Origin of the sequence: Lysinibacillus sp. NPDC047702, assembly GCF_050272555.1 — a bacterium.
GTDB lineage: Bacteria > Bacillota > Bacilli > Bacillales_A > Planococcaceae > Lysinibacillus.
In genome coordinates this window covers 1-46576 of sequence record NZ_JBNNMG010000042.1, presented here as the reverse complement: position 1 = coordinate 46576, position 46576 = coordinate 1, and the positions used below count along the sequence as shown (strand labels likewise).

Annotated in this window: 44 protein-coding genes; 7 read left to right on the top strand and 37 right to left on the bottom strand. The window is 37.4% G+C overall.

The window, feature by feature from the left end; translation table 11 throughout:
* Nucleotides 1-293: 293 nt before the first annotated feature.
* The 5 genes from ACQKIM_RS18340 to argF all read right to left on the bottom strand — a co-directional run bounded on the left by ACQKIM_RS18340 (nt 294) and on the right by argF (nt 5365).
* Nucleotides 294-569, bottom strand: a complete 276-nt coding sequence (locus tag ACQKIM_RS18340; protein ID WP_427546537.1) for a glutaredoxin family protein — start codon at nt 567-569, stop codon at nt 294-296.
* A gap of 13 nt (nt 570-582) precedes the next feature.
* Nucleotides 583-1590, bottom strand: coding sequence for an LLM class flavin-dependent oxidoreductase (locus ACQKIM_RS18335; protein WP_427546534.1), 1008 nt, complete (start codon nt 1588-1590; stop codon nt 583-585).
* A 44-nt stretch (nt 1591-1634) separates the two neighbouring features.
* Nucleotides 1635-2966: an LLM class flavin-dependent oxidoreductase gene (locus ACQKIM_RS18330; protein WP_427546531.1), complete on the bottom strand. Its 1332-nt coding sequence runs from the start codon at nt 2964-2966 to the stop codon at nt 1635-1637.
* A gap of 199 nt (nt 2967-3165) precedes the next feature.
* On the bottom strand, nt 3166-4065 hold the full coding sequence (locus ACQKIM_RS18325) for a LysR family transcriptional regulator (RefSeq protein ID WP_427546528.1): 900 nt from the start codon (nt 4063-4065) through the stop codon (nt 3166-3168).
* Nucleotides 4066-4399: 334 nt separating this feature from the next.
* Complete coding sequence (gene argF, locus ACQKIM_RS18320) at nt 4400-5365, bottom strand: ornithine carbamoyltransferase (protein ID WP_427546525.1); 966 nt, start codon at nt 5363-5365, stop codon at nt 4400-4402.
* A 241-nt stretch (nt 5366-5606) separates the two neighbouring features.
* Between argF and ACQKIM_RS18315 the strand changes: the two genes are divergently transcribed.
* The 5 genes from ACQKIM_RS18315 (at nt 5607) to ACQKIM_RS18295 (ending at nt 8119) form a co-directional block, all read left to right on the top strand.
* Nucleotides 5607-6056 (top strand): MarR family winged helix-turn-helix transcriptional regulator, encoded by a 450-nt coding sequence (locus ACQKIM_RS18315; protein ID WP_427546522.1) that lies wholly within the window; start codon nt 5607-5609, stop codon nt 6054-6056.
* A gap of 22 nt (nt 6057-6078) precedes the next feature.
* On the top strand, nt 6079-7077 hold the full coding sequence (locus ACQKIM_RS18310) for a serine hydrolase domain-containing protein (protein ID WP_427546519.1): 999 nt from the start codon (nt 6079-6081) through the stop codon (nt 7075-7077).
* A gap of 177 nt (nt 7078-7254) precedes the next feature.
* Nucleotides 7255-7410, top strand: a complete 156-nt coding sequence (locus ACQKIM_RS18305; protein WP_427546517.1) for a hypothetical protein — start codon at nt 7255-7257, stop codon at nt 7408-7410.
* Between the two features lie 96 nt (nt 7411-7506).
* Nucleotides 7507-7770: a hypothetical protein gene (locus tag ACQKIM_RS18300; protein ID WP_427546514.1), complete on the top strand. Its 264-nt coding sequence runs from the start codon at nt 7507-7509 to the stop codon at nt 7768-7770.
* Between the two features lie 43 nt (nt 7771-7813).
* On the top strand, nt 7814-8119 hold the full coding sequence (locus ACQKIM_RS18295; protein WP_427546542.1) for a hypothetical protein: 306 nt from the start codon (nt 7814-7816) through the stop codon (nt 8117-8119).
* Nucleotides 8120-8270: 151 nt separating this feature from the next.
* Here ACQKIM_RS18295 and ACQKIM_RS18290 read toward each other — a convergent pair whose 3' ends face one another.
* Entirely contained in the window at nt 8271-9359 is a 1089-nt protein-coding gene (locus ACQKIM_RS18290) for a M42 family metallopeptidase (RefSeq protein WP_427546512.1), read from the bottom strand.
* A gap of 94 nt (nt 9360-9453) precedes the next feature.
* On the bottom strand, nt 9454-9939 hold the full coding sequence (locus ACQKIM_RS18285; RefSeq protein WP_427546509.1) for a dUTP diphosphatase: 486 nt from the start codon (nt 9937-9939) through the stop codon (nt 9454-9456).
* A 102-nt stretch (nt 9940-10041) separates the two neighbouring features.
* Here ACQKIM_RS18285 and ACQKIM_RS18280 point away from each other — a divergent pair, with 102 nt between their 5' ends.
* Nucleotides 10042-10437: a sigma-w pathway protein ysdB gene (locus ACQKIM_RS18280; RefSeq protein WP_427546507.1), complete on the top strand. Its 396-nt coding sequence runs from the start codon at nt 10042-10044 to the stop codon at nt 10435-10437.
* A gap of 49 nt (nt 10438-10486) precedes the next feature.
* Here the strand turns inward: ACQKIM_RS18280 and ACQKIM_RS18275 are convergent, their stop codons facing one another.
* The 24 genes from ACQKIM_RS18275 to citZ form a co-directional block, all read right to left on the bottom strand.
* On the bottom strand, nt 10487-10747 hold the full coding sequence (locus ACQKIM_RS18275) for a DUF1294 domain-containing protein (RefSeq protein WP_427546505.1): 261 nt from the start codon (nt 10745-10747) through the stop codon (nt 10487-10489).
* Between the two features lie 189 nt (nt 10748-10936).
* A complete protein-coding gene (gene rplT / locus ACQKIM_RS18270; RefSeq protein WP_427546503.1) occupies nt 10937-11296 on the bottom strand; it encodes a 50S ribosomal protein L20 in 360 nt (119 codons plus the stop codon).
* Nucleotides 11297-11354: 58 nt separating this feature from the next.
* On the bottom strand, nt 11355-11555 hold the full coding sequence (gene rpmI, locus ACQKIM_RS18265; RefSeq protein WP_283869127.1) for a 50S ribosomal protein L35: 201 nt from the start codon (nt 11553-11555) through the stop codon (nt 11355-11357).
* A gap of 31 nt (nt 11556-11586) precedes the next feature.
* Nucleotides 11587-12090: a translation initiation factor IF-3 gene (infC, locus tag ACQKIM_RS18260; protein ID WP_427546500.1), complete on the bottom strand. Its 504-nt coding sequence runs from the start codon at nt 12088-12090 to the stop codon at nt 11587-11589.
* Between the two features lie 433 nt (nt 12091-12523).
* The gene (gene thrS / locus ACQKIM_RS18255) at nt 12524-14455 is read right to left on the bottom strand and encodes a threonine--tRNA ligase (protein ID WP_427546497.1); all 1932 of its coding nucleotides are present in this window, start codon (nt 14453-14455) and stop codon (nt 12524-12526) included.
* 714 nt (nt 14456-15169) lie between these two features.
* Nucleotides 15170-16099, bottom strand: coding sequence for a primosomal protein DnaI (gene dnaI / locus ACQKIM_RS18250; protein ID WP_427546540.1), 930 nt, complete (start codon nt 16097-16099; stop codon nt 15170-15172).
* Nucleotides 16100-16123: 24 nt separating this feature from the next.
* Nucleotides 16124-17491: a replication initiation and membrane attachment family protein gene (locus ACQKIM_RS18245; protein WP_427546494.1), complete on the bottom strand. Its 1368-nt coding sequence runs from the start codon at nt 17489-17491 to the stop codon at nt 16124-16126.
* Nucleotides 17492-17509: 18 nt separating this feature from the next.
* A complete protein-coding gene (gene nrdR, locus ACQKIM_RS18240) occupies nt 17510-17980 on the bottom strand; it encodes a transcriptional regulator NrdR (protein ID WP_427546491.1) in 471 nt (156 codons plus the stop codon).
* Nucleotides 17981-18217: 237 nt separating this feature from the next.
* Complete coding sequence (locus tag ACQKIM_RS18235) at nt 18218-19240, bottom strand: glyceraldehyde-3-phosphate dehydrogenase (RefSeq protein ID WP_427546488.1); 1023 nt, start codon at nt 19238-19240, stop codon at nt 18218-18220.
* A 238-nt stretch (nt 19241-19478) separates the two neighbouring features.
* Nucleotides 19479-20081: a dephospho-CoA kinase gene (gene coaE, locus ACQKIM_RS18230; RefSeq protein WP_427546485.1), complete on the bottom strand. Its 603-nt coding sequence runs from the start codon at nt 20079-20081 to the stop codon at nt 19479-19481.
* Between the two features lie 13 nt (nt 20082-20094).
* Nucleotides 20095-20967 (bottom strand): bifunctional DNA-formamidopyrimidine glycosylase/DNA-(apurinic or apyrimidinic site) lyase, encoded by an 873-nt coding sequence (mutM, locus tag ACQKIM_RS18225; RefSeq protein ID WP_427546482.1) that lies wholly within the window; start codon nt 20965-20967, stop codon nt 20095-20097.
* A gap of 12 nt (nt 20968-20979) precedes the next feature.
* Complete coding sequence (polA, locus tag ACQKIM_RS18220; protein ID WP_427546479.1) at nt 20980-23607, bottom strand: DNA polymerase I; 2628 nt, start codon at nt 23605-23607, stop codon at nt 20980-20982.
* A gap of 241 nt (nt 23608-23848) precedes the next feature.
* Nucleotides 23849-26746, bottom strand: coding sequence for an S-layer homology domain-containing protein (locus ACQKIM_RS18215; RefSeq protein ID WP_427546477.1), 2898 nt, complete (start codon nt 26744-26746; stop codon nt 23849-23851).
* 958 nt (nt 26747-27704) lie between these two features.
* On the bottom strand, nt 27705-28118 hold the full coding sequence (locus ACQKIM_RS18210; RefSeq protein WP_427546474.1) for a DNA polymerase I: 414 nt from the start codon (nt 28116-28118) through the stop codon (nt 27705-27707).
* Between the two features lie 535 nt (nt 28119-28653).
* Nucleotides 28654-29664 carry a protease modulator HflC gene (hflC, locus tag ACQKIM_RS18205; RefSeq protein WP_427546471.1) on the bottom strand — a complete coding sequence of 337 codons (1011 nt, stop codon included), beginning with the start codon at nt 29662-29664 and terminating at the stop codon, nt 28654-28656.
* A complete protein-coding gene (gene hflK / locus ACQKIM_RS18200; protein WP_427546468.1) occupies nt 29664-30641 on the bottom strand; it encodes an FtsH protease activity modulator HflK in 978 nt (325 codons plus the stop codon). The genes hflC and hflK overlap by 1 nt, the downstream gene beginning before the upstream one ends.
* A 225-nt stretch (nt 30642-30866) precedes the next feature.
* Nucleotides 30867-31580 (bottom strand): LrgB family protein, encoded by a 714-nt coding sequence (locus tag ACQKIM_RS18195; protein WP_427546465.1) that lies wholly within the window; start codon nt 31578-31580, stop codon nt 30867-30869.
* Nucleotides 31577-31945 (bottom strand): CidA/LrgA family holin-like protein, encoded by a 369-nt coding sequence (locus ACQKIM_RS18190; RefSeq protein WP_427546463.1) that lies wholly within the window; start codon nt 31943-31945, stop codon nt 31577-31579. The genes ACQKIM_RS18195 and ACQKIM_RS18190 overlap by 4 nt, the downstream gene beginning before the upstream one ends.
* A 375-nt stretch (nt 31946-32320) precedes the next feature.
* Nucleotides 32321-33856 carry a two-component system histidine kinase PnpS gene (pnpS, locus tag ACQKIM_RS18185; protein ID WP_427546461.1) on the bottom strand — a complete coding sequence of 512 codons (1536 nt, stop codon included), beginning with the start codon at nt 33854-33856 and terminating at the stop codon, nt 32321-32323.
* On the bottom strand, nt 33853-34569 hold the full coding sequence (locus tag ACQKIM_RS18180) for a response regulator transcription factor (RefSeq protein ID WP_427546458.1): 717 nt from the start codon (nt 34567-34569) through the stop codon (nt 33853-33855). Before ACQKIM_RS18180 ends, pnpS begins: the two co-directional genes overlap by 4 nt.
* 53 nt (nt 34570-34622) lie before the next feature.
* Complete coding sequence (locus ACQKIM_RS18175) at nt 34623-35063, bottom strand: MaoC/PaaZ C-terminal domain-containing protein (RefSeq protein WP_427546455.1); 441 nt, start codon at nt 35061-35063, stop codon at nt 34623-34625.
* A 231-nt stretch (nt 35064-35294) separates the two neighbouring features.
* Nucleotides 35295-36233 (bottom strand): malate dehydrogenase, encoded by a 939-nt coding sequence (gene mdh, locus ACQKIM_RS18170; RefSeq protein ID WP_427546453.1) that lies wholly within the window; start codon nt 36231-36233, stop codon nt 35295-35297.
* Between the two features lie 296 nt (nt 36234-36529).
* Nucleotides 36530-37792 (bottom strand): NADP-dependent isocitrate dehydrogenase, encoded by a 1263-nt coding sequence (gene icd, locus ACQKIM_RS18165; protein WP_427546450.1) that lies wholly within the window; start codon nt 37790-37792, stop codon nt 36530-36532.
* 80 nt (nt 37793-37872) lie between these two features.
* Nucleotides 37873-38988 (bottom strand): citrate synthase, encoded by a 1116-nt coding sequence (gene citZ / locus ACQKIM_RS18160; RefSeq protein WP_427546447.1) that lies wholly within the window; start codon nt 38986-38988, stop codon nt 37873-37875.
* Nucleotides 38989-39241: 253 nt separating this feature from the next.
* On the opposite strand from citZ, the gene ACQKIM_RS18155 reads away from it, so the two are divergent.
* Nucleotides 39242-40207, top strand: coding sequence for an AI-2E family transporter (locus ACQKIM_RS18155; RefSeq protein ID WP_427546444.1), 966 nt, complete (start codon nt 39242-39244; stop codon nt 40205-40207).
* Here ACQKIM_RS18155 and ACQKIM_RS18150 read toward each other — a convergent pair.
* The 6 genes from ACQKIM_RS18150 to ACQKIM_RS18125 all read right to left on the bottom strand — a co-directional run bounded on the left by ACQKIM_RS18150 (nt 40191) and on the right by ACQKIM_RS18125 (nt 46336).
* Complete coding sequence (locus ACQKIM_RS18150; protein WP_369593500.1) at nt 40191-40580, bottom strand: FxsA family protein; 390 nt, start codon at nt 40578-40580, stop codon at nt 40191-40193. The genes ACQKIM_RS18155 and ACQKIM_RS18150 overlap by 17 nt on opposite strands.
* Nucleotides 40581-40796: 216 nt before the next feature.
* A complete protein-coding gene (pyk, locus tag ACQKIM_RS18145; protein WP_427546441.1) occupies nt 40797-42557 on the bottom strand; it encodes a pyruvate kinase in 1761 nt (586 codons plus the stop codon).
* Nucleotides 42558-42585: 28 nt separating this feature from the next.
* Nucleotides 42586-43545, bottom strand: a complete 960-nt coding sequence (pfkA, locus tag ACQKIM_RS18140; RefSeq protein ID WP_427546439.1) for a 6-phosphofructokinase — start codon at nt 43543-43545, stop codon at nt 42586-42588.
* Nucleotides 43546-43860: 315 nt separating this feature from the next.
* Nucleotides 43861-44823, bottom strand: a complete 963-nt coding sequence (locus tag ACQKIM_RS18135; RefSeq protein WP_427546436.1) for an acetyl-CoA carboxylase carboxyltransferase subunit alpha — start codon at nt 44821-44823, stop codon at nt 43861-43863.
* Entirely contained in the window at nt 44816-45673 is an 858-nt protein-coding gene (gene accD, locus ACQKIM_RS18130; protein ID WP_427546433.1) for an acetyl-CoA carboxylase, carboxyltransferase subunit beta, read from the bottom strand. The genes ACQKIM_RS18135 and accD overlap by 8 nt, the downstream gene beginning before the upstream one ends.
* Before the next feature lie 21 nt (nt 45674-45694).
* Nucleotides 45695-46336, bottom strand: coding sequence for a FadR/GntR family transcriptional regulator (locus ACQKIM_RS18125; RefSeq protein ID WP_427546431.1), 642 nt, complete (start codon nt 46334-46336; stop codon nt 45695-45697).
* Nucleotides 46337-46576 lie beyond the last annotated feature (240 nt).

Genomic DNA, 46576 nt, shown 5'->3' with positions numbered 1-46576 from the left:
AGCCTTGCTCTGCGCGAAAGCGAAGCGTCAGCGGCAAAGCGAGTAGCCTGGAACGGAGATCACCTTCATTTGACTTAGGAGTGTTCACAAAGAGTACCTTGACCATTTAGTTTTTCAACACTATGACTTGCAACTGTTAGAACAAGTTGCAAGTAATTGTCTAACAATATCTGTGGGTAAAAAATAATTGATTGAAAAAACTGAAAAAAGGGCGCCCAGTAGTACAAATAGTGCTACTATACCACGATTAACAATTAATTTTATTATTTATACACCCCATTTCTATATTGCGTTTATGACTGTATTTTTTCTCCTACTAGTGCAGCCTTTAAATGCTCAAGACCAAGTTCTGTAACGGCTTGATAGATACCATCTTCACTTGAACCAATTTCTACAACGGGTACATAACGAATTCCATATTTTGTATCAAGAATATCACGGAAAGCATCATTATGCGTTACATCCACTGTTTTGTAAGGTACACCCTCCTCTTGTAAATACGTTTTTACCTCATTACAGTAACTACAACCCTGCTTCGACCAAACTATTACATCTCTATTTTTTGTCATGATGTTTTCCTCCTCAGCTTACTGCTTCTTTTTGCTGTAAATGTACTGGACCCAATAACTCAAAAGATCGCTCACGCTCAAAATCCTTTAAGACAGGCGTATGCAAAATAAATTCATCGATTTGATATTGCACATGATAGTCATCTAAAATAGCTTTAATTTCTTCTGATGTACCGTATAAAATATCGGCCTCATACTGCTCAACTGTATATTCCTCTCCAGATTCCTGACCAAATTTCTCTGCTAGCTCTACTGATTGTAGCGTCAGGCTTCTGCCACTTGCTAAATGCACCTTTGTAATTTTTTGATCACCAACTAGCTCTTTCGCCTCCTCGTTGCTTGGGGCAGCAAGTGCAGCAATCGAAATCGCAAAATGGCCGTTTGGGTGGTGACTACGATAGGTTTTAGCTGCTTGTGCCAAAACACTATTGTCACTATTAATAAATCGAGCAAAGACGAATGCAATTCCTAGTTTACCTGCAAGTGCAGCACTTTCTGGACTAGCACCGAGTAAAAATAATGTTGGCTTTGTCTTCGGAATCGGCGTTGCTTGTATACCAGATAATTCGTGCTCTTCTGGTATTGATTGCTCAATTAATTGCTGTAAAAATGTTAGTCTCTCTTCAAAATCTTCCCCTTGATTGAGCGTGCCATATTGGAGGGCCTTTGTAGAAAGCGGTAATCCTCCAGGTGCTTTCCCAATACCCAAATCTACTCTCCCTGGCTCCAAGGATGCTAGTACGTGGAAATTTTCCGCTACTTTATAGGGACTATAATGCTGTAGCATAACCCCACCCGATCCAATGTTGATTGATTTTGTTTTAGCTAGTAAATAAGATACTAATACCTCAGGAGATGTTCCTGCTAAAGAATCTGTATTATGGTGCTCTGATACCCAAAAGCGTGAGTAGCCCAATTGCTCAGCTTTTTGTGCAAGTGCCACTGTTTTTTGCAAGGTCTGTTCGTTTGTTGCACCCTCGATAATTGGACTTTGATCTAATATGCCTAATGAATAGCTCATACATTACCTCCTTAATCTTTTTATTCAAATAAATTTACTGGGTTTTAAGAGACAATGTGTTTGACATAGCGGCTTTCCTTAAACGGTAAACCTAAATTACCACGTAATGTATCCGCCTCATATTCTTCACGGTAAAGCCCTCTTGCTTGTAAAATTGGTACAACCTTATCTACAAAATCGTCAAGTGCACCAGGTACAGTTACAGCAATAATAAAGCCATCCGCTGCTTCTTTTTCAAACCATTCATGCACTAAATCAGCGACTTGCTCTGCTGTTCCAAAGAAAGCTGTTTTCGGTGTTGCCTCCCGTAAAGCAACCTGTCGTAATGTCAGTCCTTCTTGTTTGGCATATTTTTTTATATAATCAGTCGTACTTCTAAAGCTATTAGCTCCTATATCACCAAGCTCTGGGAATGGGGCATCCACATCATATTGTGTAAAATCATGATGATCAAAGTATCGTCCTAAATATGCAAGTGCACGTTCTATGGAAACCAGCTCAACAATTTCCTGATATTTAGCTTCAGCCTCCTCCAATGTTTCACCAATAATTGGAGATATTCCTGGGAAAATTTTAATTTCCTGTTGATCACGTCCAAAGGCGGCAGCTTCTGTTTTTACCCTTTGATAAAATTTCTGTGCTTCTTCTAAAGATGCACCATGTGTAAAAATCGCATCTGCATCCTTTGCTGCTAAACGGATACCTGCATCAGACGAGCCTGCTTGAAAAATAACAGGCTGACCTTGCTTAGAACGCGCAATATTAAGTGGTCCCTGTACAGTAAAATATTGTCCCTTATGATCTAAGGTATGTAGTTTATCTGGATCAAAAAACACATCCTGCTCTACATCCGCAATAAAAGCATCGTCATCCCATGAATCCCATAAGCCCTTTGTCACTTCTAAATATTCTTCAGCAATTTGATAGCGCTCTGCGTGACTAGGATGCTGTTTTAGTGTTTTATTGTAGTTCAAGGCAGTGCTTTCTAATGGCGTTGTCACTACATTCCATCCAGCACGTCCCCCACTTATATGATCCAATGAGGCAAATTGACGTGCAACTGTAAAAGGCTCACTATAGGAGGTAGATACTGTGCCGACTAGCCCAATGTTTTTTGTCGCTACTGCTAATGCCGATAAAATCGTTAGTGGCTCAAAGCGATTTAAAAAATGAGGAATGGATTTTTCGTTGATGAACAAACCATCTGCAATAAACACTACATCAAATTTTCCTTGCTCTGCCTTTTGTGCCTGCTGGATATAAAACGGTAAGCTTACACTTTGATTACTTGCTACCTTTGGATGACGCCAGCCTGAAATATTGCCACCTACACCGTGAATAATTGCTCCAAATCGAATTTTGTCCTGTCTCACCATATTCATTTCCTCCTTGAATTTTATTTTTACTAAACATAGTGGTTAAGTATGTTTTTGTTTAAAAAAATAATATTTCATTTATGACTCCTCTTGATTATGCATAAATAAAATAGGATTGAGGAAGATATTACAGCTCATTGCTGCAATATGCAATAGGCTACATAATAGAAAAAAATTTACTGTTTGATAAAATATTTTATCAATCTACTTTTTCATAGCTGCTTTCAAATTGCTCAGCAGTTTCCACTACCTTTTCCCAAAAGGCAGGAGCCAGTGTATCCTTATTGTTATATGTTAAAAAAATGTGTTGATTCATATCCAGTAAGTGCTTGACATCAATCTCCACAAACTCCCCACTTTCAAGCTCCTTTTTTACACAGAGATGTGGTAAAAAACTCATATATCCTTTCGTACGAATAAATTCTTTCGCTACTTCTAAATGATCTGTACGCACTTCAATATTTGCAGTGACACCCTCTACCTCAAATATCTTATGGACATAATTCCAATCAAAGGCCCCACATTCAAAAAACACCATTTTTTGCCGAGCTAGTTCCTTTACTTTAATTAGCGGATTCTGTTGAAAAGAATGTTCTCGATGCATCACGAGTTTAACAGCATTACTTAATAATAACTCATTGCCAATCCCTTCTCGATGCACATATTGGATAAGACCAAAGTGGATTTGATGACTTTGCAGCTTTTCTAAAATCATATTTGTTGACCCTGTAACAATCTGAAAGCGTAAATACGGAAAACTTTCCTTCCATTTAGGCAATGCATATGCTAAAAAATATTGTGCTGTCACCCCATTAGTGCCAATACATACTTCGTCAGTCTCCTGAGTTTCCTCTAATTGCTTCTTTCCCTGCTGAAAGGTTTGCACAATTTGTGTGGCGAATGGTAAAAAATCCTTGCCCTTATCTGATAAAATTACACTGCGCCCATCTCGATGAAATAATTCAACATTCAGCTCTCTTTCTAATGATTTAATGCGAGCTGTTACAGTTGGCTGAGATAAAAATAACGCATTAGCAGCCTTATGGATACTTTTATAATGCACGACATATAAAAATGCCTCGATATGATCAATATTCACCTAAAGCCCTCCCCTAATTACTTATTTATCCTATTATATAGATAAATGCTTTTATTCTCTATAAATAAAATTGGAAAACTAGGTAATATAGTAGTTTGATTTATGATTATACAAGTATACGCACAAAAATAACATAACAAAAAAGTAACCCAGCGTCTCCCAGGTTACTTTACTATGTAGCGATGTGGCCATCCATCTTGACAACGTACATCGCGTGTGGCTTACATCCCTCTGTCTGTGCACCACTGTTATGTTATTCACATTGACACCCTCTGTTATCAATATGAACTCTGTATATATAGTACTTCTCAACCCGAGAAGCATATGTCAAAAATTAAGCTAAAATAGATGCGAGTACTGCTTTTTGTGCATGTAGTCTATTTTCTGCTTGCTCAAAGATATAAGAATTAGGGCCATCAATAACAGATGTCGCTACTTCTTCTTCTCGATGTGCAGGTAAGCAGTGTAAGAACATATAATTTGGCTTTGCATAGGAAACAAGTTCATCATTAATTTGATAACCTGCAAAGTCTTGAAGACGTTTTGCAGCTTCTTCTTCTTGTCCCATGGATGTCCAAACATCTGCATATACAACGTCCGCGTTTAATACCGCTTCTACTGGATCATTCGTGATTATAATTGTACTGCCATTTGCTGTTGCGATGGCTTGTGCCTTTGCGATAACCTCTGTATCACATTCATAGCCAACTGGCGTTGCCACTGCCACGTTCATTCCTACATGTGCAGAAGCGACTACTAATGAGTGCGCCACGTTGTTGCCATCTCCAACATATGCAATTTTAAGTCCTTTTAGTTCACCTTTATTTTCAGCGATTGTTTCTAAATCCGCTAATGCCTGACATGGGTGATAAATATCTGTTAGTCCATTAATAACTGGTATAGCTGCATGCTCAGCAAGCTCCTTCACCATAGCGTGGGAATTTGCGCGAATCATAATACCATCTAGATAGCCCGATAGCACATGTGCTGTATCATAGATTGATTCGCCACGTCCAATTTGTAAATCACGCGCATGCATAAACATACCTTTTCCGCCCAATTGATTCATGCCTACTTCAAATGAAATACGTGTACGAGTTGAATGTTTTTCAAAGATCATGCCGAGTGTTTTACCTTCTAATAGCTTCGGACATTTCCCTTCTTTTGTAATGATTTTCAGCTGTGTTGCTAATTCAATTAGCTGCTGAACCTCTTCACTTGTATAGTCTAACAAAGTTAGTAGGTCTTTTCCCTTTAAGCTAGATACTAACTTTAACTGTACTTCCTCAAGTAATTTCATAGCCTTCGCTCCTTGTTCTGTTGCTGTTAAAATAAGTATAGCATGCATAAATATAAAATCAACTGAATTTTTATGTTTATTTTTTAAAATTAGAAATCTACAATTAAATGTGTCTAAAATGCGTCACATCGAATATTTATGCATATTTCTATTTTTCAATCATTTCATTCTAAAGGTCTTTGCCATATTATTAATATACATTTATAATTAATACATATTAACTATTTAGGTGGTGAAAAAAATGGAGAATGAGCTTATACAACTTGTGAGAGAGCTTAACCAAGTAGAATATGAAACAAATGTGATGTTAACAGAGGAGTTCTCCACCTTGTTAGACGAAACATTAACTACAAAGCAAGCACTATTTTTAAGTCTTCTTCAGACACATGGTCCCTTGCAGACCTTTGAATTAGCAAAGCTGATGGGGACATCTGCTAGTGCTGTTAGTCAATTAATTGGCAGATTAGAGCAGGAAAGCTTTATTAAAAGAACCATAAGTAAAAAGGATCGTAGAGAAATTATTATTGAGTTGGATACGCGGGGTCATCATTATTTTCAGAAGCAGGAAGAAATCGAGCTTGCCATTATCGATAAATACTATTCACAGCTCCCAAAAGAGGATTTGCTACATTTAAAAGAAATATTGATGAAACTACACGCTATTATCTCGAAGGCGCAGGAAAAAATTTAGCGAGTGAAAAGGAGGAATATTTGTGGATTTAACTGATTTAAAAAAGGATATCTTTAAAATTGCTTATCCTTACATAAAATCCCGCCCGAATATAGCTTTATCCATAGGTGTTTTTTATCGTGACCAAGACGCTACTTTTATGTTCAATGGCTCAAATGTCACATATGATAAAAAGCCCTATATCTATGAAATCGGGTCAATCTCTAAGGTTTTGACAACATCAATGCTTGGCGAAATGATTGAGGAAGGAATCGTGAAGGTAGATGACTCAATTGGTAAATATTTTTCTGCAATTCCAGATAATCATCCCATAACTTTGAAGCATCTAGCAAATCACACATCTGGTCTACCAGGAATAGGTGTACTAAAGAACATCTATAATCTTTTTGATAACCAAACACCTCGTGACCCATTTTGTTCCTATTCATTGGATGAGACAATACATTATTTTAAAACCCATACACATGAGCCTAAAGCTAGGTTTAGGTATTCTAATGTGGGAATGGGTCTTCTAGGTTATTTATTAGCAAATGAACTTCATACGGACTTTGAAACAGCTATTACACGTAGAATCGTAGAGCCATTAAATTTAACAAACACCTTTATTTCTATCCCATCCTCTAAAGAAGATACCCTGTTACAGGGATACTCTATTCGAGGACATTATAAGCCACCACTTCAAATGAATGAATTTATGGCAGCGGGCGCTATACGATCAACTGTAGATGATTTATTAAAATTTATAAAAATACATGTAAGCGAACAAAATGCAGGCTATCAATTAACACACCATGCTACTAAAACTATTTCAAAAGATGTAAGCATCGGATTGGGATGGCTACTTGAAGACGATATTATTTGGCATAACGGATCAACGAAAGGCTTCTCTAGTTATCTAGGATTTGATAAAAAACAGCAAGCAGGTGTCGTGATTCTATCCAATTATCGATCCTCTATATTAACAACAAATCCTGTTCATATGGGGAAAGATATTTTACAGCTTTTACAAAAATCTTTATAAAGAAAATGGGGTGTTTCTTGAATGGATAAAGGAATACCCTATTCTTTTAGTTATAGCTACGCGTTCAATACTCGTTCATTTCCCACTTATCTTCCAATTAATACTCCATTATGTTATGATTTCTATAAATTATAATTTACAATCATTTTTAAAAAGGGTAATTTTGGAGGTTAATGTATGCGTAGTTATTTAGTTTATGCTCTTTTACTAATCATGATTTTTATTGCAATGGTTAACTCTTGGGGAAACTTATCTAAAACAGTATGGTATGTAGTTGCATCTACAAGTATTATCTGCTTAATGATTATGAAAACAATCAAGCGAACTGAATAACAGGGTAATTATTGCCAGTGGTAAAAGTCAATATCATTTGTTATATGTAGATACTCCCTCATAAATTCGCTACACTTTAACAAAGGAGCCGTTTTTATGTTAGTAAACAAAACGGTAGATAAAAAACGAAATGAAGGTAATGTATGTATGATAAAGAAAAACATTCGATTTGCGTTGTTATTTTTCATATTAACAATTGGATGGAAACTAATTATTCAAAATGACATTAAGTGGGGAGAAACTATATCAATCACAATTTTAATATTTCTATTTGCACTGTTGTATGATTGGGCAAATATCCCATATAAATGGAAAAAACAATACAATAATAGAGTTGTACCCAGAATTCCCCCTTACTAAGATATAGGAATAAATGAAAGGAGATTACAGTATGAAGTTTTTCATGGAGCTTGTAGGTATTGTTCTCCCCATTGCAATTATCGGAGGTATTTCGGTCTTTGTTGTTAAAAGGCTCGAACATAAACATAAGCAGGGAAAGTTAAGTAAGAAAAAATCAAAAAATGCTCAAATTTTATTAAATAGTTTAATGCCATTAGGAATGCTTTTTGGTTGTTTAATCGGTTTGATTCTTAGCATGTTTTTCTCAATTTCCTTATTGTCTACACTAAGTTTTGGCTCCGGGATAGGCCTACTACTTGGATATTTTGCTTATGAAGTTTATGGAAACAAAGAGGAAAGGTGTTCATAAGAGTTTATATTCCTTAATAGGACACTTAATAATTAATTTTCATAATCTCAAGTCTTTTTTTATACTTTCACAATTAACTCTGTAACAATCATTGCTCTTGAAATCGAGTAAAAAAGCCTTCCAACTATTTGTTAGAAGACCTCATTAAGAATTAATCAAAAATAATTTTATTCACAGCATCACGATCTAATTTTTTAATAACTTCCACCATTAGTTTTACAGCATTATCATAATCATCACGTTGTAAAATACCTGCATGTGAGTGGATGTAGCGTGTAGCAATACCGATTGATAGTGCAGGTATACCATTTGCTGTTACATGGATAGAGCCAGCGTCTGTACCGCCACCAGCCATTGCTTCGAATTGATATGGAATATTATGCTCATCTGCGACATCTAATACAAATTCGCGTAAGCCACGGTGAGATACCATTGATGCATCATAGACAACGATTTGTGGACCAGCGCCCATTTTACTTGTTGACTCCTTCGCTGTTACCCCTGGCGTGTCTCCAGCTACACCTACATCGACAGCAAAGCCAATATCAGGTTGGATTTTATGAGTCGCCGTTTTCGCACCGCGTAGGCCGACTTCCTCTTGTACGTTCCCTACAGAGTATAGGATGTTAGGATGTTTTTCATTTTGTAACGCTTTCATAACATCAATAGCAATAGCACAGCCAATACGATTATCCCAAGCCTTTGCTAAAAGATATTTGTCGTTTTTCATGACATTAAATTCAAAATAAGGTGTTACCATGTCACCAGGACGAACGCCCCATTCAAGCACTTCTTCCTTTGAGGCTGCACCCACATCAATAAACATATCTTTAATGTCTACTACTTTGTTTCGTACATCTGCTGGTAAAATATGAGGTGGCTTTGAACCAATTACCCCGATAATTTCATCGCCTTTTCGCGTTGTAATTGTAACACGCTGTGCAAGCATTACCTGGCTCCACCAGCCACCTACAGTTTGGAATTTGATAAACCCTTTATCATCGATTTGTGTAATCATGAAGCCAACTTCATCTAAATGCCCTGCCACCATAATTTTCGGACCATTTTCATCGCCCACTTTTTTTGCGATAACACTTCCTAAGTTATCTGTTTCTACTGAGTCTGCGTATGGTGCAATGTATTTTTTCATGACCTCACGTGGTGCACGTTCATTCCCTGCAATTCCATTCGCATCCGTTAAATCTTTAAACATTTGTAATGTTGGATCTAGCTGTGTCATCCTTTTGCCTCCTACTTCTGAAATCTTCTCTATTATACTTCGTTTACCGAAATATTCCTAGTATAATCGTGTGAAAATTGATGTATTTCTCACATTAATATCCTGAACGCTGGCGATTATAATTTTCTTCATTCTTTTCTATATACGCTGCCACAACGTCCTCAAACGTAAAGCCTAAATTATACGCAAGTAAACCATAGCATTGCCAAATTGTTAAATATCTATCCTCAGTTGGCTGATGAATAAAGGTTAAAATATAGTCCTGTGTCATTAAGAAAATTTCTGTTAAATCTTGCTTATCTTCAATTACTGGCCATTTTTCTAGCGTTGTGTAACCCTTGAGTAGACCGAGGGATAATATAAAATGAATCGAATCCACATACTCCTCTAAAATGACAGCACGCTCTGATGGCCCTTTTGTACTCCAGAATTTAAAGCAGCGTGTTTCATTAGCTAGTTCTGCTAATTCAACCATTAATGCTAAACCTTTTTCTTTAAAAACATCCTGCTCAATTTTTTGCGTTTTTTCGATAAAATCATCAAGCTCTTTCTGCATTTTAAACAATTGTTGTAAATTCATTTTTTTCTCCTAAATTTCTAAAATAATTTATAAAAAGTGAAACTAATTTCCCTCTTCAATCGTATAGGGAAGAATAACCTTTCTTCAAGGGGGAAATGAAACATGTTGCCGTTACTAATTCGACTTGCTGTAATTGCGCTTATAATCTATGTATTTTACAAAGCGATTCGTTATATAACCGATCCTAAGCGAAAACTTGATGAAGCCTATGAAAAAGGCCAATATTATTTTTACGATGATGTTAAAAATGTCCGAAAAAATTTCTTTATTTCCTATAAGGGTGCACTTTTTGAAGGTGAAAAATATCTTGGTACAACTGAAGAAGCCTTTGAGGTTGTGACAATTTTCGTTGGTGCCCGTGATGCTGCGACTCTGCAGGGCTTTAAAAAAAGTGATTTTGAATATTTACAGCAAGAAATTCTATTGAACTATCCAAGCGCAAAAATTAATTGGAAGCAGCCCATTGAACAGCTTATGCGGAACACATCCTCATCATGAGGATGTGTTTTTAATTATCGTATGATTTCGTTGAAATGCCTCCTCAATTTCACCAAAGCTGTACAACGATAAAAACTTGAACAGCGGCTAACAGTGGGAAGCCAAAAGCAAAGCTGTTATGGCGTGTTTTATGACGAAATAAATACATCCCCAACACGCCTCCTACTGCACCTCCAGCAATCGCCAGCGTAAAAAGCGTACGTTCCGCAATTCGCCACTCTTGCTTTTTCGCTTTGGACTTATCCATGCCCATCATTATGAGCAGGACTATAGAAACAATTGCCATATAGGCTACTAATGCTTGTCCCATTGAAGTCTCCTTTGCAAATGATTTATTACTAATCTAACATAAAAAAGACTGACGGATAAATCCATCAGTCCTGAAAAATCACATATTATTTTGCGACTGCTTTTTTTGCGACTGCCGCTTCGCTTTCGTCACAGAATTAAACTGAGAGTAGCTTCGTTTCAATCACGTAAAAAGCATGATATCGCTTAATTATTTTGCGACTGCTTTTTTTGCAGCATCTGTTAATTGAGTGAATGCTGCAGCATCAGTTACAGCTAGATCTGCTAACATTTTACGGTTAACTTCGATACCAGCAACTTTTAAACCGTGCATTAAACGGCTGTAAGAAAGACCGTTCATACGAGCAGCTGCGTTGATACGAGTGATCCATAATTTACGGAAATCACGTTTTTTCTGACGACGGTCACGGTATGCATACTGACCTGATTTCATTACTGCTTGGTTAGCAACTTTGTATAATGTATGTTTAGAACCATAGTAACCTTTAGCTAATTTTAAAACTTTTTTACGACGTTTGCGCGTCACTGTTCCGCCTTTTACGCGTGGCATATGAATTACCTCCTGCTTTTCATTTAAAAATGAATGTTAGTTATTTTGTGTAGTCAAATTATTTCATGTAAACAAGTAATGAACGAATACGTTTGAAATCACCAGATGAAACGATGTTCGCTTTACGTAGGTGACGTTTTTGTTTCGTAGATTTGTTTGCGAATAAGTGGCTTCCGTAAGCACGGTCGTATTTTAATTTACCTGAACCCGTTTTTTTGAAACGTTTCGCAGCTCCACGGTGAGTTTTCATTTTTGGCATGTCGAATTCCTCCTAAACTGTTCGTCTAATATTATTTCTCGTTCTTTGGTTGAAGAACTAAGAACATGCTTCGGCCTTCCATCTTCGGCTTTTGTTCTACCGTCGATACTTCAGCACAAGCTTCAGCAAAGCGATCTAGTACACGTTGACCAATTTCTTTATGTGTAATCGCACGACCTTTGAAACGCAGGCTACATTTAACTTTATCGCCTTTTTCAAGGAATTTAATCGCATTACGTAACTTCGTTTGGAAATCATGCTCATCGATTGATGGGCTCAAGCGAACCTCTTTCATAACGATGACCTTTTGATTTTTACGAATTTCACGGTCTTTCTTTTGCTGTTCAAATTTAAATTTACCATAGTCCATGATACGAGCGACTGGCGGCTTGGCTTGAGGGGCCACAAGGACAAGATCCAAGTTTACACGAGCGGCGATTTCTAGCGCTTCATTACGTGTCTTTACACCAAGCTGGTCACCATTGTGATCGATTAATCGAAGTTCACGTGCGCGAATGCCTTCGTTTACATACATGTCTTTGCTAATAGTAATCCACCTCCAAGTAATTGTCGCGAATACATGGTTTGGGCAAAGCCTTGCCCGGTTGAACGGTACATCCTCTTGTCATGTCCATAAAAAAAGGACGGACACTTTGAAGATGTCCGCCCGCTATATGTGCATGCGCAAGTCTGCGCAAAACAATTCAACGTGTCATACCTGTTCACAGCTTTTAAAGCGTTGTATCAGGTGAGAAGCGGGCAGCCTCTACTTCAACCACAAACTTTGTATTCATTAACCTTAATTATATTAGCATGTATAGGATAAGCTGTCAAATGTTAATTTAGCTTATTGCTAATAAAATAGCCAAATCATTTTTAATCTAAACACCTAAGTTACTAGCTGGGGCAATTCATAGTAATGGGTAAGACATTTCTATAAAAATTCCCCAGCCATTTCTATATAGATGTTATTTTGTAATTTCTGCTTTAATGTTTGCTAAGAAATCCTCAAAGCTAATTGTTTCTGAATCTTTAGAGCCGTAACGTCGTACATTCACACCATTAGCCTCTACTTCCTTGTCACCGATGACAAGCATGTATGGGATTTTTTTCATTTGCGCTTCACGGATTTTATAGCCTAATTTTTCTTCACGATCATCCATTTCCACACGTAAACCAGCCGCTGTTAATTGCTCTTCAATTTGTTTTGCATAGTCGAAGTGTGCCTCATTCGATACTGGAATGACTTCTACTTGTACAGGAGCTAACCAAGTTGGGAATGCACCTTTATATTCTTCAATTAAGAAGGCAACAAAACGTTCCATTGTTGATACTACACCACGGTGAATAACTACTGGACGATGTGGTTTACCATCTTCCCCAACGTATGTTAGGTCAAAGCGTTCTGGTTGTAAAAAGTCAAGCTGAACAGTCGATAATGTTTCATCTTTACCAATAGCTGTTTTTACTTGTACGTCTAATTTTGGACCATAGAACGCTGCTTCGCCTTCAGCTTCGTAATAATCTAAGCCAAGATCATCCATTGCTTCTTTTAACATACCTTGTGCTTTTTCCCACATTTGATCATCATCGTAATATTTTTCAGTGTCTGCAGGATCACGATAAGATAAACGGAACTTGTAATCATTTAAATTAAAATCTTTATACACTTCAAGAATCAAATTCACAACACGCTTAAATTCATCTTTAATTTGGTCAGGACGTACAAAAATATGTGCATCATTTAAAGTCATACCGCGTACGCGTTGTAAACCAGATAGTCCACCTGAACTTTCATATCGATGTTGTGTTCCTAACTCAGCAATACGAATAGGAAGCTGACGATAAGAGTGCATTGATGATTTATAAACCATCATATGGTGTGGACAGTTCATTGGTCGCAATACTAATGTTTCGTTGTCCATTTCCATTGGTGGGAACATGTCATCTTGGTAATGTCCCCAGTGGCCTGATGTTTCATATAATTTTTTCGAACCTAAAACTGGTGTATAAACATGTTTGTAGCCAAGACGAACTTCTTTATCTACAATATAACGCTCAATAATACGACGGATTGTTGCACCATTTGGCAACCATAGTGGTAAACCTTGACCAACTGTTTGAGATAAAGTGAACAATTCTAATTCCTTACCGATTTTACGGTGATCACGTTCTTTTGCTTCTTCAAGCATTTGTAGGTGATGTTTTAATTCTTCTTTTTTAAAGAATGCTGTACCATAAATACGTTGTAGCATCTTGTTATCTGAGTTACCTCTCCAGTAAGCACCCGCTAATGAAAGAAGTTTGAACTCACGAAGTTTGCCAGTCGATGGTGCGTGGATACCTCGGCAAAGGTCGAAGAATTCACCTTGATGGTAAATAGAAACTTGCTCATCTGCTGGAATCGCTTCAAGTAATTCTAATTTGTATTCATCGCCAATTTTTTCATAGATTGCTTGTGCTTCTGCACGACTAACATTTTTGCGCTCGATCTCTAAGTTTTCAGCGATAATTTTTTTCATTTCTTTTTCGATTGCTGGTAGGTCTTCAGCAGTAATTGGAGTTGGTGCATCAACATCGTAGTAGAAGCCACCTTCAATAACTGGACCGATACCAAGTTTAACATCTGGGAATAAACGTTTAATCGCTTGTGCTGTTAAGTGTGCAGTAGAGTGACGTAAGATTTCCAGTGCTTCCTCATCATCCTGTGTAATAATTGCGATTGTAGCATCTTCTTCAATTGGTGTTTTTAAATCAACTAAGACACCATTTACTTTACCTGCATATGCTTTTTTACGAAGTCCTGGGCTGATTGATAATGCTACATCATCAGTAGATGTACCTTTTGCAAATTCCTTCACAGCGCCATCTGGGAAAGTTAATTTAATCATTTCTGACATTTTCTTTGCACTCCTCAGTTTTTATAAAATACATAATGATTGATGAGAAACAGAGCCTTCTTGACTCTGAATTAAGCGGGTTTGCTTTTTGAGCGGCTATTGGTCTGATTTGAGCATATCCACGCTTTTATTAAGCAACTTCTATCTCGATTTTGAGCGAGGTTAACCTTTTTTGAGCGTTCCCTAAAACTGAGCAGAACCATCACTACAATGAACATCTTTCACTCAGCTTGAGCAAGTATCCCTCTTTTTCAAGCACGATAATCTTAAAAAATAAAAAAGCCCCGTCCCTCACAAAAGGGACGAAGCGTATGCTCGTGGTTCCACCCTTCTTCCTTCCGACTCTATAAATAGTCAGACGAAGCTCAAGGCTAGCTAACGGGCTAGGGACCGGCGAAAGATTATCCCTTTCGCTGCTCAGCAGGTAGTAAATGATGTGCTCATACTAGGAAGCTTACAGCCAATGACTTCCCTCTCTAAAAAGTTGATACACAAAATTCTTATCCTCATCAATGCATTTTTAGATCAATTATGCCTCGGCATAATTGCATCTGGAATCGGCTTTGTGATTGCACAAAGTACTCCTTTCCGATTCCGTGACATCCGCCGGAGGCATTAACTTCTTTCAGCGGGTGTTTGCACAGCCTGCTGAAAGAAGTTAATTATTATATGAGACAGTATACGCTCGATTGTCGTAAAATGCAACTGGCAATCTTACATCCGTCGATTTTTGCCGCGCATTTCAATTGGCTCCGTTATAGCTTTTATACGTTCCATAATTCGTCCTGCTTTGACAACTTCGATATCACCTTTTTGTGATTGTGCTAAATGGTGTTCCAGTTCATCATAATTAAAATTTGAAGTTATAAATGTTGGTAATTGCTCTGCCATACGATAATGGAAAATAGTTCCCAAAATTTCATCCCTTGTCCAAGCGGTCATTGTTTCGGCTCCTAAGTCATCAAGCATAAGCACGGGTGCCTTTTTCACATAGTCTATTTTTTCATTCAATGTATTATCGCCAATGGCATTTTTCATTTCTCGTAAAAATTCAGGCACAAAAACAACTACTGAACGGATTTTTATAGAGGCTAATTCATTAGCCAAGGCGCCCAATACAAAGGATTTTCCTACACCAAACTTTCCGTATAAATAATAGCCCTTTGCGGGAAGCTTCCCTGATTCCACTGAAGTCTTGACAAATTGTGCCGCTTTTTGTGCAATCATAACGCGAGATTCGTCGTCAATCATTAAATCCTGAATTGTTGCTTGGAGCACATCTTTAGGCATATGCATACTCGCAATCATATTGGCTACATTCCGGTGCTCATCCTCACGTATTTTTTGCTCACAACGCACATAATCCATTTCAACTGTATTTCGAACTACACGTAAAGTTGGTATAAAACCTTTTAAATAGTTTGTACAATGATCCGTATTGTCACAGCCACAGCAAACAGTAGATTGACTAATAAATTCATGAAGCTTCGGTAAATTACGCTCAATGGAATCATAGCTTAACTCTTTTGCATGCGCTGCTAAAAAATCTTGCACACGAGGGTTTTCCAAAATTTCTCGACGCATCGCTTCGTAACGCTCTTGAAATGACGGTACATTAACTGCTCTTTTTAATGGTCCATTAATTTGTTCGATTGTCGTTCACCCTCCCTACTTATCACTTTTCCCTAACATTTCTAATATCTTTTGCCGTTCTTTTTCAAAATCTATCGTACTTGAAGTGCTTTCCTCTTGCTGCTCGTTACGTTTGTAAAACCATTCGGGTACCTTCTCTTCGCGTTGCTTTCCTGAACGTCCTTTGACATTTTGGCTACTTTTACTTGTTGTTTGTGGCTTGTTTTTCCAAGTAGTGTATTTATCATGCTCCTGACGTGCGAGCTCCATTGCTTCCTTAGCTGTTTGTATATTTTTGCGTACCCAATGATCGGCAATCGTCTCCACATACTTTTTAGGTAGCTTCATATCAGTTGTAAGCATAACATATTCCAAAAGAGCGTTAACAACGCCAACTGGCATTCCATGTTGAACTATTAGATTTTCAGCAAGCTGCACGGAAGTTTGTAAAGGTTCTTTACCATTATTTATATCCCGTAAAACTTGTACTGGTGGAGTCGTCTCTAAATAATACTGAAGCTCCGAATCCCTTGTTTTTTGCCCTTCTTCTTTAAGAGTTAATGGCTCAGTGACTCTAGCTAACTTTGGCGGTTCTTTTGATACTGTTAGCTTATAAAAATCTGCAGCGGCCTTACGCAATCGTTCCTGTGAAATGCCTAAGTCATCATCCAAAGCAAGAATCACTACTTTTTGCATATCCAGTGCAGTTAAGTGATATAAGAATGCTAGTTTCGCTATATTTTCACGTACTTCAAGCGTTAGCAAACTGGCAGGCACTAATTGCTCCGATAACCCTGCTTTAAGAAGCTCAAAATCAAACTGATCAAAATAAAATGGATATATTTTTGAATGAGTATCCTTGCTGCTGTTACTAGCTTGTAAGTCATCTGGAATATTTGAATTTACAGGCATATAAACATCAACAAAAGCACGAGATATATCTTTAAATTCTGCATCTCTTGCAGGAGCTATAAAGCGCTGGCGCAGTTTCCGATAAGCTTGCTCTCCTATTTTACTAAATAAAAACATGGATAACAGCGGGTCTTTCATAAAGCTATCTGCATCAAGTGGACGTATCAGTTCATATAAAAAGCTTCGCTCTCCCGCATTTTCTTTCTTCCATGTACGTAATAAGCCAATCGCTTCAAGCGCTATTCGTGCCTCGAATATTTTACCTATCGGAAGCCCTAAAACATTCATTAAATAATAATGTGTCATTTGCTGATATGGTATTTGCTCGGCTTCTGCCCAAAGTGTTAAATAAAGGCTAATCGGCTCTGCTCCGGTTAATGGCTGATAAAATAATGTCACTAATTGACGTTCCTGTGTAGATAATGCATGAGGTAAACGAATGTCAAAAGAATCAGCAGGCTGCAACTCCTTATACAAATGAATCAACGACATTCACCCTCTCTGTATTTCTTAAGATTTTTGCTCTGTCTGACGCTGAATAATGTCTTTAATTTCTTCAATAAAGACATTGATATCCTTAAATTGACGATAAACCGATGCAAAGCGGACATAAGCAACCTCATCGATTTTCGCTAGGCGGTCCATTACCATTTCCCCAACATCCTCAGAGCGTACTTCTGAATTACCAATACGACGAAGGTCTTTTTCAATCGATAATACTAGTCCCTCAAGTACATCTAGAGCAACTGGACGTTTTTCACAAGCACGAATAAGCCCACGAAGTACCTTCTCACGGCTAAACTCCTCACGTGAACCTTCTTTTTTTACAACAACAAGTGGTGTCTCTTCAATTTTTTCAAACGTTGTAAAGCGGAAGCCACATGACTCACATTCACGACGTCTACGAATTTCTTTATTATCATCTACTGGCCTCGAATCCACTACACGTGTTCCGTTAAATTGGCAAGATGGACATCTCATATCATTACTCTCCTGATTTCACAACAATTTAATATTCTTATTATAACAAATTTCCCACATGTAAGAAAAGCGCATTCACGCTAGTGTGCTCATGATAAACCCTGAAAGCAGAAAGTACAAGTATAGATGCCAACAATTTTTAAAGGAAATCCCCTTTTAAAGCTAATCCAAGAAACTATAACTCTAACAAAAAAGCACATCGAAACCACTTGGATTTCAATGTGCTCAGTATAATTATTATGCGTTAACTGTTTCTAAAGCGTTTGCCACTTTTTTCACAAGATCTACTACACGTGCAGAATAACCCCATTCATTGTCGTACCAAGCAAGTACTTTTACTTTGCGGCTACCCATTACCATTGTCGAAAGTCCATCAACTGTAGAAGAGTAAGTTGTTGTATTGTAATCAGAAGATACTAGAGGCTCAACTGAGAAGTTTAAAATCCCTTTCATTGGTCCCTCAGTAGCAGCCTTTACAAATGCAGCATTGACAGAATCTACTGTTACATCTGTGTTTAAATCCACTACAAGGTCCACTAAAGATACGTTTGGTGTTGGAACACGAAGTGACATGCCATGAATTTTCCCTTCTAATTCTGGTAATACCAATTTTAATGCTTTTGCAGCGCCTGTAGATGTTGGAATGATTGACTGCGCACAACCACGTGCACGACGTAAATCTTTATGTGGATTGTCTAAGTTCTTTTGGTCATTTGTATAGGCATGGACAGTTGTCATTAAGCCATTATCAATACCAAATGTGTCATTTAATACTTTAGCAACTGGTGCTAAGCAGTTTGTTGTACAAGAAGCATTTGAAATAACATCATGTTTTGCAATATCAAGTTTATCGTCATTTACACCTAAAACAATTGTTACGTCCTCGTTTTTACCTGGTGCTGTTAAAATAACTTTCTTTGCACCTGCTTCTAAGTGCAGCGCTGCTTTTTCACGATCATTAAATTTACCAGTTGCTTCGATAACAATACCTACACCCATTGTAGCCCATGGTAATTTTAATGGGTCACGCTCGCTAATAATTTGAACACGTTTACCATTTACAATTAAAGCATCTCCTGCTGGTTCAACCGTACCTTCAAATGTTCCGTGATTTGTGTCATACTTAATCAAATGTGCTAACGTTTCTGCTGGATAGCTCGCGTTAATAGCAACAATATTTAAACCTTCTTGTACGATCGCTTGGCGGAAAACCATACGTCCGATACGTCCGAAACCATTAATAGCAATTGATACTGTCATTTATAAAATCCTCCTGTGAGTACATACTCATATTAATTATATACTTTATGGTGATTAGTATAACACAATTTTAAAAAAGATGAACATTATATACTCATAATATTAAAGTTCTTATTTTCTGAAAAATAATTTTGTCAAATTTTGTCCTTATTATGGCGTAAGCAAACATAAAAAATGCATAGCAAGATATGCTTGCTACGCATCAAATAATGAAAAAATGTCTTTATTTACAGGTACTTTAATTCACTTCTAAAACGTCCCATTTTGCAAGAATTTTTTTCAGTTGCTCCTCTGTCTGTCCTAAATTTTCATTATTGTAAATTACTGCATCTGCTCCCTTTTCCTTCACTGACATCGGGAGCTGTGAATGCATTCGTGCTAATGCATCCTCTTTCGACAAATTGTTGCGTTCCATTAAGCGACGAAGCTGAACTTCCTCACTCACAGAAACCACAATGATTCGCTCAACGAAATGCTGTAACTTACTTTCAAATAGGAGTGGAATATCCATCACTACATACTTGTTACCAGCCTCTAAATAGGCATCACGTTGGCGCAGCATTTCCTGACGAATAGCTGGATGCATAATATCATTTAAAATTTTGCGCTTTGCAGGCTCATGGAAAATAATATCACCAAGTTTAACACGATTTAAAGTGCCATCTTCCAGCAAAATATCTTGTCCAAATTGCTCAGCGATTAATGTTAGTGTCTCCGCTCCTGGTTCCACAACATCGCGTGCTACAATATCTGCATCGACAATTGGCAAACCAAGAGCTGTTATCATTTTCGCAACAGTACTTTTTCCACTCGCAATACTTCCTGTTAATCCGATAATCATCGCTTAATCCCCTTTAATGTTGACAATTTGGGCAAAAGACAGACGTGCGCCCACCAATCGTCATTTGGCTCGTTGCTGTATCACACACTGGACACATCTTCTTCCCATACATTTGCAGTCGATTCTGCATGCTTCCAGCCTCACCATTAATATTACGATAATCTGAAATCGTTGAACCTCCTGCGTCAATGCTTTGGCGCAAAACAGTAACAATCGCTTCAAATAGTGCTCGTTTACGCTCTTCACTAATACGGTTCATTTTGCGAGCTGGGTGAATTCTTTGAGCAAATAATGCCTCAGTTGCATAAATATTGCCACAACCTGAAATTACCTGTCCATCCATTATGACTTCCTTTACGGATTTTTTCTCATATTTCGGTAATGTTGATTGCGCAATAAAATAATCGCAAGCTAATTCATCAAATGGCTCTGGTGCCATTTTTGTTAACGGTACATGGTCTTCAATTTTTTCTAAAAAACGAAGTTCACCAAAACGACGAATATCTGAATAAATTAAATAACCGCCATCTGCCATTTGGAAAGTTGCATGTATATGCTTTTGAAATTTCGCTTCATTGATTTCCTCTGGCGAATTTACCACGAACCATGCACCTGTCATCCCTAAATGACTAACAAGCACATAAGGTATATTCTCTTTCAGCATATGGAAAAAGATATACTTTGCACGTCTCTCGATTTTTGTAATGGTCATTTGAGTTAAGGACATTTCAAAAGCATCAGGCTCAGCTTGCTTGACAATACATTGTTTTCCTTCTCCAAAGGAAAAACGAATCACCTCAGATAGCTGCACCTGTTGGATTGTGCGTCCCTCAATTTTAGGTTTTAATGCCTGGACGACACCTTCAACCTCTGGTAATTCAGGCATTTGAACCCCTCCTTATTTTGCTTCGTACCAAGTTGCTCCATAGTTAAAGTCCACTTTTAACGGCACTGTGAGCTCTATGGCTTGCTCCATAACCTCTGGAACAATTTTTTCAAGCAATGCAATCTCTTCCTTAGGTGCTTCAAAAATTAATTCATCATGCACTTGTAATAGAAGCTTTGCCTGCATATTCTCTTTTTTCAAGCGAGCATCCATATCAATCATTGCTTTTTTAATAATATCCGCAGCACTTCCCTGAATAGGTGTATTCATGGCAGTACGCTCTGCAAAGCTTCGAATATTGAAATTGGAGCTCGTGATATCAGGTAAATATCGACGTCTATTTAAAATCGTAGTGACATAACCATTAAACTTCGCATCCTGCACAATATCATCCATATACTGTTTAACACCTGGGAAACTTGCGAAATATTTTTCAATAAATGTCGCTGCTTCCTTACGTGTAATATCTAGGTTTTGAGATAGGCCGTAATCACTGATTCCATAGACAATCCCAAAGTTAACTGCCTTCGCTGCACGACGCATATTACTATCAACTTCATCTGCTGATACATGGAATACATCCATAGCAGTACGTGTATGAACGTCCATCCCTTCACGGAAGGCCTCTACAAGATTTTTGTCTTCTGACATATGTGCCAGAACACGTAATTCGATTTGCGAGTAGTCAGCAGAAAACAGTATCCAGCCCTCTTTTGATGGTACAAATGCTTGACGGATTTTGCGCCCTTCCTCTAAACGAATAGGAATGTTTTGCAAATTTGGATCCGTAGAGCTTAGACGTCCTGTAGCCGTTAATGCTTGCTGGAAGCGGGTATGCACCTTGCCATCCTCATGATGAATTTCTTTAAGCAAGCCTTCAATATAGGTTGATTGTAATTTACCCAACTGACGATATAAAAGAATATGCTCAATAATCGCATGCTCCGATTTTAATTTTTCTAATACATCTGCCGCCGTTGAGTAGCCTGTTTTTGTTTTTTTAATAACTGGCAGTCCAAGCTTATCAAATAAAATTACGCCTAATTGCTTTGGTGAATTAATATTAAAGGCTTCACCAGCTTCCGCATAAATCTCTTGCTCAATAATAACTAATTTGTCATTAAGCTCTTGTCCCATTTTTTCTAACGTCGCACGATTAACTGTAATTCCTTCACTTTCCATCTCACCTAGTATAGAAGCTAGTGGGAGTTCAAGGTTTTTATATAACTCAAATTGTTCGTTTTCCTTTAGCAAAGATTCAAGCTTAGGCTGTAATGACCACACAGCAAAGGCTTTGCGGCTAGCGTGCTCGGCTAGTGCATCAATGTCAGGTATAGCTCGCTTGGCTCCCTTACCATAAACGGTTTCATTTGCCTGCACATCACGATAGCCAAGCTCCTTCGCAAGTGTTGCCACATCATCTCCGCTTAATCCAGGATTATTGATATAAGAAGCAAGCAATAAATCAAAATCAATACCCGCTAAACGAATCCCCGCACGTCTTAATGCTGCTTGGGCTGCCTTAGAATCTGACATATATTTTATTTTTGTCGCATCTTCTAGCCATAGACGAAGAACATCAGATTTAGCTACTTTATCAAAAGGTACATAAATTGGTTTCGCCCCATCTGTTAGAGCAATGCCAAGTTGCTGACATGTATGATAATGCTCGTCCTCCAGCTCCAAATGCACTGCCATAACATCCTTTAAGTGTTCTGGCTTTACTTCCTGCACAACTTCATAGTCAAATGGTGCTTGTTCTTCTTCTTGGACAGAAAAGTCACTTTTATCTAGCAGTGATTTAAAGCCAAGCTCCCGCCAAACATTCATTAACTCTTCTTCATTCGGACCAGTATAAGCAAGATCAGCAAGTGCAACCTCTATCGGTGCATCTGTAAAGATAGTTGCAAGCTTTTTACTCATGATTGCTTGATCTTCATTGGCTACTAATTTTTCTTTCATTTTAGAAGCCTTCAATGTATCCATCGCAGCATATAACGACTCTACAGAACCATGCTCTTTCAGCAATTTAACAGCCGTTTTTTCCCCGACGCCGGGTACACCAGGAATATTATCAGAAGCATCCCCCATTAAGCCTTTCATATCAATAATCTGTTGAGGGGTTAAACCGTATTTTTCTTCAATAAAAGCTGGTGTATTTTTCTCAATTTCAGTGATACCTTTTTTAGTAATGTACACAGTTACCTGCTCACTAGCGAGCTGTGTTAAATCCCGATCTCCTGAAACAATGATGACATTGATATCCTGTGATGAAGCTTCTTTAGCAAGTGTCCCTATTATATCATCCGCTTCATATAGCTCTAACTCATACTGTTTAATACCATATGCGTCTATAAGCTTTCGTAAATAAGGGAATTGCTCAGATAATTCTGGTGGTGTCTTTTGACGTCCACCTTTATATTCTGTAAAGGTTTCATGACGGAATGTTGTTTTCCCAGCATCAAAAGCAACCAATATTTTCGTTGGCTGTTCTTCCTCTAATATTCTTTGTAGCATTGTTGTAAATCCGTACACAGCATTAGTATGAATGCCACTATCATTCGTTAACAATGGCAACGCAAAAAACGCGCGATACGCTAAACTATTACCGTCCAATAATAGTAATTTTTCCTTTGTCATGATTTTATCCTCCTGCGTTGTCTTCTACTTAATTGTAAAACGAAAACGTATGTTTGAAAATGCCTCTTCCTTCTACTTTATCGGGAAAACAGCCATTTTGCCAACAATAACAATGCATTTCACTCAAAAAAAGCTTATTGTAACTTTAAACAATTACTCTTAGTGCTATCTAGTCCTTCAGCATTGCTACCCATAGGCAAAAAAGCCAACCGCTCATGGCGATTGACTTTATTTACTACTATTAAACGTTTGTGTTCTCCATTGTAAATGGTTCTTTCAAAAGATTATATTCAGGTTTACTTTCACGTTCAATGTGCACAAAGGTTGCAAATAATGGGACAGGACCATCAATTCGAATGACTACACTATTATCTGTACTGCTACTTACCGTTCCATAAAGTGGGGTTAATGAATCATTTATCATAAATATAAATTGCTCCCCTTCCGGTATCTCAATATTTGAAGTGAATGTTAGCCTTATATTCTCAGCATCTACATAAGAGACTTCATTAATAACAAGCGGTAGTGGTTGAACAATTGTCAATTGTGCTGATATTGCTGGCACAAGCTCTGATGTTTGCCCTGTCACAGGATCTGTATATGGAATAGTTTCATTTAATGGAATTGTTACTTGATTGTCAATGATTTGAATATTGAGTTTAAACTCCCTTAACATTGCGATAATCAATTCCTGCTCCTCAATAGTTAAAGGTTCTTGTTCTAGTTCGAATTCGTCCCTTAACATTTGTTCTATCGCTTCATATACCCTACCTACAGTCAGTTCCTCAATGTCTGGGATACTCGTAATCTCTTTGCTATTTAATAGACGTTGGATCGTTGCTTTCTCCTTCAACCCACTGATTGGTTGTACATTCATCAACTTCTCTAATTTTTCTGCCATACGATTAATATCTGTTTGTGTATTGGCAAGTAAAATATTCGTATTTGTTAAAGAAGCAACTCTCTGGTAAACCATAGGTCCTTGCGCTGCTTTAGTTACCATTGCTTCAGCTTCAGTAATTGCTACTTGCAGCGCATCTGTTGCTTTTTTAGGTATCCATTGCTGTGCCTGTGGAATTTCGTAGCCATTTTCAGATATAGCCTGATCTCCATTTTGCAATGCTGCATGTCGTTCCTTGGCATTACTAATCATCTTCTTAAGGGTTGTCATATCTACAGGAGTTGTTGTATTTCCTCCACCTGTGTTATTACCACCAGAGCTACTACCACTGTTACTATTTGAACCACTATCTGTTGCTTCCGAGGGCGTTGAGCTAAAAGGCGTTTGTTGCCCCTTAGCAGATGTTAATGTTTTAATTTGCCCTTGACGAACATTTGCAAACATTGCAAGTAGCGCTTCTCTAGAAATATCTGTCATCACATTATTAATGCGTACATTTGGACCTAGAGTGAAGGTTGAAACAGCAGGTGATGGTACAATGATATTCCCAATGTTTAATGTTCCATTAATTTGTAAAGCAGTCTGAATTAGATTTTTATAGTCTTCATTTTGTTGTTGCAGCTTTCTTGACGCTTCTTGTATCTGTCGTATTCTTTCTTCCATTTGTTTTGTTTGTTCGACTGAAGGGATAAATCCTGGCAAATTGGGTATCCCTGCTGGGTTATTGCTAGGTTGCGGCTGGTTTGATTGTACTCTTAGAGAAAGTAGCTCATTTTCTATTTGTTGTAATTTTTGTCTTAATAGCGTTAATTGATTATCTTGTACTGGTGTTCTTTTTACCTTTGTTAAATCATTAATTTGCTGTTGCAAACCTACTGTTTGAGTGGTTAAATCACTAATTCTAGTCAATATTGCTTTTTTCGCCTGCTCCTGCAGTTGTTGCTGTTCTCGTAAACTGGCTTGACTGGCTTCGAGTTGCTGTTGCATTTGTTGTAACCTAAAATCATACTCAGCACCAATGATGACCGTTCCAATATTCGCTGTTCCACTTAATTGTGAACCTTCAGGTGGAGACTCCCAATTAAGTAGGCTCACACTAGGTGCAATAATCTGTAAATCATTTCCTAGATGAGTTACGACTGGTAACGGTGAATCTGAATTAATAAATGCCCTTCCTTTTACAATTAGAGCTACAAATTCACTTCTAGTCATTTCTACAGAAATAGCATTTTCATTAATAACGGCTAATTTAGTAAGTGATGCCGTTCTTGATGCTTCAGCTTCTTCTAGTAGTAGCTCTCCTTTTACCTTTAGCTGATTCAGTGCTATAGAAGTTGTTCGCCCTAAGACACGAATATCCCCTGTGACGGTCATATTTTTCAGCTCAACAAAATCTGCATGAACTACGATATTGCCTACAGAGCTATTACCACCATCTAAGACAACATTTGCACCTTGTCTTCCAGATACGTTTAAGTCAATCGCTAACACCTCAGCAATTTCACCATTCACCACAATAACATCTAGTTGTGCATTTGCTAAAGCAGCAGCATTTTTATCATTTAAAATAGTCTGTGCATTCTTGCCAATCGGCCATTCTCGCCCTTCAATTGTTACCTGATTGTTGTGAATGCGCTCCACTGTAACGGTTGCCCCTGTTGTCGATGCTCGCTTTAAGATCTGCTCAGCTCTTACAATGAAGGAAGCAAGCTGTCCTCTTGTCACAAATTTATCTCCACTAAAAGTAGTAACCGATGTTCCTTTTGTAATCCCATATTCAAATAATGCTGTCACTGCCTGCTGATGTTCTGCAGTCACATCTGTAAAGGGTATTGACACACTACCAGATGCGGTAAGCCCTAATGACTTCGCAATGACCTTTGCCATGTCATTGCGAGTAATAGGATCATTTGGGTTTACTGTGCTATCAATAAGACCTGCTGCTTGCAATGCTACCCATTCTTGTTCATCACTCGCATCTAAATTGAGTATACCTGCAATGATTTTTGCCGTTTGCTTAAACGTGACAGACTCATTTGGCTTAAATGTACCATCTTGGAAACCATGAATAATATTACGCTGTGCTAAATCCATAATGGCTGCATAATGACTATTTGTCTCTTGTACATCTGAAAAATTGGTCGTTGCTGCCTCTACTGTAGTGCTTGTGCCTGTTATTATAGTACTTACTCCCACCGCAGTAGCTGCCGCTACTATAAATAACCTGTTTTTTTTCATCATTTTCCTCCTAGCAAGAAAGCCATGACCTCATAACGCATACTATTAATAAAAGATGAGTGACTGTCCTGCATTTTTTTATAAAATTCATTATTGAATAAAAATCCTCATCACGTTTATTACTCATGCTTTGTAGACGCAGCATCTCTATTTGCTGCGAGTTACTCTGGCCATCCATTTGATTTTTTAGGTTGATGATTTGTTTATCAAGCTCTGCATGATATTCTAATCTTCTTTAGATAAAGCGGCTTTTTCCTTATTTAGTTCTACAGGCTGTGCATTAAACTCAGCGATTTGTTAATTTCTTTGTCGAACCTTATTTAATTGAGATTTAAGCTGATCCGCTAATATCTGCACTCGCTGTGTTTGAACTGCCTGTAACACCGATTTAAGATCCATGCCTTGAAGATTTATGTTTGCAGAGGATTGCCCTGTACCACTTAACATTTCCCACTGTTGTTAATGCACTACTAAAAAACTACCCTCTCCATCAATACCTCCCAAATTTTTTATTGTTATATACAATTGGAAAATCCTAATCATCATACATAATAAAGGTTAAAATTAGGTTAAAAAATATAAATTTTCTTAAAATGAACGCTAATAGCCCACAACTGTTTTCAGTTCCCTATGTTGCTATTCGAAATCCAAAAATTTCCCCTCTTTAGCTCTGGTTGCACAGGGAGGATGAATTACAAAAAAATCACCTTACTTCCTAAATGTACTATAGAGAAAATAAAGACAATACTGATGAATGTTAATGATTTCAGTATTAATATTTAAAATGAGTACTCTAGCAAATAGATAATACAATTCGATTTAGCTATGATTAATCAGAAAGCGCTGTGTCCATACAACCATGACCTCAAGCTGTAGTTGGTCAGTCCTTCGCTCACATTAAAAAAACTTTCATTCAAAAGTGAGATTCTTTTGAATGAAAGTTCATTGATTTATGCCATTAATTTGATGTACGATAAAAAATTTCTTCATATATAATCGTTAAGATAAACGCATTCATAAAAGCAAACACTAAAAATAAGGGCATCCCACCCAATTGTGGCTGTGTCAGCTCCTTACTAAATACCATCACTGTGCTAATTTGTGATAAAAAGAAAATAAAACCAATACCAACTTGCCAAATAGGACGCTTGACCTTTCTTTTGTCATACCAAAATATTCTTTTACATACTTTTCGGAGATCCTCAGCGATAATTAGACTTAATAAAAACAAAGTGACAAAAAATACTGGTATATGATAAACACTTTTCGTTATCCATTCAAAATCTGATAGACGGAAGAAAAGTGTAAACAACGATGCAATACTACAGGCTATGCCTAAATTTTGTAGCCAAGTGCTAATTTGTAATTTCACAGCTATTACCCCCATTTTTTCATTCTAAACATCATTATTCTATCAGATAATAGTAATCTACGATATATAAATTTATAAATTTCTATTAATTTACAAATTAATATTAATCAATTTCGCCTTGGCGTAATTGCGTTCGGATTTTGAATTGTGCCCGCACAATTCATTCTTTTGAAAATTTGTGACATCCGCCGAGGACTTTAGGCCAACAGATGTTTTTTGTGCGAAAGCGTAGTGCTAACGCAGCGACAGCAACATGATGTTGGTCACTCAGTCGTGTGTTGCTGTCGCTTCGCTTTCGCACAGATAAATTGCCACAGGACGTGGCGTTCTTAGACTGAGTTCCTCTATTTAGTAGATGTTTGGACACCCACTGAATAGGAACCAATACCGCATTCATCTAACTTCCTGTAGAGGTGGGAGTCATCTGCTGAATGAGGATAAAAATTTATAAGTTTACACATTATCAAAAACAGAAAAGTCGCCACACCAAAATGGTAGGCGACTTCTTATTTTAATCCCTGCAAGGATTACAAAATCATTTGATATAGCCAGATAATATTTTTGCATACGGTGAGTTGGATGGCAAAATAATAACCGTATCTTCACCAACAGTTTTCTTATAGGATTCTAATGTACGATAAAGTGAGTAGAATTCAGGATCTTGTGAAAATGACTTATTATAGATTTTCGCTGCCTCCGCTTCTCCCTCTGCTTGAATTAATGCAGCATCTTTTTTAGCTGTTGCCAGCATTTCTTGCACTTTCCTATCTGTTTGAGCTTCAATACGACGCTTCTCTGCATCACCTTCTGATAGATACTTTTGAGCGATTGATTCACGATCCGAAATCATATTTGTAAATACAGCTTGCTCATTTTCTTTTGGCAAATCAATACGACGGATTCGAACATCTACAACCTCTATGCCATATTTATCTTGTGCAAGCAATTCATTCACACGTTCAGTAACTTGGTCATTAATACTCCCACGAGAAGAGTTTTCATCATTAATGATTTGTGTATATTCTATTCGCCCAAGTTCAGAGCGAATAACAGAATAGATAAACTCTTCCATACGAGATTCTACTTTTTCAATCGTACCTGCATTTGAAATTAATAACTTTGGATCTGTAATACGCCATACTGCATAATTATCAATAATAATTCTCTTTTTATCCTTTGTATTAATTTCCTCTTCCGATATTTCATAAGTCATTTGGTTTTTTGGTAATCTCGTTACACTTTGAATAAATGGAACCTTCATTTTAAGACCTGGCTCACGTTCAAATTTCACTACTTCCCCAAACTGCCGAACTACAGCATACTCAGATTCTTTTACAATATAAATATTTGCAAATAATATTATAGCAATGGCAAAAACAGCTGTTAAGGTTACAACAAGGGAAATATATTTCTTTGGATTCATCGGACCCTTTTTTGACATCTTGATTACATTATCCTCTGAATTTCCTTCTTTTGGAGTAGTATTTTTGGATTTGCCTGATAAAAAATTTAGGAATTTTTCAAGATCCTTATTTTTTTGATCCATTAGTTACCGCTCCCTTCTTTTTTCTCTTCTTGTTTCTGCTCTTGCTTTTGTTCTACGGGCTGCAGTGCCTGAAGAGGTAAGTATTTCATTGTGCTGCCATCATCATTCATCATGTAAATTTGTGCTTTCGGTAACACATTCTCAAGTGTTTCTAAGATTAAACGCTCACGTGTAATTTGCTGATTTCCTTTATACTGCTCATACATTTTATTAAAAACAGCTACATCCCCTTGTGCCTGCTCGATACGGGCTGTTTTTTCACCTTGTGCCTTCGAAATAATGGCGTCTTTTTCCCCTTCTGCCTCATTTGTACGTTGATTTTCATATTTTTCTGCTTGATTTATTTTAGTATTTTTCATTTCACGTGCATCTGTAACAGCTGTAAAAGCTGCACGTACATCAGCATTTGGTAATTCTACATCCTGTAATTTAACACCCAAAATACTTATTCCAATATCATATTTTTCAATAAGCGAAACAAGTAATGTTCTTGTGTTTGCTTCTATGTCCGCTTTTCCCTCTGTTAACGCAGCATCGATTTTGGAGCTTCCGATAATTGATCGAATTGCACTCGACGTAGCGCTATGTAAAATCTCTTCTGGGTCCTGAGCATTAAATAGAAATTTGTTCGGTTCTGTAATTTTCCATTGAACGACAAGATCTGTTAAGACAATATGTTCGTCTCCAGTTATCATTTTCGTTTCAGCATCATAAGCTTCCAATTCCCCTTTTTTATTTTGCTTATAGCCAAACTGTAAACTAAATGTTTCTTTTGATAAAACCTCAACTGATTGAACAGGCCAAGGTAATTTAAAATGTAAACCTGGTTCTGTTACTGTATCATCGGCACGACCGAATGTTATAACAACTGCTTGTTCTGATTCATCTACTGTGTACCAAGATGTAAATACAGCAATAAGTGCAACAATGCCGAAAATTCCAAGTACCACCATCATTAGTGTCCTTTTCACACTCATGTCTGTTCCTCCCTTATGCTTAGTACTATTGTATACGGAACACTTTTTAAAAGGTTTCAAAATATTTTAATAAACTAATATTTTATTGTAGGCAGTTTGACATATACCCCATTACATCAATATGGAGGTGAGAATCTCCAAGTGTTTCTGGCCTACCCTGCCAATTTCCTTTGACTAGTTCATTTTCCAGCATATACCACATTAAATAAAAAATCCTGTTACCATTTAAGGCAACAGGATATTAACAACTAGATGTTCAAATGCTGGGAACAATGTTGTGGAAAGTACGATGCTAATTAAGGCTGCTACAATCATTGCAAGGCTGGCAAAGGTACCCTCGAGCTCACCAAATTCAAAGGCTTTGGAGGTACCTGTACCATGCGCTCCCATTCCTAACATTAAACCTCTAGATGAAGGTCTGTGAAAGCGACACACTTTTATAACTAACGGAGCAAGCAGACTCCCTAATATTCCCGTTGTCATCACAAAAACGGCTGTCAGGGTAGGAGAGCCACCTATCATATTAGAAATATCCATCGCAATTGGTGTAGTAACCGAGCGTGGTACTAGGCTATGAACAAGCTCATCATTTAAGCCAACAACTAAAGCCATCATAAATGAGGAGATAATAGCGACGGCTGAACCAACAGCAATACTAAGAAAGATTTCAAAAGCATGTTTTTTTAATAAATTAAAATTTTTATAAATTGGAACAGCAAATGCAACTGTAGCTGGTCCTAATAAATTGGATAAAATATTAGCTCCTGCATTATAGGATTGATAGGAAGTACCTGTTAATAATAATAGTAAAATTATTATTATTGGTGTGACTAGCATAGGCGTTAGCCACTCCTTTTTATATTTAACATAAAACATTTTACACACGTAAAAAATGGCAACGGTCCCTGCTAAGCTTACTATAGCAATGAAAAAACTCATGCAGCATCACCCTTCTTTCGTTGCTCTAGCAACTGTGCTGTAAAGCCTGTTGTAAACATGACAACAATAGCACTCACGACAATCACTAGCACAACCTTCACACCCTGTACACCGAATAGAGCCTCATAATCGATTACACCAATTGCAGATGGAATGAAAAATAACAATAGCTCACCTAGCAATAATCCTGCTCCTAGCTCAATCCATTCAAGCTTAATGATATGAAACTGCAAAAGTAAAAACAATAAAACTAGTCCAATTATACTCCCAGGAATCGGCAAGTGAAGTAGGCGTGCAATACTATTTCCAACAAATAATAGTATATAAAGATAGCCGATTTGCACGATACTTTTGACGATTTTCATGGTCATCCTTCTCTCAATTTTTGTCCAGCTTCTAAGGAAAACACAGTGAGAATCATACTTTATCTTTTAATAGCTGTATTCATTTCACTGTCCATAAAAGCCCATTTATTTAGTTCAACTAAACATTGAAATTGTAAGTTAAACTTTATGCTACTATACTTTACACCTATTTTCGTCCAGTGTAAAACAGAAAAGAATCTATCACCAAAAAAATTTGGCAATAGATTCTATCTTGGCGAGTGCAAAGCAGCGCCATCAAAATGTAATGAATGATACATATTTTATTTACAGACTTGTCGATTATATAGGGGGTTTCTACTAAATAAGTATAAGCTCCCTTTGTGAATGTTACATGTTGCCTTTGTAAAGAGATTGTTAATTCTTCGGAATCATGACAATCATTTTAGTTCCAACCCCAACTTCACTTTCTACCTGAATACGTCCATGATGTGCTTCTACTAAATGCTTCACAATAGCAAGTCCTAAGCCTGTCCCTCCAGAGTTTCGACTTCGGGCACGATCCACACGATAAAATCGTTCAAAAACACGAGCAATTTCGTGTTTTTCGATTCCAATTCCTTGATCCTCTATTTCAATTATCCCATACTTTGCATTTTCCTTTAAACGAATTGTTACAGTTGTATTTTCTGGAGAATACGTAATCGCATTGGTAATTAAATTCGTTACGATTTGGATGATACGATTGGCATCTCCCATCACTTCAACATCGCGTTCTATATCCACATGGAAGCTCATATTTTTTTCATCTAAACGAGGCCCTGTTAATTCCGCACCTCGAATAAGTACGTCCTGCAAGCCCATCGACATAATATTCACGGTAAAACCATGCTGTTCGATTTTCGATAATTCCAATAAATCCTGAATCAGCATTTGTAGACGATTACTTTCTTTATAAATAATCTCTAAAAAGGATATTAACATCTTTTCATCCTTATAGGCGCCATCCAATAAAGTTTCTGAAAATCCTTTAATCGATGTAATTGGTGTACGCAGTTCATGGGAGACGTTTGCCACAAAGTCCTTTCGAATTTGCTCTAAACGGACAAGCTCTGTAATATCATGCATGACAATAACAACACCAAGCCAGCGACCATGATCGCCAATAACAGGAGCACCATACACTTCCTTATTGTATAGCTCCTGTTGTACTTCCATTTTAATTTGCTGTCGATAAGGCATTTCTGTTAAAAAGACATGGTCGATAAATTGCTCAAGTGATTTAGGTAAGCCTATTGTACGAAAGACCTTCCCCTGAACATCGTCAATTTGCATTCCAAAACGCTCTAAGAATACACGATTCACGATCGATATATTGCCTTCACGTCCAATCATCATAAGCGAGCTTCCCATGTTTTCAATTAACGTTTTTAGCCGCTCCTCTTCTACTTCACGTATCGTTGTAATGTCCTGTAAATTACGCGCTAAAATATTAATAGAATGACTTAATGGCATCATACGTTCCTGCTCGTTCTCATGGGCACGCGCACGGTAATTCCCTTTAGCCAGCTCCAGCGCTGTTTCGGTTACATTATCGATTGGTGCGGTGAAATTTCGAATCATATGACGACTGACAATTGCAATCAAAATTAGTGCAATAGTAAAAAGAATAACGAGCACCACATATAATCGAGCGTGAATACTCGGTAAAATTAAACGCTGTTCCTCTGCATTTTGGACTGTATTTAAGGCATCTCTATCTTCCTTAGAGAGTTCAATCTTTCGTTCATCCAATACTTGATTGATTGATTCTTGCATCTGCAGGCTCGCCTGTTCATTATACTGCTCTATATAAACGGGAAAAAGCTGACCTATTACAATCATTAGGACAGCTAGTATTGTTCCGAGTAAAAGCATGAATGTCAAGAATAAGCGGTTGCTCATTGATTTCATGTTGTCTTCGGCTCCTCAAATTTATAGCCAAGACCGCGAATTGTTTTGATAAACATTGGTTTTCGGCTATTTTCCTCAATTTTATCTCGAAGGTGACTGATGTGTACATCCACAATTCGTGTATCACCAGCAAAATCATATTTCCATACAGCACTTAATAGCTGATCCCGTGTTAAAACACGATTTTTATTTTCAAGCAAATAAATCAATAGCTCAAATTCCTTTGGTGTGAATTCCAATGCTTCATCCTGTAAAAATACTTCAAAACGCTCAGGAAAGACACGCAATTGTCCGAACTCAAACATTTTCTCTTGAGGCTCATCTTTATCGTCTAATACAACATTTTGTGTGAAACGTCTTAACACAGCCTTCACTCGTGCCAATACCTCACGCGGGCTAAAAGGCTTTGTCATATAATCATCTGCTCCCAGCTCCAGACCAAGAACCTTATCGAATTCATCATCCTTTGCAGTTAACATAATTATAGGTGTATTCATACGTTGTTGACGTATTTGTTTACATACCTCCATACCATCAAGCCTTGGAAGCATTAAGTCCAAGAGAATTAAATCTGGCTGTAAGTCAATTGCTTTATCCAATCCTTCTTGACCATCTGCAGCTGTTTCTACAACATAACCTGCCTGTTCTAAATTATATTTCAATAGTGTCGCAATAGAAAATTCATCTTCTACAACTAAAATTGTTTTTGTCATGTAATAATGCCTCCGTTAGTGATTTGAAACCCCCATTTCAAATCTCAAGACGTCTATAGTGCAAGTGGTGGTGTCACCAATAAGGTTCCTTCAATCACAAGCTGTTTTTGCTCATTATAGGAATGAACAGATACAGTAATTATATTTTGGAACTTATTTATTTCTGTTACCTCTAAAAGCGTATCAAATAATTCATAATGATAGAGAGGTCCTAAATATTTTAAATGCTGCTCAATAATTCGTGCACCTGGTCCAGGAATGTACTTCGACACAGCTGACGTAATGATACCATTTAACATAATCGTTGGTACGATTGGCTTTTGAAAAGGTGTCATCGCAGCATAATCATGTTGAATATAAAGCGGATTACTATCATTCGTAAGGCCTAAATAAAGCAGTAAATCCTTATCCTCTATCTTTTCAGTAATATGAATCTTCTCGCCAACTGTAATTTCATCTATTGTGAGACCAAGCTTACTGTTTTTTTGAAGCAAAGATACGCCAACCCCTTTTCTATCATACTACCTTCATAGTATCAATTTTATTCTAAAAGTACAACGAAAAGCAGAATAACCATTTTCCTGATATGCATACGATGCATTAGTACAGATCAATTGAAGAAATATGGTTTAACAAGTTATCTGAGATTTATGCTTAATATAGAACTATTACTAAACAAAAAAATCGAGTAGGAATGATTCCCACTCGATTTCATAAGCTTTTTATTAAGCTAAAATTTTCATAACATTGCGGACTGCTTCTGCCGAGTTATCTAAAGCTGCTTTTTCTTTGTCTGTTAAGTCTAGCTCAAAGATTTTTTCGATGCCATTCGCACCAAGTAAAGTTGGAACACCTAAATACAAATCATTGTAGCCATATTCACCTTCTAAGTATGCAATAGATGGTAAAATACGTTTCTGATCCTTAATAATTGCTTCTGCCATTTCAACAAGTGCCGCTGCTGGAGCATAATATGCTGAGCCATTACCAAGCAAATTAACGATTTCTGCACCACCATTACGAGTACGATTAACAATCTCTTCAAGACGATCAGCAGGTATTAATGTTTCTAATGGAATTCCGCCTGCAAATGAATAGCGAGTAAGTGGTACCATTGTATCACCGTGACCACCTAAAACAAAGCCAGTAATGTCTTTCACTGAGATATTAAGCTCCTCAGCAACAAACGCACAGAAGCGAGCTGTATCAAGTACGCCAGATTGACCAATAACACGATTTTTTGGGAAACCAGTTTCTTTGTAAACTGTGTAAGTCATAGCATCTACTGGGTTTGTGAGCACGATAATCGTTGCATTTGGTGAGTGAGCAGCAATTTCTTTAGAAACAGCTTTCATTACACCTTGATTAATTTGAACAAGATCGTCACGACTCATCCCTGGTTTTCGAGCAACACCAGCAGTGATAAGGACTACATCAGAATCTGCTATATCTGCATAGTTAGAAGTACCCTTCACATATGAATCATAACCTTGCACTGGTGCAGCTTCCCACATATCTAGTGCTTTACCTTTTGTTGGGTTTTCTGCCTGTGGGATATCTACTAAAACGACGTCGCCAAGTTCTTTCTGAGCTGCTAAAAATGCTGCTGTAGCACCTGTAAAACCACTACCAATTACTGAGATTTTTTTACGTTTCAGAGACATTTGAATACGCTCCTTTAAAATTAGGTTATATATTTAAAAAAGGGAGGAGAATATATCTCCTCCCTCGATTAATCAAGTTCATCATAATGCTTTAATCAATTATGCCTCGGCATAATTGCGTCCGGAATCGGCTTTGTGCTTGCACAAAGAAATCCTTTCCGATTTCGTGACAGCTGCCAGAGACTTTAACTTCTTTCAGTTTTGCTGAAAGAAGTTAAACTAAATACATTTTACCCTAATTATATCGACAGAATAAAGCATCCGCTTTACCTATAATTTCTATATTACAATAGAAATTATAGGTTCTTGATTAACTCATCTGCGAACTCAGAACATTTCACTTCTGTAGCGCCGTCCATTAAACGAGCGAAGTCGTAAGTTACAACTTTAGAAGAAATTGTTTTCTCTACAGATGTATTGATCATGTCAGCTGCTTCTTGCCATCCTAAGTGTTCAAGCATTAATACACCTGAAAGTAATACTGAAGATGGGTTTACTTTATCTAAGCCAGCATATTTTGGAGCTGTACCGTGAGTAGCTTCGAAGATCGCGTGACCAGTTACGTAGTTAATGTTCGCACCTGGAGCGATACCGATACCACCAACTTGTGCAGCTAATGCATCAGAAATATAGTCACCATTTAAGTTCATTGTAGCAACTACATCAAACTCTTTTGGACGAGTTAAAATTTGTTGTAAGAAGATATCAGCGATAGAATCTTTTACTAAGATTTTACCAGAAGCTAAAGCGTCAGCTTGAGCTTTGTTTGCTGCTTCTTCACCTTGTTCAGCTTTGATAGCGTCATATTGGTTCCATGTGAATGTTTGATCAGCAAATTCAGTTTCAGCTAATTCATAACCCCATTTTTTGAAACCACCTTCAGTGAATTTCATGATGTTTCCTTTATGAACTAATGTCACAGACGGACGGTTATGTTTAATTGCATATTCGATAGCAGAACGCACTAAACGCTCAGTACCTTCTTTAGATACTGGCTTCACACCGATACCTGAAGTTTCTGGGAAACGAATTTGTTTTACACCAAATTCAGATTGTAAGAAGTTGATGATTTTTTGAGCTTGTTCAGAACCAGATTCGAATTCGATACCAGCGTAGATGTCTTCTGTGTTTTCGCGGAAGATAACCATATCAACGTCTTCTGGGCGTTTAACTGGAGAAGGTACTCCGTCAAAGTGACGTACTGGACGTAAGCACACATATAGGTCAAGCTGTTGACGTAATGCTACGTTTAGAGAGCGGATACCACCACCGATTGGCGTAGTAAGAGGACCTTTAATTGCGATTAAGTATTCGTTAATTTTGTCTAAAGTTTCTTGTGGTAACCATTCACCAGTTTGGTTGAATGCTTTTTCACCAGCTAAAACTTCTAACCATTCGATTTTCTTTTCACCGTTGTAAGCTTTTTCTACTGCTGCGTCGATTACACGAGATGCTGCAGCCCAAATATCTGGACCAATTCCATCACCTTCGATGAAAGGAATCACTGGATTGTTTGGTACATTAAGTACGCCATTTTCAACTACAATTTTGTTTGACATTGCTGTTGCCTCCTAAATTCATAATCATAGGACTGTGTTATCAGTAACACAGTCCCAAATATTCTAGCATATTTTCCAAATTAGCGCTCGCTGATTGGAACATATTTTTGCATGCCTGGTCCAACATACTCTGCACGTGGACGGATTAGGCGGTTGTTAGCATATTGCTCTAAAATATGAGCTACCCAACCAGAAGTACGCGATACTGCGAAAATTGGTGTGAATAGGTCATGATCAATACCTAAAGAATCATACACTGACGCAGAGAAGAAGTCTACGTTTGCAGGTAGTTTCTTTTGTTCTACGATCATGTCATGGATTTTAACTGACATTTCATATAGCTCTGGTTTACCAGTTAGTTCAGTTAATTTTTGTGACATTACACGTAAGTGTGGTGCACGTGGGTCGCCTTTGCGGTATACGCGGTGACCGAAGCCCATGATTTTTTCTTTGTTGTCTAATTTATTTTGAATGTAAGATTCAACTTTTTCAAGTGAGCCAATTTCAGTTAACATTTTCATAACTTGCTCATTTGCACCACCATGAAGTGGCCCTTTTAATGCACCGATAGCTGCTGTTACACCAGAATAAACATCTGATAATGTAGCTACACATACACGTGCTGTGAATGTAGATGCATTTAATTCATGGTCAGCATGTAATACTAATGCTTTGTCGAATGCTTCAACTTCGATTGCTGCTGGTTCTTCACCTTTAAGCATGTATAAGAAGTTTGCTGCATATCCTAATTCTGGTTTTGGCGCAACTGGCTCCAAACCTTTACGAACACGTGAAAATGCAGTAACTACTGTAGCAATTTTAGCTTGTAAACGGATAGCTTTGCGGTAGTTAGCTTCTGGATCCATAACATCTGCCTCTTCATCGAATACACCAAGTAAAGATACTGCAGTACGTAGTGCAGCCATTGGATGTACAGTTGAAAGTGGGTATGTTTTGAATTGCTCTACAATTGCTTGCGGAATTGTCATGTTGTCTGCTAATTGTTGTTTTAATTCAGCTAGCTCGTCCTCTTTTGGTAAACGAGTGTGCCATAATAAATAAACTACTTCTTCAAACGACGCGTTCTCTGCTAAATCATCAATGTTGTAACCAACATATGTAAGTGTGTCATCGATAATTGAACTGATTTTAGATTCCGCTGCTACGATACCTTCCAAACCTTTAGTTGCTGACATAATAATTATCGCTCCCTCATACTTATTTTTTTGGTTGTAAATGTATTTTGTATGTCACATTTACGTTTTTTGCTCATATGAACCATTAAGTAAATCGCTTACATTGCTATTATAATCATTTTTGACAGCTTTGTGAATGAAAATCCGCCAAATAAAGAAAAAGGCGCCCGAGCGATTATATATATGCTCTAAAGAGGTATTTTTGTATATTTTGACATTAATTTAACTTTTGAAATGGGGTGAATTTGTAAAAATGAGGAATATTAAACATTTTTCATACGAAAGAACTACAAGTATTTTATTTTTTATATTCTATTTGGTAATACTTTGGTTCGTATTACCCGTTTCACTTGCAATTTTTTTATCTTTTTCAACTTATCCTATCATAAAATTTCTTCATACTTATTGTAGGATCGCTTATTGGCTTGCAGCAATTATCGTGGAAATTTTGATACTTTCTTGTATCTTTTTTCTCGCTATTATATCTATCAATAGCGTAATTCATATCTTTCCTGAAATCCGAGATACACTACAAAATTTCCCACTTTTCGATGAATATGAATCCATATTTATCCAAGTTTTAAAGGAAAAATCGTTGTCTATTTTTGATTCGATTTTAGTTTATATAGCGAATATTTTTCAATTAATTATGAAGCATGTCATTGAAGTATTTATATTCCTTGTTGCATACTATTTCGCCCTATTGGAAACTCGGAAATCCCGTTATTGGTTTTTTCAATATGCGCCAAAAAAATATCGCAATGAGTGGCAGTCACATTTTTCTAAAGTAATGCAGTTGTTTCATTACTTTCTATTTGTGGAATTTCAGCTTTTCACAATCACATTGCTCATACTATGTGCAGGATTTGTGCTGCTTAACTTTGAACAAGCTATCATTAAAGCTTTTATAGTAGCCTTCGCAGATGTGCTTCCATTCTTTGGCATTGGTGTATTTCTTGTACCCATGAGCATTTATTTTTACTTCACAGGCAATACCTTTTTATGTGTCGCAATTTTAGTATTATATTTATTCGTTCAATTAACAAGGCAGCTTGCTGAATCCATGCTTTGGTCAAATACGCTTCAATTACGTACCTTCCACACCTTTTTCATCAGTGCTGCCTCCATTTTATTATTTGGTTTTTATGGTATTTTACTGAGCCCAATTTTTTTATTTTTGGCAGTTAAGTTAAAGGAAAATGCTATTTTTGAACGATAATAAAGTTACCTTTTTTCATTTTTTTACGCATCCAATAATAAAAGATTGGTTGGAACATTTTACGGGAAAAAGGCATGAGTAGTAACAAACCAATCAAATCCGTTAAAAATCCTGGCAAAGCTAATAATACACCACCACTGAATGTTAACACAGTATCAATTAAGGCAGGACCTGGAGCCTCTCCTCGTGCTATCGTATTTTTAACATTTTGCACAGAATTCATACCTTTATTTTTAACTACATAAATACCTATAATACTTGTTGCAACAATGAGCAATAATGTATTGAAAACACCAATATTTTGACCAATTACTATTAATAACGCCAATTCGGCTAATGCATAGACAATGAAACCAAGAAAAACTTTTCTCATATTTTTCTCCCTTCTATCTAAAAAGCTATACCTCTTATACGTTATTATAGCCCATTTTGTTTCATTAAAAAAACAAATGAAACACCATGTAGAGAGATGAATCTATTTATATTCAAGCATGATGCGAATGAAGAATGTTTATGTATGAAAAGTGTTTCGTTATGTTTAGAATAAAGCTCTAGTACAGTCGTTTGCACTAGAGCTTCTTTATCTTTCTTAAAGAACGCTGGCATGTCCTTTATAAATAACGCCCGTTTCTGCATCCATTGTGATTTCTTGACCATGACGAATCAAAGTTGTTGCTTCTTTTACTCCGACAATAACAGGGATACCTAGGCTCAGACCTACTACTGCTGCATGGCTTGTAAGTCCACCTTCCTCGGTAATCAAACCAAGACAATTTTCAAGCGCTGGCATCATATCACGATCCGACCCAACCGTTACTATAATACAACCATCTGTATCATAGGCTAGTGCCTCTGCTGCATTTTTTGCAACAACCGTTTTTCCTACTACTGAAGCTTTTCCAATTCCTTGACCGCGAGCTAGTAAATCTCCAATAATGTGAACTTTCATTAAGTTAGTTGTACCTGCTTCACCAACTGGTACACCTGCAGTAATAACAACTGCATCACCATGTGTTACATATCCATGCTTTAAGCTTTCATCAACAGCAAGCTCTAAAATTTCGTCTGTAGTTGTCACACGTTGACAAACAACTGGATATACTCCCCAAACAAGTGTTAATGTATGAGCTGTATTTGAGGATCCCGTTACAGCAATAACTGGTACACCTGGGCGATATTTTGCAATCATTCTAGCTGTATTACCACTTTCAGTCGGTGCTAAAACTGCCTTTACCCCTAAATTAATTGACGTATACGCTACAGCCTGAGATATAGCCTCTGTCATATTTGCCTCTTTTTCTCGACTACGCATAGAGACTATTGCCTTATAGTCTAAAGAGTTTTCTGTATGCTGTGCGATTTTATTCATTGTTTGTACAGATTCCACTGGATATAGACCTGCTGCTGTTTCACCAGATAACATAATTGCATCAGTACCATCAATAATAGCATTCGCTACATCACTTGCCTCTGCTCGTGTTGGACGCGGGTTACGCTGCATTGAATCTAGCATTTGTGTAGCAGTAATTACTGGTTTCCCTACTTGATTACATTTTAAAATTAATTTCTTTTGTACTAATGGTACTTCTTCAGCTGGAATTTCAACGCCTAGATCACCACGAGCTACCATTAATCCATCTGACACTAAGATGATTTCATCAATATTGTCAACACCCTCTTGGTTCTCGATTTTCGGGATGATTTGAATATGACTTCCGCCATTTTGTTCAAGCAGCTCTCGAATTTCTAGCACATCTTTTGCACGACGCACGAACGAAGCTGCAATAAAATCTACATCTTGCTTGATGCCGAATAAAATATCCTGTGCGTCCTTCTCTGTGATTCCAGGAAGCTGAACAGAAACACCAGGTACATTCACACCTTTTTTATTTTTTAAAACACCCGCATTTTCAACAATTGTATGGATAAGACCTTTCTCCATATCTGTTGCTAAGACACGTAGCTGAATGAGACCATCATCTAACAAAATAATGGAGTTTTGTTCCACATCCTCAATCAAGCGTTCATATGTGACAGAGAAGCTAGTCTCTGTCCCTTCAACCTCAGTCATTGAAATATCAATTACTTGACCTGCTGTTAAATGCAGCTCTCCGTTTTTCATATTATGTGTACGAATTTCAGGGCCTTTAGTGTCAAGTAATATCCCAACTGGCTTCCCTAATTTCTGTGCAACTTCACGAATTAAATTAATGCGTACCTCATGCTCCTCATGCGAACCATGTGAAAAATTTAAGCGGGCAACATTCATACCTGCTTCAATCAATTTTTCTAAGGTTTCTGGCGACTCACTTGCCGGACCGATTGTACATACGATTTTAGTTTTTCTCATTTTCTGCCCACTCCGTTTTTATGCCAAATTATATTGACAGTTCTTTCATTAATGTATATAAACTTACATCTGCTTCATGATTTTTTTCGAAAGCTTCAGGCATATCATAGTCAATTACTTGATGATTGCGAATTCCTACCGCTCTGCCAGACTTTCCTTCCATTAGTAATTCAACTGCATGAGCACCGAATTGACTTGCCAAAACACGATCACGTGCAGTAGGAGAACCACCTCGCTGAATATGGCCAAGAACAGAAACACGCGTCTCTTTCCCCGTTTTTTCCTTTAACAATTTTGCCAAATCACTGCCAGACATGACACCCTCAGCAACTATAATAATGCTATGCTTTTTGCCACGTGCTGCTCCTCGATCTAAGCGTGCCACAATGTCATCTAAATTATAATCTTCTTCTGGAATTAAAACAGTTTCAGCACCTGCTGCAAGACCTGCCCATAAAGTAATATCTCCAGCGTCTCTTCCCATTACCTCTACAATAAAGGAGTTTTCATGAGAGGTCGCTGTATCGCGAATTTTATCAATGGATTCTACAACTGTATTTAGTGCCGTATCAAATCCTATTGTGTATTCTGTGCCTGGTACATCATTATCAATTGTTCCTGGGACACCAACAACAGGGAAGCCTTTCTTCACTAAATCCATAGCACCTCTGTAGGAACCATCACCACCAATAACAACTAATCCTTCAATTCCTGCTGCCCGCAAGTTGTCAATACCACGCTGTTGGACTGTTTCTTCTTTAAATTCAGGACATCTCGCTGAATTTAACTGTGTACCACCTCGTTGAATTATGCCACCTACTGAACCTAGATCAAGATTTTCCATGTAACCTTTTACTAAGCCTTCATAGCCATGCTTAATCCCAACAACATCGATTCCATGAAAGGCTGCCTTACGAACGACTGCACGAATAGCTGCATTCATTCCTGGCGCATCTCCACCACTTGTTAATACGGCAATTTTTTTCATTGTCGAACCTCCTGCAGTTACTATTATTATTCACATTAACATGAAAAAACAAACTATGTAAGGGTTCTAAGACTATAAAAACATAACTTTTACATAAAAAATGAAAAGAATGCGCTTTCACACACTCTTTCCATTCAAAAACATCCGAAATCTAACATTTTTTCAAGAAGTCTGGCGTTATTTTTGCGCTACTATCTTCTTATATCATAAAAGCTTTTCTTCAACTAAAAGACGAAAATAATCCCTTTACGAGCAGATTTTCAACTAAAAATTTTGATCTAAAACTCAAATCAAGAAATATTTTCTTATCAGTATTTATAGTTCTGTTTCTGTATACTGACCGATTTGTTTAAATTTCTCGTAACGATCTTCAACTAATTCTTCGCCATTTAAAGAATTCAATGCTTTCAGTGTATCACTTATACATTCTTTTATATAAAGAGCCTGCTTCGCTACATTGCGATGTGCACCACCTGTAATTTCTGGGATGATGCCATCAATGACACCTAGCTCCTTTAAATCAGGCGCTGTTATACGCATTGCCTCTGCAGCTTGTTTCGCAAGACTTCCATCACGCCATAAGATGGATGCTGCTCCCTCAGGAGAAATAACAGAATACGTTGAGTTCTCTAACATAAAGACACGATTAGCTACTCCTAATGCAAGTGCACCACCGCTACCACCTTCACCAATAACAATACTGATCACTGGTACTTTTAAGCCTGCCATCTCAATCAGATTTCTAGCAATTGCTTCACTTTGGCCACGTTCCTCTGCTGCCTTACCTGGATATGCACCTTTTGTATCGATAAAGCATATAATTGGGCGTTTAAATTTTTCAGCCTGTTTCATTAATCGCAATGCTTTTCGATAACCTTCTGGGTGTGGCATACCGAAATTACGACGAATATTTTCTTTCGTAGATTTTCCACGTTGATGTCCAATAATTGTTACCGGCTGTCCTTCAAAAAATCCAATTCCCCCAAGAATGGCGGCATCGTCACCAAATGTCCGATCCCCATGTAATTCTATAAAATTCTCACACATTGCTTCTATATATTGTAATGTCGTTGGTCTTTCTGGATGTCTAGCTACCTGCACACGATCCCATGGCTTCATATTGGCATATATGGATTGCTCTAGCTGAGTCAGACGAATTTCAAGCTTTTCAATTTCACCTGTCATATCTACATCTGCTTCAGCAGCTATTGATTTTAATTCATCTATTTTTTCTCGTAACTGTATTACTGGTTCTTCAAAAGCTAAATTTTTAGACATGCTGTACGCCGCCTTTCGTATGCATTTTTACAAGTACTGCTACTTGATCTCGCAAATCTTTACGAGGGAAGATAGCATCAAGTTGACCATGGTCAAGTAAAAATTCTGCTGTTTGGAAATCATTCGGCAATTTCTCTCTAACTGTTTCTTCAATAACACGACGTCCAGCAAAGCCAATTAATGCTTGAGGTTCTGCTATATTAATATCCCCAACAGAGGCAAAGCTTGCCGAAACACCACCTGTTGTTGGGTGCGTCAATATCGAAATAAACAATAAACCTTGGTCACTATGTCGTTTTAATGCCACACTCGTTTTTGCCATCTGCATTAATGATAGAACGCCTTCCTGCATACGTGCCCCACCGCTAGCTGTAAAAATAATAAACGGTACACGTAATTCAGTAGCCTTTTCAACAGCACGTGTAATTTTTTCTCCAACTACTGAGCCCATGGAGCCCATTCGGAAATGAGAATCCATAATTGCTACGACAATTTCTTCTCCGTCTAATGTACCTACTCCTGTCAATACAGCCTCATTTAAGCCTGTTTTTTGTTGATCTACAGAAATTTTCTCCACATACGCTGGGAAATTAAGGGGATTATTTGTTTGTAAATGATCATCCATAGAAAAAAATGAGCCTTCATCTAAGAAATAATTTACACGCTCCTGTGCAGTCATTTTGAAGTGATGGCTGCATTTTGTGCATACTTTATGATTTTTCTCTAATTCCTTCGTTAATTGAATATGGCGGCATTCAGGACATTTTGTCATCAGTCCTTCTGGAAATGCCTTTTCTTGTCCGTTCTCTTTCTTTTTTTTATTACCGCTAAATAAGCTACGTATTGCCATGTTTGACTCCCCCTTTGTTGTCTAAATGCTTTGTTCAGTATTCATCCACTGTTCGTAAGCTTTTAATGCTTCTTTTTCATAGCCTAGCTGCATCGATTTCAACATCGTTTGAATGATTAATTTTTCCTCTTCTGTTGAGTTTCGATTTAAACGGTCACCATCATAAGCTGCTAATTGAAACCAGATTTTTAAAGAAAGTCGATTTCCTGCCGTTATTATTAGCTCTCTTAAAATATCTCGACAATTAACTGTACCTTCAATTTCTAGTTTCACAAAAAAACTGTCCCACACAGGTAGTGTGCGAAGAATCTCTGTACAACTTATTACGCGGATAGCTTCCTTTTCATGAATTTGTCGCGTTAATTCGACATCCTTTTTTGATTTTTCATCTTCTAATATAAACATCGACAGTATTTCTACAAGCTGATGTTTATGTGTGGACGCTAGAAAAGTACCACCGCCATGTCTTGTTTCAATCAGTCCGAGCAATTCTAAACTTCGCAATGCCTCTCTTACAGAGGATCGCCCGACACCTAGACGCTCTGACAGAACTCGTTCGGAAGGTAGCTTCTCACCAGCTTGTATTTTTTCTATTTTAATGAGTTGACGTAATTGTTGGACGATTTCTAAAAACACTTTCTTTTGTTCGGTTTTTTTATCCATACGACTAACTCCCCTTATCAAAAAGTGGTCAGACCACTTTTAACGTTGTTTCTAGCTTACAAAATAACTGATGAAAAGTAAAGAAAAAACTGCATAAAAATTTATGCAGTTTCTCATGTTGTTGAAATACTATTATGTCAATGAAATCAAGGTGACAAATTAAAAAGTATAGTCCTTTTTCAAAACGAGGGGTTGATCTCCGTTCCGACTGAGTGCTTTCCTGGGGGCGTCCGATGAGCC

What these genes read in the sequence shown, in the direction of transcription:
- ACQKIM_RS18340 (WP_427546537.1), bottom strand. Translation starts at nt 569, where the DNA reads ATGACAAAAAATAGAGATGTAATAGTTTGGTCGAAGCAGGGTTGTAGT.
- ACQKIM_RS18335 (WP_427546534.1), bottom strand. Translation starts at nt 1,590, where the DNA reads ATGAGCTATTCATTAGGCATATTAGATCAAAGTCCAATTATCGAGGGT.
- ACQKIM_RS18330 (WP_427546531.1), bottom strand. Translation starts at nt 2,966, where the DNA reads ATGGTGAGACAGGACAAAATTCGATTTGGAGCAATTATTCACGGTGTA.
- argF (WP_427546525.1), bottom strand. Translation starts at nt 5,365, where the DNA reads ATGAAATTACTTGAGGAAGTACAGTTAAAGTTAGTATCTAGCTTAAAG.
- ACQKIM_RS18315 (WP_427546522.1), top strand. Translation starts at nt 5,607, where the DNA reads ATGGAGAATGAGCTTATACAACTTGTGAGAGAGCTTAACCAAGTAGAA.
- ACQKIM_RS18305 (WP_427546517.1), top strand. Translation starts at nt 7,255, where the DNA reads ATGCGTAGTTATTTAGTTTATGCTCTTTTACTAATCATGATTTTTATT.
- ACQKIM_RS18300 (WP_427546514.1), top strand. Translation starts at nt 7,507, where the DNA reads ATGTTAGTAAACAAAACGGTAGATAAAAAACGAAATGAAGGTAATGTA.
- ACQKIM_RS18295 (WP_427546542.1), top strand. Translation starts at nt 7,814, where the DNA reads ATGGAGCTTGTAGGTATTGTTCTCCCCATTGCAATTATCGGAGGTATT.
- ACQKIM_RS18290 (WP_427546512.1), bottom strand. Translation starts at nt 9,359, where the DNA reads ATGACACAGCTAGATCCAACATTACAAATGTTTAAAGATTTAACGGAT.
- ACQKIM_RS18285 (WP_427546509.1), bottom strand. Translation starts at nt 9,939, where the DNA reads ATGAATTTACAACAATTGTTTAAAATGCAGAAAGAGCTTGATGATTTT.
- ACQKIM_RS18280 (WP_427546507.1), top strand. Translation starts at nt 10,042, where the DNA reads ATGTTGCCGTTACTAATTCGACTTGCTGTAATTGCGCTTATAATCTAT.
- ACQKIM_RS18275 (WP_427546505.1), bottom strand. Translation starts at nt 10,747, where the DNA reads ATGGGACAAGCATTAGTAGCCTATATGGCAATTGTTTCTATAGTCCTG.
- rplT (WP_427546503.1), bottom strand. Translation starts at nt 11,296, where the DNA reads ATGCCACGCGTAAAAGGCGGAACAGTGACGCGCAAACGTCGTAAAAAA.
- rpmI (WP_283869127.1), bottom strand. Translation starts at nt 11,555, where the DNA reads ATGCCAAAAATGAAAACTCACCGTGGAGCTGCGAAACGTTTCAAAAAA.
- infC (WP_427546500.1), bottom strand. Translation starts at nt 12,090, where the DNA reads ATGTATGTAAACGAAGGCATTCGCGCACGTGAACTTCGATTAATCGAT.
- thrS (WP_427546497.1), bottom strand. Translation starts at nt 14,455, where the DNA reads ATGTCAGAAATGATTAAATTAACTTTCCCAGATGGCGCTGTGAAGGAA.
- ACQKIM_RS18245 (WP_427546494.1), bottom strand. Translation starts at nt 17,491, where the DNA reads ATGTCGTTGATTCATTTGTATAAGGAGTTGCAGCCTGCTGATTCTTTT.
- nrdR (WP_427546491.1), bottom strand. Translation starts at nt 17,980, where the DNA reads ATGAGATGTCCATCTTGCCAATTTAACGGAACACGTGTAGTGGATTCG.
- ACQKIM_RS18235 (WP_427546488.1), bottom strand. Translation starts at nt 19,240, where the DNA reads ATGACAGTATCAATTGCTATTAATGGTTTCGGACGTATCGGACGTATG.
- coaE (WP_427546485.1), bottom strand. Translation starts at nt 20,081, where the DNA reads ATGATTATCGGATTAACAGGAAGTATTGCGAGTGGAAAAAGTACTGTT.
- mutM (WP_427546482.1), bottom strand. Translation starts at nt 20,967, where the DNA reads ATGCCTGAATTACCAGAGGTTGAAGGTGTCGTCCAGGCATTAAAACCT.
- polA (WP_427546479.1), bottom strand. Translation starts at nt 23,607, where the DNA reads ATGACAAAGGAAAAATTACTATTATTGGACGGTAATAGTTTAGCGTAT.
- ACQKIM_RS18215 (WP_427546477.1), bottom strand. Translation starts at nt 26,746, where the DNA reads ATGAAAAAAAACAGGTTATTTATAGTAGCGGCAGCTACTGCGGTGGGA.
- hflC (WP_427546471.1), bottom strand. Translation starts at nt 29,664, where the DNA reads ATGGATCAAAAAAATAAGGATCTTGAAAAATTCCTAAATTTTTTATCA.
- hflK (WP_427546468.1), bottom strand. Translation starts at nt 30,641, where the DNA reads ATGAGTGTGAAAAGGACACTAATGATGGTGGTACTTGGAATTTTCGGC.
- ACQKIM_RS18195 (WP_427546465.1), bottom strand. Translation starts at nt 31,580, where the DNA reads ATGAGTTTTTTCATTGCTATAGTAAGCTTAGCAGGGACCGTTGCCATT.
- ACQKIM_RS18190 (WP_427546463.1), bottom strand. Translation starts at nt 31,945, where the DNA reads ATGAAAATCGTCAAAAGTATCGTGCAAATCGGCTATCTTTATATACTA.
- pnpS (WP_427546461.1), bottom strand. Translation starts at nt 33,856, where the DNA reads ATGAAATCAATGAGCAACCGCTTATTCTTGACATTCATGCTTTTACTC.
- ACQKIM_RS18180 (WP_427546458.1), bottom strand. Translation starts at nt 34,569, where the DNA reads ATGACAAAAACAATTTTAGTTGTAGAAGATGAATTTTCTATTGCGACA.
- mdh (WP_427546453.1), bottom strand. Translation starts at nt 36,233, where the DNA reads ATGTCTCTGAAACGTAAAAAAATCTCAGTAATTGGTAGTGGTTTTACA.
- icd (WP_427546450.1), bottom strand. Translation starts at nt 37,792, where the DNA reads ATGTCAAACAAAATTGTAGTTGAAAATGGCGTACTTAATGTACCAAAC.
- citZ (WP_427546447.1), bottom strand. Translation starts at nt 38,988, where the DNA reads ATGTCAGCAACTAAAGGTTTGGAAGGTATCGTAGCAGCGGAATCTAAA.
- ACQKIM_RS18155 (WP_427546444.1), top strand. Translation starts at nt 39,242, where the DNA reads ATGAGGAATATTAAACATTTTTCATACGAAAGAACTACAAGTATTTTA.
- ACQKIM_RS18150 (WP_369593500.1), bottom strand. Translation starts at nt 40,580, where the DNA reads ATGAGAAAAGTTTTTCTTGGTTTCATTGTCTATGCATTAGCCGAATTG.
- pyk (WP_427546441.1), bottom strand. Translation starts at nt 42,557, where the DNA reads ATGAGAAAAACTAAAATCGTATGTACAATCGGTCCGGCAAGTGAGTCG.
- pfkA (WP_427546439.1), bottom strand. Translation starts at nt 43,545, where the DNA reads ATGAAAAAAATTGCCGTATTAACAAGTGGTGGAGATGCGCCAGGAATG.
- ACQKIM_RS18135 (WP_427546436.1), bottom strand. Translation starts at nt 44,823, where the DNA reads ATGTCTAAAAATTTAGCTTTTGAAGAACCAGTAATACAGTTACGAGAA.
- accD (WP_427546433.1), bottom strand. Translation starts at nt 45,673, where the DNA reads ATGGCAATACGTAGCTTATTTAGCGGTAATAAAAAAAAGAAAGAGAAC.
- ACQKIM_RS18125 (WP_427546431.1), bottom strand. Translation starts at nt 46,336, where the DNA reads ATGGATAAAAAAACCGAACAAAAGAAAGTGTTTTTAGAAATCGTCCAA.